Annotated in this window: 54 protein-coding genes and 2 other annotated features (1 of these 56 running past the window's edge); of the genes, 13 read left to right on the forward strand and 41 right to left on the reverse strand. The window is 40.2% G+C overall.

Annotated features, from left to right (window positions below):
* A partial coding sequence (locus AC1DSL_RS03500) for a glycoside hydrolase family 3 N-terminal domain-containing protein (protein ID WP_477531177.1) occupies positions 1-611 on the reverse strand: 611 nt, incomplete at its 3' end.
* A gap of 134 nt (positions 612-745) precedes the next feature.
* Here AC1DSL_RS03500 and AC1DSL_RS03505 point away from each other — a divergent pair.
* Both AC1DSL_RS03505 and AC1DSL_RS03510 read left to right on the forward strand, forming a co-directional pair.
* Positions 746-1,957, forward strand: coding sequence for an AraC family transcriptional regulator (locus tag AC1DSL_RS03505; RefSeq protein ID WP_477531178.1), 1,212 nt, complete (start codon positions 746-748; stop codon positions 1,955-1,957).
* Positions 1,958-2,326: 369 nt separating this feature from the next.
* A complete protein-coding gene (locus AC1DSL_RS03510) occupies positions 2,327-2,818 on the forward strand; it encodes a hypothetical protein (RefSeq protein WP_477531179.1) in 492 nt (163 codons plus the stop codon).
* Positions 2,819-2,903: 85 nt separating this feature from the next.
* Here AC1DSL_RS03510 and AC1DSL_RS03515 read toward each other — a convergent pair whose 3' ends face one another.
* The 8 genes from AC1DSL_RS03515 to AC1DSL_RS03550 all read right to left on the reverse strand — a co-directional run bounded on the left by AC1DSL_RS03515 (position 2,904) and on the right by AC1DSL_RS03550 (position 10,315).
* Complete coding sequence (locus AC1DSL_RS03515) at positions 2,904-3,626, reverse strand: hypothetical protein (RefSeq protein ID WP_477531180.1); 723 nt, start codon at positions 3,624-3,626, stop codon at positions 2,904-2,906.
* A 72-nt stretch (positions 3,627-3,698) separates the two neighbouring features.
* A complete protein-coding gene (locus AC1DSL_RS03520) occupies positions 3,699-7,343 on the reverse strand; it encodes a multicopper oxidase domain-containing protein (protein ID WP_477531181.1) in 3,645 nt (1,214 codons plus the stop codon).
* Positions 7,340-7,651 (reverse strand): hypothetical protein, encoded by a 312-nt coding sequence (locus AC1DSL_RS03525; protein WP_016426609.1) that lies wholly within the window; start codon positions 7,649-7,651, stop codon positions 7,340-7,342. The genes AC1DSL_RS03520 and AC1DSL_RS03525 overlap by 4 nt, the downstream gene beginning before the upstream one ends.
* Before the next feature lie 18 nt (positions 7,652-7,669).
* Positions 7,670-7,960, reverse strand: coding sequence for a hypothetical protein (locus tag AC1DSL_RS03530; protein WP_477531182.1), 291 nt, complete (start codon positions 7,958-7,960; stop codon positions 7,670-7,672).
* 20 nt (positions 7,961-7,980) lie between these two features.
* Complete coding sequence (locus AC1DSL_RS03535; RefSeq protein WP_477531183.1) at positions 7,981-8,712, reverse strand: hypothetical protein; 732 nt, start codon at positions 8,710-8,712, stop codon at positions 7,981-7,983.
* Positions 8,713-8,799: 87 nt separating this feature from the next.
* Positions 8,800-9,387, reverse strand: coding sequence for an SCO family protein (locus tag AC1DSL_RS03540; RefSeq protein WP_477531184.1), 588 nt, complete (start codon positions 9,385-9,387; stop codon positions 8,800-8,802).
* Positions 9,388-9,425: 38 nt separating this feature from the next.
* Positions 9,426-9,773, reverse strand: coding sequence for a hypothetical protein (locus AC1DSL_RS03545; RefSeq protein WP_231391039.1), 348 nt, complete (start codon positions 9,771-9,773; stop codon positions 9,426-9,428).
* A 122-nt stretch (positions 9,774-9,895) separates the two neighbouring features.
* Positions 9,896-10,315, reverse strand: a complete 420-nt coding sequence (locus tag AC1DSL_RS03550; RefSeq protein WP_477531185.1) for a hypothetical protein — start codon at positions 10,313-10,315, stop codon at positions 9,896-9,898.
* Between the two features lie 204 nt (positions 10,316-10,519).
* On the opposite strand from AC1DSL_RS03550, the gene AC1DSL_RS03555 reads away from it, so the two are divergent.
* From AC1DSL_RS03555 to AC1DSL_RS03565, 3 genes are all read left to right on the forward strand, one after another.
* Positions 10,520-12,559, forward strand: coding sequence for a PKD domain-containing protein (locus AC1DSL_RS03555; protein WP_477531186.1), 2,040 nt, complete (start codon positions 10,520-10,522; stop codon positions 12,557-12,559).
* Positions 12,560-12,636: 77 nt separating this feature from the next.
* Positions 12,637-13,356 (forward strand): collagen-like protein, encoded by a 720-nt coding sequence (locus AC1DSL_RS03560; RefSeq protein WP_016426602.1) that lies wholly within the window; start codon positions 12,637-12,639, stop codon positions 13,354-13,356.
* A gap of 141 nt (positions 13,357-13,497) precedes the next feature.
* A complete protein-coding gene (locus AC1DSL_RS03565) occupies positions 13,498-14,313 on the forward strand; it encodes a cobalamin-binding protein (protein ID WP_016426601.1) in 816 nt (271 codons plus the stop codon).
* 163 nt (positions 14,314-14,476) lie between these two features.
* Here the strand turns inward: AC1DSL_RS03565 and tyrS are convergent, their stop codons facing one another.
* Positions 14,477-15,742 (reverse strand): tyrosine--tRNA ligase, encoded by a 1,266-nt coding sequence (gene tyrS / locus AC1DSL_RS03570; RefSeq protein WP_477531187.1) that lies wholly within the window; start codon positions 15,740-15,742, stop codon positions 14,477-14,479.
* Positions 15,743-15,912: 170 nt separating this feature from the next.
* Positions 15,913-16,113 (reverse strand) — a binding site (T-box leader).
* Between the two features lie 108 nt (positions 16,114-16,221).
* On the opposite strand from tyrS, the gene AC1DSL_RS03575 reads away from it, so the two are divergent.
* Positions 16,222-19,125, forward strand: a complete 2,904-nt coding sequence (locus tag AC1DSL_RS03575; RefSeq protein WP_477531188.1) for a transglycosylase domain-containing protein — start codon at positions 16,222-16,224, stop codon at positions 19,123-19,125.
* Positions 19,126-19,343: 218 nt separating this feature from the next.
* Here the strand turns inward: AC1DSL_RS03575 and acsA are convergent, their stop codons facing one another.
* Complete coding sequence (acsA, locus tag AC1DSL_RS03580; RefSeq protein ID WP_477531189.1) at positions 19,344-21,062, reverse strand: acetate--CoA ligase; 1,719 nt, start codon at positions 21,060-21,062, stop codon at positions 19,344-19,346.
* A gap of 171 nt (positions 21,063-21,233) precedes the next feature.
* On the opposite strand from acsA, the gene AC1DSL_RS03585 reads away from it, so the two are divergent.
* The 3 genes from AC1DSL_RS03585 to AC1DSL_RS03595 are packed head-to-tail and all read left to right on the forward strand — an operon-like array spanning position 21,234 to position 23,687.
* Positions 21,234-21,866, forward strand: coding sequence for a GNAT family N-acetyltransferase (locus AC1DSL_RS03585; RefSeq protein WP_477531190.1), 633 nt, complete (start codon positions 21,234-21,236; stop codon positions 21,864-21,866).
* Between the two features lie 22 nt (positions 21,867-21,888).
* On the forward strand, positions 21,889-22,536 hold the full coding sequence (locus tag AC1DSL_RS03590) for an acetoin utilization AcuB family protein (protein ID WP_477531191.1): 648 nt from the start codon (positions 21,889-21,891) through the stop codon (positions 22,534-22,536).
* Complete coding sequence (locus AC1DSL_RS03595; protein ID WP_477531192.1) at positions 22,506-23,687, forward strand: acetoin utilization protein AcuC; 1,182 nt, start codon at positions 22,506-22,508, stop codon at positions 23,685-23,687. Before AC1DSL_RS03590 ends, AC1DSL_RS03595 begins: the two co-directional genes overlap by 31 nt.
* Before the next feature lie 40 nt (positions 23,688-23,727).
* Here the strand turns inward: AC1DSL_RS03595 and ccpA are convergent, their stop codons facing one another.
* The 12 genes from ccpA to AC1DSL_RS03655 all read right to left on the reverse strand — a co-directional run bounded on the left by ccpA (position 23,728) and on the right by AC1DSL_RS03655 (position 35,992).
* The gene (gene ccpA, locus AC1DSL_RS03600; protein WP_016426594.1) at positions 23,728-24,726 is read right to left on the reverse strand and encodes a catabolite control protein A; all 999 of its coding nucleotides are present in this window, start codon (positions 24,724-24,726) and stop codon (positions 23,728-23,730) included.
* A gap of 120 nt (positions 24,727-24,846) precedes the next feature.
* Positions 24,847-25,932 carry a bifunctional 3-deoxy-7-phosphoheptulonate synthase/chorismate mutase gene (locus tag AC1DSL_RS03605; RefSeq protein ID WP_016426593.1) on the reverse strand — a complete coding sequence of 362 codons (1,086 nt, stop codon included), beginning with the start codon at positions 25,930-25,932 and terminating at the stop codon, positions 24,847-24,849.
* 221 nt (positions 25,933-26,153) lie between these two features.
* Entirely contained in the window at positions 26,154-26,720 is a 567-nt protein-coding gene (locus AC1DSL_RS03610) for a YtxH domain-containing protein (protein ID WP_016426592.1), read from the reverse strand.
* Between the two features lie 12 nt (positions 26,721-26,732).
* Complete coding sequence (locus AC1DSL_RS03615; protein WP_477531193.1) at positions 26,733-27,218, reverse strand: DUF948 domain-containing protein; 486 nt, start codon at positions 27,216-27,218, stop codon at positions 26,733-26,735.
* Between the two features lie 147 nt (positions 27,219-27,365).
* On the reverse strand, positions 27,366-28,661 hold the full coding sequence (gene murC / locus AC1DSL_RS03620) for a UDP-N-acetylmuramate--L-alanine ligase (protein WP_477531194.1): 1,296 nt from the start codon (positions 28,659-28,661) through the stop codon (positions 27,366-27,368).
* Between the two features lie 144 nt (positions 28,662-28,805).
* Entirely contained in the window at positions 28,806-31,325 is a 2,520-nt protein-coding gene (locus AC1DSL_RS03625; protein WP_477531195.1) for a DNA translocase FtsK, read from the reverse strand.
* Between the two features lie 116 nt (positions 31,326-31,441).
* Complete coding sequence (gene ytpR, locus AC1DSL_RS03630) at positions 31,442-32,047, reverse strand: YtpR family tRNA-binding protein (RefSeq protein WP_477531196.1); 606 nt, start codon at positions 32,045-32,047, stop codon at positions 31,442-31,444.
* Positions 32,044-32,859, reverse strand: a complete 816-nt coding sequence (locus tag AC1DSL_RS03635) for a DUF1444 domain-containing protein (RefSeq protein WP_477531197.1) — start codon at positions 32,857-32,859, stop codon at positions 32,044-32,046. The genes ytpR and AC1DSL_RS03635 overlap by 4 nt, the downstream gene beginning before the upstream one ends.
* Before the next feature lie 73 nt (positions 32,860-32,932).
* Positions 32,933-33,247, reverse strand: coding sequence for a thioredoxin family protein (locus AC1DSL_RS03640; RefSeq protein WP_477531198.1), 315 nt, complete (start codon positions 33,245-33,247; stop codon positions 32,933-32,935).
* Positions 33,248-33,260: 13 nt separating this feature from the next.
* A complete protein-coding gene (locus AC1DSL_RS03645; RefSeq protein ID WP_342543230.1) occupies positions 33,261-33,779 on the reverse strand; it encodes a hypothetical protein in 519 nt (172 codons plus the stop codon).
* Positions 33,780-33,844: 65 nt separating this feature from the next.
* Complete coding sequence (locus AC1DSL_RS03650; protein WP_477531199.1) at positions 33,845-34,375, reverse strand: DUF84 family protein; 531 nt, start codon at positions 34,373-34,375, stop codon at positions 33,845-33,847.
* 543 nt (positions 34,376-34,918) lie between these two features.
* A complete protein-coding gene (locus AC1DSL_RS03655) occupies positions 34,919-35,992 on the reverse strand; it encodes a M42 family metallopeptidase (RefSeq protein ID WP_342543228.1) in 1,074 nt (357 codons plus the stop codon).
* Between the two features lie 170 nt (positions 35,993-36,162).
* Here AC1DSL_RS03655 and AC1DSL_RS03660 point away from each other — a divergent pair, with 170 nt between their 5' ends.
* On the forward strand, positions 36,163-36,477 hold the full coding sequence (locus AC1DSL_RS03660; protein ID WP_016426582.1) for a hypothetical protein: 315 nt from the start codon (positions 36,163-36,165) through the stop codon (positions 36,475-36,477).
* Positions 36,478-36,556: 79 nt separating this feature from the next.
* Here the strand turns inward: AC1DSL_RS03660 and AC1DSL_RS03665 are convergent, their stop codons facing one another.
* The 8 genes from AC1DSL_RS03665 to pepV form a co-directional block, all read right to left on the reverse strand.
* On the reverse strand, positions 36,557-36,937 hold the full coding sequence (locus AC1DSL_RS03665; protein ID WP_477531200.1) for a hypothetical protein: 381 nt from the start codon (positions 36,935-36,937) through the stop codon (positions 36,557-36,559).
* A gap of 402 nt (positions 36,938-37,339) precedes the next feature.
* Complete coding sequence (locus AC1DSL_RS03670) at positions 37,340-38,281, reverse strand: YncE family protein (protein WP_477531201.1); 942 nt, start codon at positions 38,279-38,281, stop codon at positions 37,340-37,342.
* 252 nt (positions 38,282-38,533) lie between these two features.
* Positions 38,534-39,382 (reverse strand): YtnP family quorum-quenching lactonase, encoded by an 849-nt coding sequence (locus AC1DSL_RS03675; protein ID WP_477531202.1) that lies wholly within the window; start codon positions 39,380-39,382, stop codon positions 38,534-38,536.
* Positions 39,383-39,465: 83 nt separating this feature from the next.
* Positions 39,466-40,122, reverse strand: coding sequence for a tRNA (guanosine(46)-N7)-methyltransferase TrmB (gene trmB, locus AC1DSL_RS03680; RefSeq protein WP_477531203.1), 657 nt, complete (start codon positions 40,120-40,122; stop codon positions 39,466-39,468).
* Between the two features lie 69 nt (positions 40,123-40,191).
* Positions 40,192-41,112, reverse strand: a complete 921-nt coding sequence (locus AC1DSL_RS03685; protein ID WP_477531204.1) for a diacylglycerol/lipid kinase family protein — start codon at positions 41,110-41,112, stop codon at positions 40,192-40,194.
* A gap of 4 nt (positions 41,113-41,116) precedes the next feature.
* Entirely contained in the window at positions 41,117-41,656 is a 540-nt protein-coding gene (gene thpR, locus AC1DSL_RS03690; RefSeq protein ID WP_477531205.1) for an RNA 2',3'-cyclic phosphodiesterase, read from the reverse strand.
* Positions 41,657-41,744: 88 nt separating this feature from the next.
* Positions 41,745-42,596, reverse strand: a complete 852-nt coding sequence (gene dat / locus AC1DSL_RS03695) for a D-amino-acid transaminase (protein WP_477531206.1) — start codon at positions 42,594-42,596, stop codon at positions 41,745-41,747.
* A 14-nt stretch (positions 42,597-42,610) separates the two neighbouring features.
* Positions 42,611-44,005, reverse strand: coding sequence for a dipeptidase PepV (gene pepV / locus AC1DSL_RS03700; RefSeq protein ID WP_477531229.1), 1,395 nt, complete (start codon positions 44,003-44,005; stop codon positions 42,611-42,613).
* Positions 44,006-44,357: 352 nt separating this feature from the next.
* On the opposite strand from pepV, the gene AC1DSL_RS03705 reads away from it, so the two are divergent.
* Positions 44,358-44,579, forward strand: coding sequence for a DeoR family transcriptional regulator (locus tag AC1DSL_RS03705; protein WP_016426574.1), 222 nt, complete (start codon positions 44,358-44,360; stop codon positions 44,577-44,579).
* Between the two features lie 43 nt (positions 44,580-44,622).
* Here the strand turns inward: AC1DSL_RS03705 and AC1DSL_RS03710 are convergent, their stop codons facing one another.
* On the reverse strand, positions 44,623-45,336 hold the full coding sequence (locus AC1DSL_RS03710) for a pseudouridine synthase (RefSeq protein WP_477531207.1): 714 nt from the start codon (positions 45,334-45,336) through the stop codon (positions 44,623-44,625).
* A 12-nt stretch (positions 45,337-45,348) separates the two neighbouring features.
* Positions 45,349-46,956, reverse strand: a complete 1,608-nt coding sequence (locus AC1DSL_RS03715) for a putative polysaccharide biosynthesis protein (protein ID WP_477531208.1) — start codon at positions 46,954-46,956, stop codon at positions 45,349-45,351.
* A gap of 111 nt (positions 46,957-47,067) precedes the next feature.
* Here AC1DSL_RS03715 and AC1DSL_RS03720 point away from each other — a divergent pair, with 111 nt between their 5' ends.
* Positions 47,068-48,357: a BaiN/RdsA family NAD(P)/FAD-dependent oxidoreductase gene (locus AC1DSL_RS03720; protein ID WP_477531209.1), complete on the forward strand. Its 1,290-nt coding sequence runs from the start codon at positions 47,068-47,070 to the stop codon at positions 48,355-48,357.
* Between the two features lie 197 nt (positions 48,358-48,554).
* Here the strand turns inward: AC1DSL_RS03720 and AC1DSL_RS03725 are convergent, their stop codons facing one another.
* On the reverse strand, positions 48,555-49,652 hold the full coding sequence (locus AC1DSL_RS03725; RefSeq protein ID WP_477531210.1) for a threonine aldolase family protein: 1,098 nt from the start codon (positions 49,650-49,652) through the stop codon (positions 48,555-48,557).
* 169 nt (positions 49,653-49,821) lie between these two features.
* Here AC1DSL_RS03725 and AC1DSL_RS03730 point away from each other — a divergent pair, with 169 nt between their 5' ends.
* Positions 49,822-50,193 carry a VOC family protein gene (locus tag AC1DSL_RS03730; RefSeq protein ID WP_016426569.1) on the forward strand — a complete coding sequence of 124 codons (372 nt, stop codon included), beginning with the start codon at positions 49,822-49,824 and terminating at the stop codon, positions 50,191-50,193.
* A 103-nt stretch (positions 50,194-50,296) separates the two neighbouring features.
* Here the strand turns inward: AC1DSL_RS03730 and AC1DSL_RS03735 are convergent, their stop codons facing one another.
* From AC1DSL_RS03735 to AC1DSL_RS03765, 7 genes are all read right to left on the reverse strand, one after another.
* Positions 50,297-50,464, reverse strand: a complete 168-nt coding sequence (locus AC1DSL_RS03735) for a hypothetical protein (protein WP_016426568.1) — start codon at positions 50,462-50,464, stop codon at positions 50,297-50,299.
* Positions 50,464-52,878, reverse strand: coding sequence for a leucine--tRNA ligase (gene leuS / locus AC1DSL_RS03740; RefSeq protein ID WP_477531211.1), 2,415 nt, complete (start codon positions 52,876-52,878; stop codon positions 50,464-50,466). The genes AC1DSL_RS03735 and leuS overlap by 1 nt, the downstream gene beginning before the upstream one ends.
* Positions 52,879-53,183: 305 nt before the next feature.
* Positions 53,184-53,403 (reverse strand) — a binding site (T-box leader).
* A gap of 44 nt (positions 53,404-53,447) precedes the next feature.
* Positions 53,448-54,215, reverse strand: coding sequence for a 3-hydroxybutyrate dehydrogenase (locus AC1DSL_RS03745; RefSeq protein ID WP_036659257.1), 768 nt, complete (start codon positions 54,213-54,215; stop codon positions 53,448-53,450).
* A 47-nt stretch (positions 54,216-54,262) separates the two neighbouring features.
* Positions 54,263-55,603 (reverse strand): GntP family permease, encoded by a 1,341-nt coding sequence (locus tag AC1DSL_RS03750; protein WP_477531212.1) that lies wholly within the window; start codon positions 55,601-55,603, stop codon positions 54,263-54,265.
* A gap of 34 nt (positions 55,604-55,637) precedes the next feature.
* The gene (locus tag AC1DSL_RS03755; RefSeq protein ID WP_342543216.1) at positions 55,638-56,300 is read right to left on the reverse strand and encodes a 3-oxoacid CoA-transferase subunit B; all 663 of its coding nucleotides are present in this window, start codon (positions 56,298-56,300) and stop codon (positions 55,638-55,640) included.
* Positions 56,301-56,320: 20 nt separating this feature from the next.
* The gene (locus AC1DSL_RS03760; RefSeq protein ID WP_477531213.1) at positions 56,321-57,010 is read right to left on the reverse strand and encodes a CoA transferase subunit A; all 690 of its coding nucleotides are present in this window, start codon (positions 57,008-57,010) and stop codon (positions 56,321-56,323) included.
* A gap of 234 nt (positions 57,011-57,244) precedes the next feature.
* Positions 57,245-57,671, reverse strand: the 3' portion of a protein-coding gene (locus AC1DSL_RS03765) for a sigma-54 interaction domain-containing protein (protein WP_477531214.1). It continues 917 nt past the right edge of the window; the window shows 427 of its 1,344 coding nt (coding positions 918-1,344); the start codon falls outside the window, past its right edge — the gene reads right to left on this strand; it ends in the stop codon at positions 57,245-57,247.

Genomic DNA, 57,671 nt, shown 5'->3' on the forward strand with positions numbered 1-57,671 from the left:
GTCCAAGGTTGCGCTTTCTTTATCGCTATTTCAAATCCGGTAAGATATATTTCTCTCAATGCCCGCTCATCAATTACCGAATTTGAGATAAGACGCGCTTTTTCCTGATTGTTCGCAAGATAATGCTTCAGGCTGGTACCTATGTTTTTACTCTGTATCCCACCAATGAGTGCAGCAGCCATTTCTCCAGTCAGAAGCGGATCTTCTGAAAAGTATTCAAAGTTACGGCCACAAAGCGGGCTGCGCTTTATGTTGGCTCCCGGTCCCAGAATCACAGCAACCTCCTCTTGTACACATTCCTCTCCAAGTGCAATACCCATTTCATATAATAAATCACGGTCAAAGCTGCAGGCTGTTGCTACAGCCGTAGGGAAACAAGTAGCTGATACCGAATTATTAATACCCAAGTGATCGGAATCTCCTGCCTGTTTACGTAAACCGTGGGGACCATCCGTTACCATCATTGATTTTATTCCAAGACGTTCTATTTCTTTTGTATTCCAGAAATTCTTTCCCGAACAAAGACTGGCTTTTTCTTCAAGAGACATCTTCTTCACAAGTTCCTTTGCTCTTGGTAAAACACTTTTTAACGTACGATTGACTTTTTCCATGCTAACTCCATCCCTTATGCGCGCGATATATTTTTTGAATAATTAAATTTTATACGATAAAGTAATACTTGTATTTCAAATTTGTTTTCAAAATTATATAAAAGGCACGCCCCTTTAGAAAGTGGGTAATAAACATGAATTTAAATGAATTAAGATATTTAAGTAAAGCACTTGCCAAATCCACAAGTGCTTCTGTCAGACTTTACCAAAGAGAAAATCAAGTCTACTACTACTCGATATATCCCATGAATCCGGATCCTTTTCTGCTTTATGAGAAAAACATGCTACAGTCTGAGCATATTGCCGTTATCATTACTACCGATCTGTTTCAATTTTATGGTTATGTTTCATTGGATGATGATTATCGAATTGTGATAGGTCCATCTTCCATTTTAACGAATGACAAAAATAAATTAGATAACCTTTTATTTTTATTGAATGTAAAAGAAAAATATCATGAAGAATATATTGGTAAACTGAAGTGCGCCCCCTCTATTTCTGCCGAACGTATAGGATGGCTCCTTTCCTTTATTGCTTCCACTATCAATAAGAATCCACTTTTTGTAGAAGACGTATTTGTAGAAACAAAATCAGAAAATCATCAAGATGATATTATGAATAGCAGTATGCAGAATACATTATTTTTTTCTGGTGAAAAAGAATCCAGTTCTCTTTTTATCGATAACTATCAAAATGAAAAAATGCTATTGTTCTATATAAAAAATGGTCAGCCTGACGCTTTAAAAGAATTATTCAGTGCCTTTCCAAAAATAAAGGCCGGAACAATGGCCAATGATACCTTGCGCCAACTTAAGAACATGGGAATTTCTTGCGCTACCGTAGCTTCTCGGGCCTCAATCGAAGGGGGATTAAACGTCCAGACTGCATTCCATTTATCTGATTTGTATATTCAAAAGTTGGAAATGCTTCGCAATGCTGCATCCATATACCCATTAATCAAGCAAATGTTATTAGAGTTTGCCGAACGTACAAAACAGGTGAAATATAATTGCAATAGCTCTTCTAAATTATTTTTAAAATGTGCAAATTATGTTTCCATAAATTTGTTTAACAATATCAAGATTGAAGAAATAGCTTCCGAATTCGGAATATCACGCTCCCGTTTGAGTAGTCAGTTTCATAAGCAAACCGGTATTACCTTAACACAATATATTTTGCAAGAAAAAATTTTAGAATCTCAGCGCTTACTGCAGTTTACTAACAAAAGTAATGCTGAAATTGCATTACATCTGGCTTTTTCCTCGCAAAGTCATTTTCAAACAGTATTTAAAAAATATACCGGCATAACCCCAAACAGATTTAGGAACGCAAAATCAGATTTATAATTTGCTTTGTATCTGTTTTTATAATCATTAAATAGAATTGGGTTTTCATAGTGCCTTGGAAACAGACCGCTTTTGCAGATGCTTTGAAATCTCTTTAAGGAACATTCGTAGCAATTCTTCATAAATCAGACAATTTAAAAAAGAGGGATTAAGATTTTTCATCTCAATTCCTCTAATTTCCCCTTATTTAATTCTGTAATAAACTCGAATCTTCGACCTCCCCTATCCATAAATTCGTTCATTACCCAAAACACTAATAGTAAAATCTATTGGTTTAAGAATTTACTTTCTATCTTTATAGGTTCCAGACCAAAACTAATGTAAAAAATTTCATATACCAATAATAAAATGAAAGGAGGTTGTGTTATTTTGGAAAAGCATAAAGACACGGATTGCGGGTGCCATACCCGCGATTTTGATTTAGACTTCAGAAATTGCTCCTATTGGGCATGTTGTCCTTCAAGTTGTGGATGTGGGTATGGAATTGGATGCAATTGCTGTCGAAATCGTTGCCGCAGGAATTTGTGTGATGATGATTTCAGTATTCGATTAGCAGGCTTGACTGAGGGCCTAAATTACCGCTTGTATCAACTTCTTTGGTTCAACGTCAAAATAGAACTGGAGAATGGCCATTCAGCGTTTGGAAAAATCATTTATGTAGGGTCCAATTTTGTTGAATTGCTTCTGCCGTTAGTTGACGGAGAACCAGTTGAAGAAGATATGGAAGAGGAAGAATTAACTCAAGAAGATTTTGAGGAAAAATCGGAGCTTCATGGAGATAGGGAGCATATTAAAGGCAGAACACTGATTTTTTCCATTGATAGGATCGTAACCGTTGAAACAGCTATATCTAAAGATTGAATAAAGAGTTCTATCAAGTACCTCACCAGTTAAAAAATAAGTCAGCTATTATGAAGGTTTCCTTCAAAAAGCTGACTTTTTTTGTTTAATTGTTTAAGGTAAACAATTTGATTTTATCTATTGAAATGGTTGTCAGTTGTTCAGCCACTTCTAGACTGATTGATTCTTTATCTACTTTTTTCATTTGTCCTTCAATTGTTTGGCCATCAATTTGGACTTGTATATGTTTTTCTTCATATACAAGTAAATAAATGTTCAGCCTCATCCTGAAAAACAGATGGATTAATTCTGGCGAAGAAGAAACGACATCCCCGAAGTTAAAGGTCAATTCCCGGCGAAAGCAAGGATCGATTTCCCTTAGTTCAGGGTCATCGTAAGGATCCGCAAAACGCCCAAAAGGCTTAACTATATCGATTTGACTATATGGGTAGATGAATACCTTTTCTTCATTGTTAAGCACAACAAAATCATAGCCTGATAGGGAGACTTTCCCCTCGCAGGTTTCTCCTGATAGAGCGGTAATCTCAACTCGCAGTCCAATTAAACCGTCAAAAACTTTCTGATAAGTTTCATCTGGCAGCCGCTCCTCTCCCAGAGCCAGATCAAGAAGCAATTCATTTGCAGCCCTTATCTTTTCAATTACTCGTTCCAAATCTTCTTGCGGAAGGCAGCTCGTAGGGGAAGGAAGATTTGGGGATGGGTACCGATCGGGACAGCATTGTACGGGTATAAAGAAATAACTTTCTTTATCAAACTTTTTTTGTACCTTTTCATCAGAAGATATTTCCTTATGGTTTTCTTTTTTCATTTTCTCACCCCCTTCCCTAAAGTAATTCTATGTAGAAAAAAGAGAAGAAATTATTCTTCTCTTCTGTTCGCTCTATTTCTCTAATGGAGGCAAATGTTCTTGAATCCCTTTGTGAATTCTCATTATCCCCCACATACCCTGCTCTATGTCCCAGAGTATATTTCCTGCACGGTACATATAATCCCCTGGGAATCCCATATAAGCACCAGCGCCGCCGAGCAATTCCAAATTGCGTGCTGCTCCCGCTACGTTCAATCCTGCAAATGATTCCGTACGTGAATTCAAATTTTTCACTTCAAATCGAAAGCGATGTCCATGAATATGGAACGTATGCGTCCTGCGCCTTTCTGCTGGCGTCACCAATCGAATTGTAACCGGGTCTCCTAAGTAGCTTTCAAACAATGGCGTAGCCGGGTCCCCGAAAACACACGAACTGAATAAGTTTTGCAGCACTGAATGTTTGCGGTAGCGGTTGACCAAACGTTCACTTCGATAGTTGAATCCTCTGGAACCTTGGTCATACGTATCGACTTCGTCTTCATCAATGTCCGGAGGTGGCAAAATCATCCCCGCAAGAGGATCGACTATTACCTGTTCTTTTTTATCAAGCAGCCTTACGCCGTCATGCATGATGATGACGAATTCCCTTATGCTTGGAAGGAAAGGGTTACGTAGAACCACATTCGCTCCGGTTTTGACCGGCTTCAGCGTATAGGGATCTAAATGCTCTGTTCCCCTTGGTTCGGCAATAAATGCGCCGAATGCGCCGTGGGACTTATGGTTGCGGATATCCGCCATATCCCACATGCCGCATGCACCCATTGGGGCGTCAACATACCAGCGATATTTCCTGCTTTCACCTGGTCCTACCGTTTGGTCTCCATTGAAACCAACTGTTTCCCCTGCAGATGTTTTCACATCATACTGGATCAATTGTGGGTGCAAGGAGATTCTCAAAGATGGCGGATAGAAAGCCTGCTCCTTTACTTCCGGATATGGGTAGATGCCATCCTTGAATGGGAATAGATCCAGTTTCAAAAGGCTAGTGAGAGCAATTTCTATTGTATCTCCAACGTTTCCACGAATGACCAGCGGTTCCGGATTTTTCTTTCCTTTTAAAATAGCATCCATATCTTTCCTCAGTGCGAAAATGATCCCATGAGGATCGTGATCTTCAAAACTGTTATAGCTAAGTGGCACTTGGAAAGCTACGATATCAAAATAGCGGATTGGACCTTTTTTGACTGGAACTTTAGTAGGGTCATCTGCTTTAGGTGGCTTTTTCCCCGTACATTCAGGGAGTGGCCTTGAACGCTTTAAAGGGGCTGGACGGTCAGATAAAGGGATAAGACCCGGCACTCTTTCATCAAATGCCCGAATCAATCCCCAAAGCCCATTCCATAGATCTTCTTCCGTTTCAAATGCCCAGAAATAATCTCCCGCTCGAGGAATAAAAGTTTCCATGGTAAACGATTCGGATATTCCAATATGCTGCTGCTCTTCGACATTTGAATTCAAATTCCTTCGCTGCTTTAGCCACTTCAACCCATGGACATTGAAACTATGGGATTCTTCCTGACACCCTTGGAGAAGCCTGATCCGAATGCTGTCTCCTTCGTATGCTTTCAATATCGGGGTAATCGGATCACCATTCACATAAGAACTAAATGTATAGGCAGGATCGCATTCAGGTCCTAATCGGAATTGAAGGGGTTCATTTTTGTAGTTCACCCCGAATAAACCCGGGTCATCAAAAGAGCCTGGGAACCCAGGGGGCTGAAGGGGTTTGCCGTCTTTATCGAACAGCAAGGCGAAATCCTGTGCGAATAGCACAAAATCCCGATAATCAGGAATCAAGGGATTCCGAGTAGTGACCTGGGCGCCGCGGGCAACCTCTTCCCCTGTAGCCGAATCGAGAATCTCCGTAAATCGCGGGTGGACAACGCCAGATCCGAATACTCCATGCTGCTGATGGGAGGCTGGAAATAAGTGATCGTGGACGAACCAGGCTTTCAACTCGATATCAGCATAATATTCATACTGGATGGTTTCACCTGGCAGTACCGAAGAATCATAGTTCCAGCCGACATTTGCCCCATCGTTCACAAGAACATCAAATTTCACAAAGTGAATATGGAAACCGGTTTCGTACGCTCTCGTCACCAGCTGGAATGCATCGCCATCAAGAATATGGGGCAATCGGTTTGTAAAATTAATGCGGATGCTGGTATGTGCCGATGCATGGAAAACGAGCGGTTCAGGCTCTTTCTTCCCTGAACATACATCATCCAGGTCTTCATCCAGCACATAAATCCTGGCTTTCGGATCATGCCAGCCCTGTTTGTTATAGGTTACGGTCAGTTCGATTACCGAGACGTTAAATTCCTTCACGATTGCATCTTCAGGAGATGGATTTACAAATACAGCCCCTGGCCTTGGATTTTTCACTGCTGCGTTGCGTTCCAGTTCTGTCAATCCCCGTCCTCCTTTGATGCCTAGCGGTGGACGCGGCGCTTTGTAACCGACCTTCCCTGGGATGAAGTTCGGGAACCCCGGTTTCAATTTTGTAGGCTTCGGCGGGGCTTTACGGTCAGGCAATGGCTGCAAAGCCTTTATAGGGACACCATTCGGGTAGCACTGGCAACCGTCCTGAAGCGTATTAAATATCCGGTTCATGCCCCACATTCCGGCTGCGAAATGCGGATACAGATGGCAATGGACAATGGCGTCACCAAAGGAGCCTTGTAGGCTTCCCAACCCGTAAAGAGGCTCAACTGTGTAGTGGGATTGAGGACTGATTGCTTGGGAATCAAGCATTTCCGAGTTGAGGTCTTGCGGGTCACTCAGCCATTGATGTACATGATAATGAAAGACGTGCGTCTCTTTCACCCCGCCATGTATCACACGGAATTTTGCAGGATCCCCTACATATCCCCTCAAAATCGGGGTTGATGGATCTCCAAATACCCATGAGTCATGATGGACTTCTTCACCTTCCGTATTAGGTCCTACAACCCCTTCTTCAATGAGCTGCTGGCGTCTGTTGATCGGTTCATACCGGTAGTTAGCCCCATGAAAGGATTCCTCCTCCTGATTAGTAAGATGATTGATTGGCCGGTTTCCCGTTAAATCATCGACCTCCATTTCATCATGGAATATCCAGGCGTATTCCCGATACGAAGGAAGCAAAGGATGATGTACATCAGCATACACACCGCTATTCATGGTTTTGCCCGTCTCTGGGTCCGTCCACCAGGAAAAGCGGGGCTGGATCAATAAAGCCCCAAACAACCCATTGGAATTGGAACCATTTTCACCGCTTGCCGGATTGCCCAGATCAGAAAAGATATACGTTCCTTCTTTAACCGCATGCAATCGATATAGAATAGATTCACCTGGGGCAGCCGTCGTATCTTTATTGAACCCTACATTTGCTCCGTCCGATTGGCATACATCATATTCGGCTTGCTGAAAATGCATGCCTGTATTGAAATCCAATTTATTTTTGAAAAGAATTTCAATGGTTTCTCCTTCATTTGCCCGGATGACGAGAGGCTGGACGAGCTCAACAGAAGAGAAAGGATTCTTTTTGACCAAGTCTTTAACTTTATGCTCATTTTCTTTCAGAACGTACATCATCCCATTAGGGTTGTGGTCCCCAAATGAATTCAGAACAATACGAATCGGAATTGCTGCTACATGATACCTTCTAGTCATGCAAGTTCCTCATCTGAATAATCTTTTAAATAAGGAATTTTTGCCCCGGTGCCTGTTTCAATGTAGAACACATCAATGGAATCGATATGAATGTTCCACACCTTTCCTTCCAAGGCAGGTACGGATGTGGTTTGTACATACAATGTCACGATATCTCCCAATATTCCTTTGATCTTGCCTATGAACATAAATGGAAAGGCTTCAGTCAATATGAATGCCCGCCGTCCTATATTTTTTTTGAAATAAAATACAAGAGCTTCCTCTCTTGTATCATTAACCGGCCTGCATTCACTTTTTTCGTTAGTCATTTAATAATCTCTCCTCAATTATGCTAATGGGAACACTTCATCAACAGGCACTTCGGTCGAGTAAGAAACAATTTGCTCAAATGGAATGCTTAATGGGAAAGGAAAATTATAAAATGGAGCATTCACCATTTTAATGATGACTGGTGACAACGTCATATGACCATGCTGAACGTCAGAAACCGTTCCAGAGAAAATGGGGCGGAATACTTGGCCGAGTAAGTTCAGCTGGACGGCCCGGGTTATGACAATTAGGTCATCCCCAATAAGCTTTTTCAGCTCTTCATATAAATTATCCTCTGTTTGTTCCATCAATTTGCCCCCTTATTATTTCAATCTTTTTCCAGCCATAACTTCAGGACCTTTTTCCATAGTGAGATTATCCCGATAGTTGAAACAAAGCGAATCTCGTTTAATGGAATCACGCTTACTTTTTTCTTTGACAGCTGAAGAATTAAATCTGCTTTTGTGGCTGACCCGATTTTCCCGAAAAAGATGTTGTCAGCTGTTCTGGTTTCAACCCAGATTCCTTTCCAGAAGTGAAGGTTTGTTTGAAGAGATTCTTCAAAAAACTGGCGGATTAGGACGTCTTTTTTAGCTACTGTCTCACCGAATTGAAGAACGAGCTTTTGCTGGAGGTTATTATCATAAATAAAATGTTGGTGGGTATTGGAGTAAGTGGGAAATCCAAAGGGGATGGTTGCAGATTGAATTGCTCTGTAGGGAATCCATAATCTTTTTTTCAGATCTGTCAGCATGACAAAATCTCTTCCAATCGTTGCAACTTTTCCCTCAGTCGTCAAAGGGATATCCTTTTCGATGACAAAAGAAACGACAACTTGCTGGTTCCGCTTCATTTTAAAAAACTGCTTCAAGAAAAGGACTTTCCTGCGGGATTCGTCTTGGCTCGTCACTTTAAACAGGTTTTTCTGGGCGATATACTCGGAAAGAATTCTCGTCTCTTCTTCGGAAACCGCACTGGTTGGTGAAGAAAACGAAGGATTTTTGTTCAAATCGTCCGTTGTCTGGCCTAACGATCCCGGCTCCTCAAAATGATCCTTCATCTGCAGGCTCCTTCATTTTGAAATCTCTTCCATAATTTATGTTGAGCCCATAATTTTATGAACTATAAAAAGACTAGACCAGCCAAACTATTCTGCTTCTTTTATCAATTGCATGAAATGGTGGAGAATTTCTTCGGTATTCACTTTTTTGTCTCCCACCGCCATGTCGTGGATGGATCTGATTTGGTTCTTTGAGTCCACAATATACATCGATGTGGAGTGGGTTAGGAACCCATCCTTATTCTTTTCAAACACAAAGTTGAAGGACTTGGTAAACCCTCTGATTTCTTTTTCAGAGCCTCTTAAAAACAGCCAATTGTCACTTGTGATTCCAAAAGCTTCTTTATATTGGAGAATTCTCTCTTCTGTATCGTAGGCCGGGTCCAGCGTCACCGATACAATAAGATATTGATCTTCAGTTATCCCTTCGTCCGCCATCGATTGCTGCAGATTTTGCAGATCAATCATAGTGGTAGGGCAAATATCTGGACAGTTTGTATAGAAAAATGTGATAAGTTTTGGCTTATCATGGGCAGGCACTTCCTCTGTTCCCACTTCTGTCAGTTCCCAATCAGTTACGGTACCCAACTTAGGCAAGCTGGTTGATTCGGGCCAAAAGAAGTAAATGGCCAAAATTCCCCCAATCAATAAAATGGTACATGCAAAAAATTTCATTTAACTCCTCCTTGGTTTTTTCATGAGAATGAGCTCCATTACACCCTAAATGAATAGCGAACGAGCTGGCATACGAGTGCATGAAGGCAGGCAATGAAAAAGGCCAGAATATACATGTTTTCAGCAATCATGGCTTCCGTTTCAATTGGGATCTTGCACAGGGCTGGATTTTGCAGGACTGCACCAAACATCATTCCCATGATTCCACCAATTGCACCATTATAAATTCCATTTAGGGAAGCAGGAGCTTTAATCATAGCCCCGAACTTCCAGCCAATGCAAAGTCCTATTACCAAGGGAATCAAATAAAAAATAGGCTGATTGACAGGAAGAAGCAAACGAGTGTAAAACGCCATGGCAAATGAAGACATCATGGATATAGCCATACACATCGACTTTGTAAATCGATCATCAAACAGGAAATGCTTCTTAATAAATATCGAGTAAACAAAAAAAGCTTCGAAAAAGCACCACATCAATAACAATATAATGGGCCACAAGGTTTACATCACGACCTTTTAATAGAAATGAGAATGGTGAGTAAACATAATGCAAAGACCCCATGCACGAACAAACTGAACAGGGTAGGCATTTCTACAACAGTTCCAATCATCGGGGACATCAGCCCAATGAACGCACCATTGGTCAATCCGGTTACAAACGTCTGGTAATCGAACAGGAGACCAAATAACGCACCAACCAATAGCCCCACGGCCGTTGATATCAGCGTAATCAACGTAAAATGGAATGGATATTGCTGCTGAAGCAAAACACCAGAAAGCAGAGCTGCCATCCCACCCATTGCCACACTAATGTTCATCCCCAACTGAAACCCGATTAACTTTTTAAAGCTTCGCAAATAAAAATAAAAACAAAGAGCTATCCAACCATCTACATAAAAGATGATTAAATGTGCAATTTTATCCATAGCCCCACCTCTACACAACATATGTACCAACAAATATGAACGAACTTTGTCCACTGTAAAATGTTGTATATTTGCCTGCTCTATGGGATTCCTTTCTGCATACACTGATAACAGTTTGAAAAAATATGCAGAAATTAGGAAATCGCCTGATCTCCAGTTAAATTTGGTAGAATCACTTTTTCTGCAAAAAAAAGGAGGCTATACATGACAGTCGGACCAATTAATGCGTTTGATGGTTTTCCTGTATGGTATAAAGATGAAAATAGATTGCGTCTTCAATTGAATGTCGATACTACTGATCCTTACTCAGGGATTACTCCTGCAGATTTGCCTAACCCAGCGCTGCCCGTGTCATTCCCGGATAACTATCCATCGGAAGCTTTTTATTTTCTGGCGGAAGCTGAAATGACTACTGGTACTGGCGAAAGAGCTAGGCTTGTCTTAGCTTTGGAAGCTGCTTTTGTAAGCGAAGTTCCTAGGGATGGAGACCAAATTGTATTTGGCAGAGTGCGGATTCGTATCTTTGGATTACAGCCAAATGCAGAGTATACGGTTACACACCCATATGGAACTGACACATTCATCGCTGAACCTGATGGAGAGGGAGCCGGGGAAATTAATTTTACAGAGGATATTGGCGGATTGAACGGCGGGGAATTCGAGCTTGCGCTTAACAGCCGCGTCCATCCATTTTTAAAATGGGATCCAAATGTTGCACCACTTGCCCCAGAAGGATATATTGGCAATCCAAATGTGCCCCATCTAATTACAGGCAGTGTGTTTGTTGATTCATTCGGACAGCCTCAAAACATTTTTCGGATTGAAGGGCCAGGAATTGGCATCGGATCCCCGGATCGCTCAACAACTCCTGGCCTTGACCCCGATAACTGTATTGAAACCAGACTTTTTACTGTTCTAGGAAAAATCTCTACCGTTTCGGGAGTCGATGTGACTAGAGCCAACTATACACAAACCGATAGCGCAGGCGGACTGCTAGATGTCTTTGCAGGTTCAGATGACACCGCACAAACGATAAGCGTTTCCGGAAACGGAATTGACACCGCCCTGCTTCAAGGAATAAACGGACAGTACTTTGCCCGAGTCGCTTATACAGGTGCCCGCCCCCCTGCTTCCCTTACTGTTACAAACTTGAGTGATGTTCCGAACAGTATAAAAGAAGCCGGGCCAGTTGATTTCATTACGGCAACGGCCAACTATGACACGAATTCACAAACTTTGGACGTCATTGCCTCATCCAGTGATTTGATTGGAGCACCGGCTTTATCCATAGAGGATTTTGGGGTTGGCGAGATCATCATTCCGCCTAACGGATTAAGCACTACAAGCCTCTCATTTGCACCGTCCCAGGTAACTATTAAATCGACAGCGGTAGGCACAAGGGTTATAGATGTATCAGTGACCGGTTCTCCTGATGGCCCTATACCTGTAGCAGCTAATGCCGGGCCCGACCAAACAGTTGTCGTTAATTCAACCGTGTTTCTGAACGGAACGAATTCAACGGGTGCTATCACCTCATATAATTGGATACAGTTATCCGGACCTACTGTTGCATTAACCGGTGGCACTACAGCAACTCCTACCTTTGTTACACCAGCTTCACAAGCAACTCTAGTATTTGATTTGACAGTTGATGGCGAAGGCGGACCTTCCACCGACTCCGTAAGTATTACGGTTCTTGACTCCACACCACCTCCAATTGCTGATGCAGGGCCAGATCAAGTCGTCCAGCAAGGAGCACTAGTGACGCTGGCAGGAAGTGCAACAGGGCTTGCAACATCTTACCAATGGGCTCAAATCTCGGGAGTTCCCGTACAATTAACCAATCCCAATACATCCACAGCCACATTTAGATTTCCCGCACAGCCAGCAACACTAACTTTCCAACTTACAGTCCAAGGTCCTGGAGGCATTTCTTCAGACACTGTCCAAGTGACATCGGTTCCGGAAACCTTGACTGTTACTCGGGCAGAGTATCGTACTGGTGATGCAGAATGGCGTATTTCCGGGACATCAAATGTGCTTCAAGCAGGGGCATCAATCTCTATCTATATCGGCAGTAGTCTTAACGGCACTCTCCTAGCCCAAGTGCCTGTGGATACATTAGGGGAATGGGAGTATCGGGTTGAAGGTTCCTCTCAGCTGCCAGATCAAACGAGAGCTATTTCCATTCAATCCAGCTCGGGCGGGACACTCCAAAATATACCACTTAATATTCGCAATTAAAAAACAATTGGTCAGGGATGCAAAAGTACGAACGCATCAAATCAATTGCCATCTTTATTAAGGAAGGAAGGATTAAATTGGATCGCTGTCCAAAATGTAATGGATCATCGAATAATTGTAATTGCGCACGTGGGCCTAGAGGTCCTAGAGGCTATCAAGGTCCCGTTGGTTTTAGAGGAGAACAAGGCCCCCCTGGACCAAAAGGCCAGCAGGGCCCACAAGGATTAAAAGGACCTAAAGGTAATCAAGGTCCTCCAGGTCCCAGTGGTGATCAAGGCATTAGAGGTCTACAAGGAATACAAGGACCAAAAGGGGATCAAGGTCCCCCAGGTCCCAGTGGTGATCAAGGCATTAGAGGTCTACAAGGAATACAAGGTCCAAAAGGGGATCAAGGCCCACCTGGACCACCAGGTATATTGCAAGCAGCTCATGGTTTCGGCATTTGCAATGTAATGAGCAAAGCGTCTGGGGCTGTTAGATTTATCATGCCTGGACCACTCCAAGATGTAGAGTTAATGCAAGACGGTCTGAAAGTATTGAAATCAGGGATTTATCAAATTAGCTATAAAATCATATTGGCATCAAATACAATAACTTGTTCGCCATCGACATTTCACGTAAAGATAAATGACGCCATTACGGTAGTATCGTCGTTCACCGAATCCACCACTGCTACCTCCCTGTCCTCTTCTGATTTAGTTTCATTGCTAGAAGGAGATATTGTTAAAATCCAAGCAGAATTACAGGAGCATTTTAGCTACAAATTGGCCACCCTGCAAATTATCCAGGTAGGGTGAAATAAAAAATGCCTGTGCACTTTCGATGCCCAGGCATTTTGACTATTGAGTACTACTCTCGTTAATTTCAATAGAGTCCCAGTTGGGGCTCTTTTTTTGTGCCTATGATACACTTATATAAAAATTAAAAGGAGTTTTTGTATGAGACTCATTTCTATATGCCCTAGCAATACTGAAGTTCTTGCCTATTTAGGCTTAACGGATCAGCTTGTCGGACTCGACGACTTTTCTGATTGGCCTTCTTCAGTTCAACATTTACCTCGATTAGGTCCGGATTTGTCAATTGATATCGATGCACTAGAGGCATTAGAGCCTGATCTTGTATTGGCTTCGCTCAGTGTTCCTGGTATGGAGAAAAATGTGAACGAATTAGTAGATCGTGGTATTCCCCATCTTGTGTTGAATCCTCAAAGTTTAAACGATATTGCAGAGGATTTACTGATTGTTGGTCACGCATGTGGTATTTCTGTTGAGGCTGAAAAGATCGTCTTGGAATACAGAAAATTTGTTGATGAAATGAAGATTCGCGCTACCCTTGTTTCCACTTATCCCGAATTATATTGGGAGTGGTGGCCGAAACCAATCTTTACACCCGGACAGGTAAATTGGTTAACTGAAGTCAGTGAAGTTTCTGGTGGGCGCAATGTCTTTCGTGACGTTGAATTGGCAAGTGTTCAGACAGATTGGGATGATGTAATGCGTCGCAATCCGGACTATATTTTCCTTGCTTGGGTTGGCGTTCAGCTATCTAAAGTGAATAAAAAAGTTGTTGAAAAACGGTCTGGTTATGAGAATCTAACAGATTTACAAAAGAACAATGTACATATAATGGAAGAAGAATTGTATTGCCGTCCCTCCCCGCGCCTTTTGGAAGGTGCGTTTAAGCTCGCCAATATCCTACATCCTGATATTTATGCCGATTTAGAATTACCTACATGGATTACTGAAAATAAGTGATTACGAAAAAAGCTGTCTTGATGACGATATTAGTCATCAAGGCAGCTTTACTTTTAAGACGAAAATCATCACAGTTTAACGTTGAGTGGTGGTTCGTTGGAAACATGTCTATCTTTTAATAAAAAAGACCGTTTTTATAATAAATACGGTCTTTCCTCTTATGTTATACGAATTTCACCATATGGTATTTCTTCTTGCCGCGACGCACGATTGAGAACGAATCATCCAAACGATTTTCAGCATTCACGATGTGATCGACAGCCGTCAATTTTTCTCCATTGATTGAAATCGCTCCATTCGTTACATCTTCACGAGCTTGACGTTTAGATGGCGAAACGCCTGCTTCAACCAATAAGTCCACAATGTTTTTGTCTTCTTTTGGCAATTCAATGGAAGGGACATCTTTGAATACTTCTTTCATTTCACTTGCAGATAATGATTTTAAGTCTCCGCTGAATAATGCTTGTGTAATACGCAGTGCATTATCCAAAGAGTCTTGACCATGAATCATACGTGTCATTTCTTCAGCAAGCGCCTTTTGTGCTTTGCGTAAATGTGGCTCTTCCGCAACTGTCACTTCAAATGCCTCGATTTCTTCACGTGTCAAGAAAGTAAAGATTTTCATGTACTTGATTACATCTGCATCTGCTGTATTCAACCAGAACTGGTAGAACTCATATGGTGATGTTTTTTCAGCATCTAACCATACCGCTCCAGAAGCCGACTTACCGAACTTCGTACCATCCGATTTCGTCACAAGTGGAATGGTCATACCAAATGCTTTTGATTCTTCGGTATGGGTTTTACGAATCATTTCAAGTCCAGTCGTAATATTACCCCACTGATCAGATCCCCCTACTTGAATTCGACAGTTGTGAGAATTGTATAAGTGATTGTAATCAATTGCTTGAATCAACATGTACGAAAATTCCGTGAACGAAATTCCGCCTTCCAAACGTGAGGCAACCGTATCTTTCGCTAACATGTAGTTAACTCCAATGTATTTTCCATAGTCGCGTAAAAATTCGATGACATTCATTGAACCGATCCAGTCACGGTTGTTAACCAAAACGGCTCCATTTTCAGAACCAAAATCAAAAATGCGTTCCATTTGAACTTTAAGACCTTTAACATTTTCATCAATTTGTTCAGTTGTTTGCAATTGACGTTCTTCGCTACGGCCAGACGGATCTCCAATCATTCCTGTAGCTCCACCTATCAACAGAATCGGTTGGTGGCCATGTAATTGAAAACGGCGCAATGTCAGTAAAGGAACGATGTGTCCAATGTGCATACTATCCGCTGTAGGATCCACTCCACAATATAAAGAGATTGATTCTTTATTCAAAAGCTCTTCCATACCCGCTTCGTCAGTCAGCTGGTAGGCAAGCCCTCTCCATTTTAAGTCTTCGATTAATGCGTTTGTCATTTGCCATTCCTCCTTGAAAATATGAATTGCGTAACTCGCCACTTTAGCTCAACTCCGACGCTGGAAGAAACATATCGGAAACTTGTTTCCGATTGAGTTTCTGAAGCGGAGGTGCGAGCTGGCGCGTGGAGCTAGACATAAAAAAGTCCCTGCACGATTAATAAAAATCATGCAGGGACGCTAAATACAATTTGCGCGGTACCACCCAGCTTGAAGGAACCAGTCCTTCCGCTCATCAGACACAGTATCGTTGTGTTGACGTTTAAGCTCCCAGCCTGTAATTCATGTATGCACACTGACCAGCTTTCACCACCCGCTGGCTCTCTAAACAGCACTTGCATTCATTACTTCGGACTTTTCATCACTCAAAATAATATATATTTTTTCATTGTACGCTTTTATTGTTCGTTGTCAATAAATATATTGGGCATCTACCATTTTATGATATAATAGGACAAGATTTTAGGAGGTCGATTCGGTTGAATGATCAAGTAAAAAACTGGTTGAAAAAAATAAACGAAACATGGGATAGGTGGACAAATGCACAGTGGGCTAAAGGCTTGCGCATTACCTCAGGGGTCATCTGGAATCTCGCATTAATTTTGCTTATTGTCCTTTTGGTAGGCGGCGCATTTGCAGGATCGGTGGCAGCTGGATATTTCGCTTCACTAGTCGATCAGGAACCACTTCGTGAAGAAGCGGATATGCGCGCATCCATCTTCAGTTATGAAGAGACCTCAGAAGTATATTTTGCGAACAATGTGTACTTAGGGAAAATAAGAACAGATTTACAGCGTCGTGAAACGAAGCTTGAGGAAGTTTCTCCTTATGTCCTTGATGCAGTGTATGCAACGGAAGATGAATATTTCCCAGTACATGATGGAATCGTGCCAAAAGCTATTTTCCGTGGGCTACTGCAGGATGTAACGAATTCTGATAGCCAGACAGGTGGATCCACACTTACACAACAGTTAATCAAAAATCAGATTCTCACAAATGAAGTTTCCTATGAACGCAAAGCAAAAGAAATTCTTCTTGCCATGCGCCTTGAAAAATTCATGGAAAAAGATGAAATTCTGGAAGCTTATTTAAATATCATCCCCTACGGCCGCAACGCTTCTGGTGCCAATATTGCAGGGATTGAAACCGCCGCAGAAGGAATTTTCAATGTCAAAGCAAAAGATTTAAATTTACCTCAGGCTGCTTTTATAGCGGGCATTCCGCAAGCACCTTTTGCTCATACACCATTCACTTCTGGAGGTTTATTGAAAGATGATGATGGTCTGAAACCAGGAATCGATCGGATGCTGACAGTACTGTATCGTATGAAAGAAACCGGCTACATAACGGAACAAGAATATAACGGAGCGATTGCTTACGATATTAAAAAAGATTTCCGTTCTCCTGAATTATTACCTCAGGAAAGATACCCTTTCTTAACATATGAATTGGAACGCCAAGCAAAACAGATTATAGCGGAATCGTTAGCTGAAAAAGACGGCATTGACCCTTCTCGTTTAAAAGATGAAGAAAAATTAAATGAAAAATATACAATTATGGCCGATCGTGCAATGCGTAACAACGGCTACCGAATACATTCAACCATAGACAAAGAAATGTATGACGCTCATCAAAAAGTTAAAGATGAATTTAAAAACTATGGCCCCTCTATCAAGGTTGAAAAATACAATGCCGAATCACAAAAAAATGAATGGGTTGAAGAACCTGTTCAGGTAGGCAGTGTGCTGATGGAAAATAGTACGGGCAGAATCTTAAGTTTTATCGGTGGACGTAGTTATGACATTGAAGCATCAAATCATGCAACACAAAGATATCGTCAAAATGGTTCAACCATGAAGCCTTTATTAATTTATGCTCCTGCCATTGAGTATGGTGTGATTGGTGCTGGAAGTCCGGTCGTCGATGTTGCATTCAAAAACTATGTAGACGGCAGTGGAAATCCATACTCACCTGGAAACTTCAATAAAGAGCAAGAACTTGGTATCATTCCTGCCCGACAGGCACTGGCAACTTCACAAAACTTGGCAGCTTTAAGATTGTATAATCAAATTGTCGAAAAACGGCCAGCCGAATTTTTAAAAAAACTCGGATTCTCTCGTTTAATAGATGAGGATTATGTAAACCTTTCCGCTTCAATTGGTGGTATTAGAAATGGTGTCACAATTGAAGAAAACACAAATGCTTATGCCACTTTGGCGAATGGTGGTCAATTTATCGATTCATATATGATTGAGAAAATTGAAGATGCTGATGGCAATATTATTTTCAAGCATCAATCAAAAGCTGTACCTGTCTACTCTCCACAAACATCATATATCGTAACTGATATGCTAAGAGATGTTTTATCTGAAGGTACTGGTAGACGGGCGCAATCGGAATTGAAATTCAATTCTGATTTTGCAGCTAAAACGGGAACAACAAATAATGCACACGATGTTTGGTTCATGGGATATAACCCTTCTATTACACTTGGTGTATGGCTAGGTTACGATACTCCAACCAATTTAAATATTTCGAATGGCACTTATCAACAACCAGGAACTCGCGTCAATATGTTATGGGCTAGATTGATGAATAGTTCATATGATGTGAATCCTGAACTGGTGGACCCAGCTGCCGAGTTCAAGCGGCCTAAAGGCGTTGTCTCTCGTTCATTCTGTGCAATTTCAGGAATGTCTCCATCAGAAGAATGTTCTCGTGCAGGTCTTGTTAGATCTGATTTATTCAATGCCAACACTTACGTATCAAGGAAAGCAGATGATAGCTTCGTCTCATCATCTTACGTCATGATCGATGGCAAACGTTATCGCGCACTTTCGTCAACACCTAGCGAATTTGTCGTCAGTGGTGGAGTTGGTGTAAACAAAGACTTTATTAATCGTATGTTTGGCAATATCAACGGTGATGCAAGTAAGCTTTTTCCTCAAAATTCCAGTTTTGCAGACCGGGTAGTATCTGAAGATACATTCGATGCTGATGGGGCTTCACCGGGATCAGTTTCTGCTTCCATTTCAGGAAGAACTCTAACTTGGTCGAATTCCGCTTCCAAAGATGTCGTTGGATACCGAGTGTTCAAAAGTACTGGTGGCAATGCTTTGTTAACTTCCGTCAAAGAAGCAAGTGGCAACTCGTATCAATTGAGCAGCCCAGGCACATACTTCGTGGTTGCTGTGGATATTACAGGGAACCAATCTCCCGCATCCAATATGGTAAATGTAGAAGCACCTGAACCAGAACCTAAACCTGGTACAGAACCAAAGCCGAAGCCAGATCCAAAACCTAAACCGGATCCGAAACCTAAGCCGCCTCCAGTAGAGCCACCTCCAGTAGAACCACCTCCTGGAGATGGTGAAGGAGCATAAAATTAAAAAGCAGTGAAACTTATCAGCATCGATAAGTTTTACTGCTTTTCTATTTGTCTAGCTTCAAGCGCTAGCCCTCGCTTCCGCTTCACTCGGTCGGAGTCAGGCAATGGCCAGCTTCACATTTCAAAGTGTCTAGATAAAATGACGTGATACGCTTTTCAATAAAGAAATGCCAACAGCTAGCACTGCAGTAGTGCAAACTGTTGGCATTTTCATTAATCTTCCATTGTAGATAAATCGCCTGTTGGTAAATCAAGTTCCCACGCTTTTAACACACGTCTCATGATTTTCCCACTGCGTGTTTTCGGTAGCTTGTCTTTAAATTCAATTTCACGCGGAGCAGCGTGTGCAGCTAAACCTTTTTTAACGAACTGTTGTATATCAGCAATCAATTCGTCCGAAGGTTCAACACCTTCTTTCAATGCTACGAATGCTTTAATGATTTCTCCACGAACTGGATCCGGTTTTCCGATTACACCCGCTTCGACAATTGATGGATGCTCGAGAAGCTTGCTTTCCACTTCAAATGGTCCTACGCGTTCGCCAGAAGTCATGATGACATCGTCAATACGCCCTTGGAACCAGAAATACCCGTCTTCGTCCATGTAAGCAGAATCTCCTGAAACGTACCATTCATCGTTAAGGAAATACGATTGATATTTTTCAGGATTATTCCAGATTTGACGCATCATTGATGGCCATCCTTTTTTAAGTGCCAAGTTCCCCATTTGATATGGAGGCAACTCAACCCCACGATCGTCCACGATAGCTGCTTTCACACCTGGAATTGGTTTGCCCATTGATCCAGGGCGAATTGGCAAGCACGCATAGTTACAAATCATCTGAGCGCCTGTTTCTGTCATCCACCATGTATCATGTATACGATGGCGGAATACTTCTGCTCCCCATCTGATTACTTCTGGATTCAATGGTTCGCCGACAGATAAAACGTGACGCAGTGAAGATAAATCATATTCCTTCACTAAAGCGTCGCCAGCTCCCATCAACATACGGAAAGCGGTTGGCGCACTATACCAAATCGTTACACCGAAGTCTTCAATCGCCTGGTACCATGCATCAGGAGAAAAACGTCCTCCTAACACAACCATTGTTGTTCCAGTTAACCATGGACCAAAAATTCCATAAGAGGTCCCTGTTACCCAACCTGGATCTGCTGTGCACCAGTAAATATCCTGCTCTTTTAAATCCAAGACCCATTTTGCAGTCTGATAATGTTGTACCATCGCTTCCTGTACGTGTAATACACCTTTAGGCTTGCCAGTTGAACCAGACGTATAATGAAGAACCAATCCATCTTCTTTATCGAGCCACTCCACTTGGAAATACTGTGAAGCAGTTTTCAAATGTTTCATAAAATCTACTGTTTTATTATCTTCTTCCACGTTTTCGCCGACTAAAAGGATTGTTTCCAGGTGAGGTAATTTATCTACCGGAATACGATTTAACAATTCAGGGGTCGTCACAATCGCTTTTGCTTTACTGTCCACTAAACGATCGTAGACTGCACCTTCCATAAATGCCTCGAACAATGGTCCAACAATTACACCCATTTTTAGAGCACCGATTAACGCAAAATACAATTCAGGCGAGCGCGGCATGAAAATAAATAAACGGTCACCTTTTTCAAGATTTGTATGGGCCTTCAAGGCATTTGCTGCTTTGTTTGTCCATTTTTTCATTTCATTGAACGTATAAGATTCTTTGCGAATTGCATCTTTGTAATAAAGAGCGATTTTGTTTTTTCTGTCTGAATTTGCATGACGGTCAATGGCTTCGTGCGCCACGTTCATACGACCTGTCACATGCCAACTAAACGCCTTTTCTGCCTCTTTCCAATCGAAATTGGCTGCAGTTTCGTCGTAGTTTTGGAGTAAATAATCTCCTTGAACGACCGGAAGTACTTCAAGTTTCATTTCTACCACCCTCTCAATTACGATACAAATACTAGTTTACATTAAATTGAAAGTAAATGGCGAATAATTTTACTTTTTTGACTATGACTCTTCTAATCAAATTGAAAACGTTTTCCTAATGTTTTTTTCATGTATAATGAAACTACGTAATTCTTTTCAGGTGGTGTACAAATGGATCATAAAAAAACCTATAATGCCATGGAATTGAAAACTAGACATGGCCATTTAATTATCGAAGGACCTATATCATCAGCAGATCTTGCACGTTACGACTTTCATGATGATTTGGTGGCATTCCGACCTCCTGCCCAGCAACATAAGGCAATCATCGAAATTGCCAAGTTGCCAGAAGGCAGAATTCTGATAGCTCGTGACAACATGACCATTGTGGGCTATGTAACATTCTTGTATCCTGACCCTTTGGAACGTTGGTCGAAAGGGCAAATGAGCAACTTAATTGAACTGGGGGCCATTGAAGTCATTCCAAAGTTTCGTGGAACCGGTGTCGGAAAGAGCTTGCTTCACGTTTCGATGATGGATGATGCAATGGAAGATTATATCACCATTACTACTGAGTATTATTGGCATTGGGATTTAAAAGGTACTGGACTGAATGTATGGGAGTACCGAAAAGTGATGGAAAAAATGATGAATGCAGGTGGATTGGAATACTTTGCAACCGATGATCCAGAAATCAGCTCCCATCCGGCCAATTGTTTAATGGCTAAAATTGGTGCGCGCATTGACAATGAATCCATTCAACGCTTTGATCAGTTACGTTTTATGAATCGATTTATGTATTAATCCGCAAAGGAGTTTTTGACATATGATTGTGGAACAAATGATGAAAACAAATGTCCTGACCTTACAGCCTTCAAATTCGATTAAAGATGCAATCAGTCTCCTTCGTGAAAGTAAAATCAGACACTTGCCGATTACCGATAATGAAGGCAAAGTAGTAGGGATTGTATCAGATAGAGATATCAAAGATGCCACACCTTCCAATCGGATGGTAGGACATAATCAGGATATATACTCAACACCTCTTGAAGAAATTATGACGAAAAATCCTATAACCGGACATCCGCTGGACTTTGTTGAAGAAGTTGCCACGATTTTCTATGATCAACAAATAGGGTGTCTGCCCATCGTCAGTGGTGGTAAATTAGTTGGTATCGTTACAGAAACAGATTTATTATATAAATATATTGAATTAACAGGCGCCCATCAACCAGGTTCTCAAATTGAGGTTCGTGTACCGAATAAACCTGGTATATTATTTGAAGTTTCCAAAGTTTTTCATGATCATAATTCAAATGTATTAAGTGTTCTTGTGTATCCAGATATCCAAAATGACAACAACAAGATCTTGGTATTCCGTGTAATGACGATGAACCCTCTCGGAATTATTGAAGATATACGTAAAGAAGGTTTCGATGTGCTATGGCCGAACATGCCGGGAATGACAAACTAAAAAAACATGCGGTTTATATATATTCGGATGATCAATTGGGCTACAAATTTTCTGAGAACCATCCATTCAATCAGAAAAGGCTGACTTTGACCACCGATTTGTTGCGAAAAATGAATGCGCTTACAGATGAAGACATCATCGCTCCCCGCATTGCAACGGATGACGAGCTATTGCTTGCGCATGATGCACGATATATTGATATCGTCAAAAAAGCGAGCAAAGGGCTTGTCACTTCTGCAGAAACAGAGAGTTACGGTATTGGGACCGATGACACTCCTATTTTTCCGAATATGCACGAAGCCAGTGCTCGTTTGGTCGGTGGCACGTTAACTGCCGTGGAATATGTAATGGAAAATAAAGCTTCGCATGCCCTAAATCTTGGTGGCGGACTGCATCATGGCTTTCATGGGCGCGCATCTGGATTTTGTGTCTACAATGACAGTTCGGTCGCTATTAAATACATACAGCAGAAGTATAAAGCCCGTGTACTATATATTGACACGGATGCTCATCATGGAGATGGTGTACAATGGAGCTTTTATGAGGATCCTGATGTTTGTACAATCTCCATTCATGAAACTGGGAGATACTTATTTCCTGGAACCGGTAATGTAACGGAACGTGGTACCGGTCAGGGTTATGGAACTTCATTCAATTTACCAATAGACGCCTTTACAGAAGATGAATCATTTTTGGAACTTTATATGACTGCTTTCCGAGAGATTGCTGCCTATTTCAAACCAGACGTCATTATCAGTCAAAATGGAGCAGATGCACACTATTTTGATCCACTGACTCATCTATATGGAACCATGAAAATCTACCACGAGATTCCGAAGCTTGCCCATCAGCTTGCCCACGAATATTGTGACGGCAAATGGATTGCCGTCGGTGGTGGAGGATACGATATATGGAGAGTGGTGCCAAGAGCCTGGTCGTTATTGTGGATGGAAATGAATAATATTCCACTTCCTCAAGTTAATCTACCGAAAGAGTGGTTGGAGAAATGGCAACCGGAATCACCCGTACCATTAATTCCCACCTGGTTGGATCCAGATAACTTATATGAACCCATACCTCGTAAAGAAGAAATTACCGAAAAGAATAAACAAGTGTTGAACAAGGCACTTTATTTAATTCGATCTCATTGAAAAAGGAGTGGACTACGCTAAGCATAGTCCACTCCTTCCATTATTTCACGGAATCTCTTTCTTCAATTCGGTGTGGCAATATTACTGTTTTCTCATCAATTTGTTCTTTGTTCATATATTTTGTCAGCAGACGCATAGATACCGCTCCAATATCGTATAGAGGTAACACGATACTCGTTAATTCTGGACGCACCATTCGTGCTAGCTTCGAGTTTTCAAAACTAATAACTTCAATGTCGTTAGGAACATGGAAACCGGAATCCTGAGCTCCATGAATTAGCCCAATAGCCAGTTCATCGTTTCCTGCAAAGAAAGCCGTAGGTGCATCTTGCATACTCTTTAAGTTACTGAATGCCGCATGCCCTGCGTCATAAGTAGCTTCACTTTCCACTACCAATTCTTCGTTCATATCAAGACCTGCATCCCCTAAAGCTTTTTCATAGCCTGTGAATTTGAATGCACGATTGATGGTGGACGATAATGACCCAGAAACGTACGCGATTCGTTTGTGATTATTTTGAAGCAAGCGATTAACCGCTTCATAAGCTGCCTGGTGATAGTCGATATTTACAGAAGGCATTTTCCCTGAAGGATCAATTGTACCTGCTAAAACGATCGGTACGGGCGATCGCTCCATCATATTTAACAACTCTGTCGATACATGTTCACTCATGAACACAATTCCATCCACTTGTTTTCCAAACATCGTTTCCAGGAGTTGTAACTCTTTATCTTCTCGCTGATCCGAGTTTGATAATATAATATTATAGCGATACATGGTCGCAATATCTTCTATTCCTCGTGCAAGTTCTGCGTAAAAAATATTTGATATATCTGGAATAATAACTCCAACTGTAGTTGTTTTCTTGCTTGCCAGTCCTCTGGCAACCGCGTTTGGACGATACTCTAATCGTTCAATAACGTCCAGCACTTTTTTCCGAGTAGCCGGTTTTACATTCGGATTGCCGTTAACAACTCGTGAAACCGTTGCCATCGAAACGCTAGCTTCACGTGCTACGTCATAAATTGTAATTGTCATGTGCTTACACTCCCTGCTCGGTCCCTATCTCATACCATCATATAATAGTTTTCTGACGTTTTCCAACGTTACGTCAAACGAAAGAAAAATACCGGTTCAGAAATTGAACCGGTAAGATGCTTATGATTGAAATTCGTATGATTTCATGAACTTTTGAAGAGAATCGTAAAACTCGTCAAATTGCTGTAAGTTCATTTGTTGTGCTGCATCAGATAAAGCAACAGCAGGGTCTGGATGTACTTCAGCCATAACACCATCTGCACCAATGGCAATTGCCGCTTTCGCTGTAGGCAATAGTAAATCACGACGTCCTGTTGAATGGGTTACATCCACAAACACAGGTAAATGTGTTTCTTGTTTTAATATTGGAACTGCTGAAATATCGAGTGTATTACGTGTCGCTTTTTCGTATGTTCGAATTCCACGTTCACATAAAATAATTTGATCATTTCCTTGGGAGATGATGTACTCGGCAGCATGAATAAATTCATCAATCGTTGCAGCCATTCCGCGTTTCAATAACACCGGTTTGTTAATGGCACCTGCTGCTTTCAATAACTCGAAGTTTTGCATGTTACGTGCGCCGATTTGAACAACATCAATGTAATCTAATGCCTCTTCTAGATGATGAGGTGTCACAATTTCAGAAACAACTGCAAGATTGTATTGCTCTGAAACACGCTTAAGGATTTTCAAACCTTCAAGTCCAAGACCTTGGAAATCATAAGGTGATGTACGAGGTTTGTAAGCTCCTCCTCGGATCATTCTCAAGCCTTTATGTTGGATTGCATTTGCTACAGCTGCAACTTGATCAAATGATTCTACAGCACATGGACCGAATACAAATGATGGCTTGCCTTCTCCAATGCGTTCCCCATTAATCACAACAATTGTATCTTCTGCTTTCTTTTTACGAGAAACAAGAAGTGCTTTACGGTGATCATCTTCCTGAAGCTCCAATGCAGTTTTAAAGATTTCCTTGAAAATATGATCTACAGTTGATTGCGGTAGTGGACCCGCATTGTTTTCTTTTAGTAAGTTCAACATATGACGTTCGCGAAGAGGATCATATCGGTTGACACCTTGCTTTTCTTTTACTTTTCCAATTTCTTTTACGACTGCAGCACGCTCATTGATTAAACGAAGAATTTCTAAGTTTAATTCGTCAACATTTGTGCGTAAGCTATCTAATTCTTGATGGCTCATACCTTGATCTCCTCTCTTACCCATACAAAATTCACGAAATTCAAACGGAAGATGTATGATGCTTTTTTTGATAATAGAACCATTATAGTATGTACATTTCTAAAAGTCACGCAAAACATCTTTAACGCTTCAACGCGCGAAAGTTTTAATACTAATTGTACTCATGTTTTATACAAGATAAAGCCCACATATCAACTATGCGGGCTTTTTAATTCTTAATATTATAGACTTTTCTTGACTTCTACAGCTTCTTTTAATGCTTGTGCGGTTGAAGTTTCGTTTGAGCTTTCCCCAACAACTTCAGACACTGTATTCGTTACAGTTTCCATGAAATCAATTGGCTCTTCGCCTTCTGATGAAACTGTACCATCATCCATTAATGTTGGCGTTTTTGATTTAATTGACTTGACCTTATCTACCAAAGGACCTGATTTTTCTTTTAATTGAGTTGATAATTGAGACGTTTTTACTTTGGCAGTTGATGATAAATCAACCGTTTTTTCTTTTAGATAAGAAGCTTGAGTTGTCACATCTCCACGAAGCTCAGCACCCGATTTTGGAGCAAGGAATAAAGCCGTAGCTGCTCCAATAATTCCGCCTACCAATGCACCGATTAAGAAATCCTTAGAATTCATATCATCACTTGATTTCGAATAAATTGGATCTCGGTGCTGTCCATTGGAATACTCATACGCTTGTGGAAGATAGGCTTCCGTCTGATTGGATTTATTCGAATAAAACTCGTGGTTGTACTTCGCTTCGTTATAATTTGGTTTAAATTGTGTCATGTTGGTTCCCCCTTATTTTTTTGTATCTCTATATGATTTATCTGGTTCGCTTGCATAAATCGTGTAACCTGCTCTAGCTTCTTCAATTGCTTTTCTTTCTTTCCACTTGTCGCGAATGCCTAGAGCAACATTGCTCCATTGTACAACTTGCGCAATCTTATCTTCATTTCGTTCTACCTCTGTCGTAATTGACGATGTAATGCGTCGGATTGATGTATTTAAGCCATTTACTGACTCCCCTACATTTTTCACGGCATCTACAACACTGTTAAGTTTTTCAGATTTATTTTGAATATCTGAAGCCAAACCATTTGTCTTATGCAATAATTCTGTTGTCTCTCTTGTTACTCCTTGTAATTGACCTTCTAATCCAGACATTGTGTCTGAAAATTCATTAAGCGTCTTCTTCAGCGATGTAAATGTCATCGCAAGACTAACGCAAAGAACGAGAAAGCCTATAGCTGCAACCAACGCTGCTATGTATAATATTATTTCCATTCGAGTTCCTCCTCTAGATTGTACATACTACCTATCTTCCCACACATAGCGGTAAATAAACATCTATGTTATCTTTATTCCACAAAAACATTTTATTTCCTCCATAAAAATAAAACTCCAGTCAAAAAAGACCAGAGTTTTGTGAAATTATATTTTTTGTTCGAAGGCAGCTTGGAACTTTTGAACATCCCCTGCACCCATGAATAAGTATACAGCATTTTGATGCTTCAGTAACACATCAATTTCTTCGGTTTTCAGGACAACACAGTTGTCAATCAGATCACATAAATCATCGATGGTTAAGTCTCCTGCATTTTCACGTGCTGATCCGAATATATCACACAAATATACGTTATCAGCCGTTTCCAGGCTCTCTGCGAACTCCTTAAGGAATGTGCGAGTACGTGAAAACGTATGAGGTTGGAATATTGCAATGACTTCACGATTTGGATACTTCTGACGAGCCGACTGGATAGTTACTTTGATTTCAGTCGGATGATGTGCATAATCGTCAATTAAGATTCGATCTCCTTTTCTGCTTTCAGCAAAACGGCGTTTGACGCCACCGAATGTATGCAACTGCTGCTGAATGATATCAGCAGGGATTCCTTCGTAATTACACAAAGAAATGACAGCCAATGCATTTAGTACGGCATGGTCTCCGAATGAAGGGATTTCAAATGTACGGTAAAATTCATTTCGAACGAAAACATCGAATGTAGATCCAGAAGTCGTTTTCACCACGTTACGAGCTTCAAAGTCATTTTCTGAGCCAAATCCATAAAACACAACGGGAACATTGGCATGGATTTTTTGTAGATGTTCATCATCACCACATGCAATAATGGCCTTATTCACTTGAAGCGCCATTGATTGGAATGCCTCAACCACATCGTCGATGCCACCGAAATAATCCGGATGATCAAAATCGATATTAGTCATGATCATGTAATCAGGATGGTATGCCAAGAAATGACGACGGTATTCACATGCTTCAAAAGCAAAGTATTGTGCTTGTGATTCACCATGACCCGTTCCATCTCCAATTAAATATGAAGTCGGTGCAAAGCCACTTAATACATGTGACATTAAACCCGTTGTAGAAGTTTTGCCATGTGATCCTGTAATACCTACCGAGACGTACTGGCCCATTAAGTTCCCTAAAAACTTGTGATAACGGATTACATCGATTCCTAATTCGTTAGCACGAATCAGTTCTTCATGATTGTCTTTAAATGCATTCCCCGCAATTACGGTCATGCCTTTTTCAATATTATCTGCGTTAAATGGCAAGATTTTGATGTCACGTTTTCGTAGTGGATCTTCAGTGAAAAAATGTTTCTCTATATCAGAGCCCTGAACCTGGTTCCCTGCATCGTGCAAAATTTGTGCAAGTGAACTCATGCCAGACCCTTTAATTCCTGTAAAATGAAACACTGTCATTTGTATAAACCTCCTGGGAAAGGTGCCCGTACTTTATTATCAATAATTCCTTACCCCATTATATCATCATTTAATCTTGCCTAGAAATGAACGATTTTTCCCACAATTATATAGACCTGGCTGGGGTTATTCTCAATTCCATTGTCATTCATTGAAGAGAAGCTGTAAATCATTTTCTGTAATGAAAACTTCTCGTGCTTTACTTCCTCTTGATTCCGAAACATATCCATGCTGTTCCATTAAGTCAACAAGTCTTGCCGCACGGTTGTAACCTATATGAAACTTACGTTGAAGCAGCGAAGTTGAAGCAGAGCCTTGTTCCAAAATAAATCGGCACGCTTCTTCAAATAACTCATCCTGATCTTCTGCCACTTCCAGACGACGCACCAATTCCTCTTGCTCAAATAAATATGATGGTTCTCCCTGACTACGTGCGTGTTCAATAATTTCTTCCATCTCTTCATCCGTTACGTAGGTCCCTTGTATACGGATTGGCGCAGACATACCATTGCCAAGGTATAGCATGTCGCCTCGACCGAGTAACCTTTCAGCACCTTGGACATCCAAAATCGTACGCGAATCTATTTGCGAGGACACTGAAAATGCGATACGAGTCGGGATATTTGCTTTAATCAGTCCTGTTATGACATCTACAGACGGACGTTGTGTAGCGACCACTAAATGAATCCCGCAAGCACGTGCTTTTTGAGCAATCCGACAAATTGATTCTTCCACTTCCGTAGGTGCCATCATCATTAAGTCTGCCAATTCATCAATAACAATCAACAAATAAGGCATTTTTTGTGCAAATTGTCTTTTCTCTTCTGCCATTGCATTATAACGTGTGATATCCCTTACCCCTGTATGAGCAAACAGCTGATAACGGCGTTCCATTTCTTCTACTGCCCATTTTAGTGCAGCAGTTGCAGCCTTAACGTCAGTGATGACGGGACTGACGAGATGAGGGATATGATTGAAGGGTGCCAGTTCTACCATTTTCGGATCAATCAGGAGTAAATTTAATTCTTTCGGCGTGGCTTTATATAATAAGCTGATTAATAAAGAATTAATACAAACTGACTTACCTGATCCCGTTGCTCCCGCAATTAAGCCATGTGGCATTTTACGCAAATCAATGGTAATAGGTGTCCCAGTCAAATCTAATCCGAGAGCTGCTTCAAGCGGTGAGTCAGAATCCGTGAAGTTTGAACTCCCGACAACTTCCGATAGACGGACAGGACGGGACGTTTGGTTTGGAATTTCAATTCCAATCGAACTTTTCCCAGGAATCGGTGCCTGTATCCGAATGTCTTTCGCAGCAAGTGCCAATTTCAAATCATCCGCCAGATTACGAATTTTGCTCACTTTCGTCCCTTGACCGACTGTTATTTCAAATTGTGTGACAGCAGGACCTTGAACCATGTTTACAATTTCCGCTTTAACTTGGAAATAAGACAAGGATTCGATTAATCGAGCAGCTTGCATGCTCATCCACTCGTTATCTTGCGTCTTTTGCTCAGGTGGTACTAAATATCTCTCTCTCGGGAAAATATATCCTGGCTGGCTATCTTCCACAATTGCATGATCAGGTTGTTGGTCCTGACCAGTCGACCTTTCAACAGGAGCATCCACTGGCTGTTGTTCGATTGGTTTATTAGGAATCTCTTGTTTTGGCATTATAGTAGGTATCATATTAGTTCGTGTTGTGGCTTGCTGATATTTTGCCTTATCAGAATTAAGCATCATCACATTAAAAGGCAAAGATTTCTTTTTCTTTTCTGTTAATGGGATGTCGGTTACTTGCCCATCAATAGCCGATGGCATCTCTACATCCAACTGTTCTTCAACCTTTACATGGGACTCATTTACAACTTCTTTTTCTATTGTGGCTGATTGTTCGAGCATTTCAGATTCTACTTGCTTGGAAATGTTTGTTTCAGTCGGTTTAACTTCAACAAATACACTCGCCTCTTGTTCAACGACTTTAATCTGATTCTTTTTAGCCAACAACTCATCAAAAGGAGATATTTTCGAACGGAAAGGTGTTTCCCGAACTATCTCTTTTTCTGTGATAGGTTGATGCTTTTTCATTTCCTGTTCGCTTTGTTGGATGATGGTTCCAGATGGCTTAATCGACGGTGATTCACTTTCTTCGATAATGGTAGCCGCTGTTTCTTTATTCACTTCACCCAAGTTCTTTTTGGCTAATAGATCATCAATCGGAGATATTTTTGGACGATTGAAACCATGAATAGGGGATGGAACTTCTGAAGGGACAAACAGCTTCGACTGAACAGGCACTTTTGTTATTCTTGGCTTTACTTCTTGGAAACTATCTCTTGTTGTCGAAAAGCTATCTCTTGGACTCGGAATACTTGAGTGCTCTACTCTTGGTTTTGTCGCTTGATGGACAACTGTGTTTTGTCGCTTCTGCTGCCATTGTTTATGCATATATAAAGGTTGATATTCTTCTTCCTTTTCGCCATCATCTAAATCAGCATCTTCTGAACGATCTTTCTCATTATCGCTGATTAAAGGGAATCGGAAAGGTGTTTTGGTCTCTCTGTATGTAGTCTGCTCAAGTTCTTCTATTAATATTACTTCTTCTTTTTCTATTGATTCTTCTGAAAATACTTTTTTTAATGTTTTGGTCAACCAATTCAATACAAACCCTCTTTTCGTGTCAATGCTTCCATTTTAGCAGGTTTGCAAGTCAAATCAAACGGCTTTAAAAAAACTCTGCGCATCAAAATCCTTGAGTACACAGAGTTTTACCTAGTTTATGCTTGGAAAGCTGATCCTATTTCAGCAGTGTCTTCTAATACTAAAATCCCTTTTTCTGTAGGTGCATCTGGTAAAGCCAATTCTTTCGCCGAACAAATCATGCCACTCGATGCAACGCCACGTAATTCTGCATCTTTGATCACTAAACCACTTGGCATCACAGCACCAACCTTTGCTACTACTACTTTTTGGCCCGCTTCCACATTTGGGGCTCCACATACAATTTGAAGCGTTTCTTCGCCCACTTCAACTTGGCAAACATTTAATTTATCAGCATTTGGATGTTTTTCTTTAGAAGAAACATAGCCAACTACAAATTTAGGCGAAAAGTCGACCTCTAATTTCAAGTCCAAATCATGATTAATCAGCAGTTGTTGTAAAGATTCCACGATTTCTTTTGTTACTTCAACGGAGCCTTGCTCAGTCAATTGAAGATATTTACTCGAGTTAAATACATTAAATGCCCCAACTTTGCCTGTCTTTGCATCTTTGATTAACGTAATGTCACCTTTTGTTTCAGTTGTCACTTCTTCAAAAGTATTTGGTACCAGTTGTACTAAAAGCACATCTCCGACACCTTTTGTATTGTAAAAAATATTCATTTGTCATTGTTCTCCTTTTGTACGCGATTTTTGGCCATAATAAAGATCGGTTCCAATTCCCCGTCTTCGTAAATGAAAGATAAAGATGTGATTGGCACTTTACCTACTGTAAAGAAATGCATGGTTAACTGGGCAAGTACATCATAACCTGCTTCGTTTCGAATATCTCCGATGATTAACACATCTTGATGAGGCACTGACAATGTCATATCTCCTGTAATTTTCGTTTGCATGTCTTTCAAAAATTGTTCATTTAAAATACGACTGGCGTCATATCCATCGTTCGCATTGACAAAGTAAAATATATTACCTGCCACATGGTCTTCTTTCATGTCGGTTGACAGTTTTCTGACTTGGAAACGCGCAGCTTCTTTCATCTCTGAATCTGTGATATTTAACTGACTCATCATTTGTTCATCGAGCAATCGATACGTGTTTCCCAAATCCAGTGCATAATAGATTCGTGTTTCCGCTGTATGATCAGTAACAACGAATGCATGTCCTTCATTCGATTTCAACGGGAATGAGGTTGAACGGATAACAGGATAAATATGTGATGTTGATTTGGTCAAGCCTTTGGTTTCCTGTTCCATCGCGTCGAAAGTCTGACTAATGGTATAGACAACCTCTTGAATTGCCAGATCTTTTTTCATTTCATATTTAGCCAAAATTTCTGGCAGTGAAATTTCCATACCTTTATTCAACCCAGTATGATTCAGACGTAGCCGATCAGTTTTTTTATCATGTTGCCACGTGAATGAAGGATTCGGTAGTTCTTGCTTTAATCGTTCAACTAATTGTTCTGGTTTCAAAGTTTCACATCCTTTACAAAAGGAAGCGGTTCCTACCGTTTGGGCGGAACCGCTCTCATAATATTGGAACATTCTAAAGAAGTTCTGTTAGGAATTGTTCTATTTCTTCCTTAGTTTTACGGTCTTTGGTGACAAAACGCCCTACTTCCAGTCCGTTTCTAAAGACTAAGAAACTTGGAATTCCATATATCTCTTGTTCTGCACACAAATCAATAAATTGATCACGGTTAACAGATACAAATGTGAAGATTTCAAACTTCTCTTCAACCTCTGGCATGAAAGGGTCAATAAAATGACAATCCGGACACCAGCCAGCCGTAAATAGAAACACTACATCTTCCGTTAATTTCAGAGCTTGGAATTCTTCAACAGATTGTAAATCTCTCATTTGAATTCCTCCTTTATGAATCAATTTTTACAGAACGAACAATTTCCATCATTTGCTCCATGTTCTCCGAAATGTTAGCTTTATCCGAAATGGTCGTTAGTTTCACGCCACCGATACTTGCCATAATTTCGTATTGTTCCTCACCTGATGGTAAAACAGCGATGAAACCAAAGCGACCATTTTGCTCAAAAGTCTCTTGAGCTTTAATGTCATCTTTTTTCTCAGCTTGTAATAAATCATAAAATAAATGACTATCTTGTTGTTCATTCGGGTTTACAAACAACACATACGATTCGTCGTTATCCTTCATGACGATGTTCGTTTCGTCCGAATCTTCCTCTATAGAAAAGCCTTTTGGAACAAATAATTCAACATTTTCAATTTGTTCATTCGGCTCAGCTGATTCATTTTGAAAAGCTTCTTTTGCAGCATTTATTCCTTCTCCCATTTGTTCTTCAGGAGTTGCAGAACAAGCAACTAAAGTTACTAATAAGAAAGGTGCGATCGCAATTCGCATCCATTTTCGTCTCATGTTTTTCCCTCCTATCTAAGAAAGCACTATGTTCTATTTTAATATGGTTCCCATATCGTTGCAACTTAAGTCGTTTTTTGCGTAGGATTGGCATACAAGTATTGACCTATCAATAGTTTGACAATGTGTTCAAACATCACACTGCGATTGACAAGTCCGTTTGTGAACACACCTACGGCTCCTTCTTTATGTCGTATTCCCACTTGTTTTGTGTAGGTTTCCATTACAGGTCCAAGCTCTTCCCCATTTCGGATGGGTTCCGCCACTTCTGCAGGCAAAGGAATCTGGGCGCCTCCAGCGATAAATTGCTGACCTGTTTTCGTATGCAGTACACCCCAGTTGCAAACAAACAGTTGGCCATTTATTTCTTTTACTCCTCCCTCGAGTCCGAAAGAAATTTCTGCTTGGGATTCCTTGAAAGCTAACCATGCTCGGTTTTTTGCACCGAGTAAAGTTTCTTCGTCTCCAATTGGTTGATCCGAAACATTCGAGGGTACAGAAACTGAAAAGAAATCCACATTTTCCAGTAATGAAGAACATATATTTTCTACTGCGTTCACTTTTGCCTGATTTTTTGTTCCAATAGCAATTTTCATATGAGTCTCCTTGAATTTCGCACAAAAAAAGCGCCTTTTCAGGCACTTCCAGACTGTAGACAAAGAAAAAATGAGTGAATATAACTGTATACTATTGAAAAAGAGCCTATGCAAGAAAATGTTGATTTCCATTGCGGCGGACGCGTTTCGCGGGCACGGCTTCAGTCTCCTCGTCACTACGTTCCTGCGGGGTCTTCAGCTCGTGCTGTTCCCGCTGAAGTCGCCGCCTCCACTCCAATCAAAAGAAATTGCTTCTGTAAGCTGTCTCTGCAAAATATGTAAGTTGGAAGGTGGTTGGCTATTTCTGAAGACTCCTGCGGAAAAACGAAATAAGTTAGACCCCACAGGTTCAGCTGTCATAGACAGCTGAGCCGAGGAGGCTAGCGTTTCGTCCGCGGAAAGCGAAAGAAATAGCTGACCACAATCAATTTCGATAGAGTGCAAAAAATAAGAACTCAATTTTTATACTTTTATATTAATTATTATTCTTTTGTCAACAAGCTGAAAGCGCCTTTTCAGGCACTTCTTTATTATTTTGGTTTACTATACATTTTGACGAATGGTATCGAGTGTTGTTTTGTCAGCAGAACGGACTAATTTCACAATTAATTCTTTTGCCGCTGCATAATCGTCCGTGTGAATAATTGAACCCGATGTATGAATGTATCGTGAACAAATCCCCACAACTGCACTCGGTACGCCTTCATTTGACATGTGTACGCGTCCAGCATCAGTTCCACCTTGAGAAATGAAATATTGATATGGAATATTGTGTGTTTCAGCAGTATCCAATACAAATTCACGCATTCCACGATGTGTAATCATGGAGCGGTCAAAAATACGGAGCAACGTTCCTTTACCAAGTTGACCGAATTCTGATTTAGAACCAGACATATCATTTGCAGGACTCGCATCCAAAGCGAAGAACAAATCAGGTTTGATTAAGCTTGCAGCTGTTTGTGCTCCTCTTAAACCCACTTCTTCCATTACATTGGCACCTGAATAAAGTGTGTTTGGTAATTTTTCATCTTTCAATTCTTTTAACAATTCAATCGCAAGGCCACAACCATATCGGTTATCCCATGCTTTCGCTAATATTTTTTTATTATTTGCCATTGGCGTAAATGCACAGACCGGGACAATTTGCTGACCAGGTCGGATACCAATTTTTTTGGCATCTTCCAAATCATCCGCACCAATATCAATGAGCATATTTTTAATATCCATTGGCTTGTTGCGTACAGCATCACTTAATAAATGTGGGGGAATCGAACCGATGACTCCTACAACTGGTCCATTATCTGTAATAATTTCGACACGCTGCGCAAGTAAAACCTGGCTCCACCATCCACCTAATGGCTGGAATCGTAACATTCCGTTTTTTGTGATTTGCGTCACCATAAATCCGACTTCATCCATATGTCCCGCAACCATGATACGAGGACCTTGGTCATCCCCTTTTTTCAATCCAAAGATGCCACCTAAATGGTCTTGGACAATTTCATCAGAGTATTTTTCAAGTTCGCTTCTCATAAACTTTCTCATGGCATGTTCATTGCCTGGAGCTGCTGGAAGTTCAGTTAATGTTTTAAATAATTGAAGTGTTTCTGAGTTCAATGTCATATCCCCCTAAGTACTTACAGTCTTTCATATTGTAGTCGATTTATCAGAACATTTCCATCTTTTTTCTTTCGACAATCGAATTATTCGCATGAGTGATTTACACACTGTTTGGCGGACTCAATTATGATACACTGAAAAAAATGGTTTTATTAGGAGGTTATTTAATGAGAACGAGAGATTTACTTCTTGGATTTTCCACGGGTATCGCGGCAGGATTTTTAATTCGCGAAGCTGCCCATCGAATTGACCCAACGAAACCGGCCGAACTTGTTTTGCATGGCATCAAACAATCATTTAAAGCTGAAGGACCCATTGATGGTTCATGGATTTATATGAAGACAGAACCTTTCAAACGTCAAGCGATCTCGACTGATGTTTACAGAGGTGGCATTTCACGCGTGCATGAAGGGGAAATCGAGCAATTCGAATTTTTCGCAGATGCACGTACAGGTACTGTCGTTGAATTAATCAAAATATAAGACAAAAGCGATCCCATTTTGCGGGATCGCTTTTTTTATAATAAAAATTGCAAGGAGTTTAATATGGAGAGTCTTTTTATCAATCTTCTTTCTCTACTTCTTCATACAAATCGTGGTCGCCAATATAAATAGGGCCGTTTGCATAATCGATTCTGATTGGCCATTCATACGGAATGGATAAGCGGCTGCAAACACCTCTCCAAAATTTACTCGAATCGGTTTCAAATTCATGAAAATCTTTTAATAGTTCTTTATAAGACGAACCGTCAAATTGTATATTCATATCCTGTAGCCTCATGAGAGCCAGATGTCTAACTTCAAGCCCTGCTGCCTTTTCCATTTCTTCGTCAGTTGCTTCTCCGAGAATGGTTCCTGGCGGTGGTAAGATAGCGTAGATATTATCCACTTCTTCTTCCATTTCTTGTGTTTGAATTATTTTATTGCGGATTCGATTAAGCATAATATCAACTCCTATTAGTTTTACTGCTATTATACAAATACTCTTTTAAACTACACAATCATACAATATAGCTAGATGAAGAAGGGAAAAGTACCATTCCTCTTGTTCAAGTTATTATGTCCACCACTTTAAATCAATAAAACTTCTATGTAAATTAAGCATATACCATCAAAATGAATAGATACTTGGTTAACCACCATGGCATGATACTTAAAAAAAATGCTATCAATAATCCAATAATTGTTGCTATCAATGAATCGGAAGTTGCAGTGGAAGATGTATTCTCTCCAAATCTCTAATGTTTTTCTTTATTGTGAAATAAACTGCCTATAACAGTAGTTATTCCTATTAAAGTTATTATTATTTTAAAATCATGAAAATCTCCTCGATTAAAATCACATTCTACTGCAAATTATTTTCTAAAACATATCCATTTTTCCAAGTACCAATTAATAAGTATTGATTATCATCACTAAATTCCGCAAAACAAGCATACTGTATAGTTTCAGTCATTAAGACTTCTAAGTCTTCGTAACGTAAAATTAGAATCATTTCATCATAAGTAACTACAATATATTTACCAGTAGAAGACTGATGAAAATAAGTGACATACATACCGGGTCTTCTTCCCTTTATTTCAGTGTATAAAGTCTTTTCCCTCAATACTTTTTTAAAGGTTGAATCCACAACAATAAGTTTATAATTCTCTTGCATTACTATATATACATCATGGATTGGATCATAGATAACGTACTTCCAATATAATCTATTGGGATGACTTAATAGAGAAATCTCATGAGTTGACTCTTTAATTTTTAATAATTTATATTCACGTATGTCCTCAGCTTTATTATCATATTCGAGGGTAAATAGATGATAATCTTCAGATGGAATATACTGATGGTATGTAAATCTAGTAATAGAGTCTTCGTAGGTAGTAATTACTTTGGAATCAGCATTATCCAAGTTAATTGAAGCAAGTTGGTTCCCGTTTTTAGTCTTAACCATATCTATAATTTTGAAGGGGTCTTTAGTTATTGCAAATCTCCCCTCTGTCATTTTCAATGATTTATTTGATTGGATGTTTTTGACTAACTGAAACGTAGTCGTATCATAAACACAAAGAGTACCGAGAGCGTTTTTGATGTATAAATAATCATTATTTCTTGAAAACACTAAATCACCAGGATGTTTTGGTTTGGTTAGTTCAGCAACCTTTTCCCATGATTTAGTATCAAATACTATCGTCTTACCTCCCATCGTATGACATAATAATCCTTGATCATTGGACATTTTTATTTCGAATGATGTTTTAAGTTTTTTGATGATATTCATTTGAAACATGGTCATTCCCCTTTAACACTGCAAGTCTTAAACTGTTTTAGACAATTATTCCACACTATCCTTGAACTACTCAATAAGTCAAAATCCCCTCCGATATCATTCTAGCGAAAGAATTCCTTGCATTGACAAGGGGGAGATGTGACGATCCCACATCTCCCCCCTTGTTCATTTAATAGGCAATGGTACAGCCTCTGAAGTTATCCGAAAACCCAAGAATAAAAGCATTTATAAAAGTTCAGAAATTAAAAGGTATTAATTATTTGTCCGTTCTAATTTCTCGATGATTTCTTTTCCTGTTTTATCCCACTTGATCAATCTGTAGTAAGCATCATGATAGAAGATAAATGAATGACCGTTTGCTAACGCTTCTTTCATTATTTTTTCTTTGGCAAAAACGGAAGTCATTGGGTAGTCGTCAAAAGCCAGTACCCACAGTGGATTTTGATGAGCATGTGTTGGCATGATATCCGCCATGTGGATGATCGTTTCGCCATTTTGTTCGAGCTTGATGATGCTATGCCCTTCACTGTGTCCCCCTGTATGAACCATTCGGACTCCTGGAAGTACTTCAAGCTCTCCTTCGAATGTTTCAACCTGGCCTTGGATTGCTTCCCAATTTTCTTTCCAATATGTATTCCTTGAACGGATGTTTGGGTTACGCACTTCGTTCCATTCAATAGCAGATAAGTGAATTTTCGCATTCGGGAAAGTAGAAACAAGTTGATCATTTTCTCTTCTTGTCAGACCAGAAGCATGATCGGCATGCATATGTGTCATGAGAACGTAATGAATATCATCAGTTAAGAGCCCTAACATAGCCAATGAATCCTCGAGTTGTGACTGTGCTTTTACCCCATTATTGCGTAATTGTCGCTCGTCCATTTTATTGAACCCAACACCGGTATCAATCAATAAGTTTTTCCCATCTACTTGAATCAGAATTGGGTCTGTACTCATGGCAATTTGGTTTGATTCGTTGGCAGGGTATTTTTTTGACCATACCATTTTTGGTACCACCCCAAACATGGAACCCCCATCTAAGTTTGTCAAGCCTCCGTTTAACCATGATAAAGTCATTTTGTGAAATATATATTGATCCATATGGAACCCTCCTTTGTACTGTTTTCAGTGTATCAAAAAACGCCACGACAATCTCTTGATTGCGTGGCGAGTATGTTATAACTTTAATCAGCCTTCTTCGTGATAAATTGAGTTTCTAGGCGATAGATGGGTTGTCCTTTTGCAGAAAACTTTTCTTCGTATTCCGTCATGATATTGTCTTCTGGCATGTTTGCATGTAAATCCAGTGAAACATATTTCAACAACATGCCATATGCTGACATGCTCATTAACGAGAATTCAAAAAGTCCACGATTATCGGTTTTAAAATGAACTTCACCATTATCAATCAGAATTGACTCGTATAACTTCAAGAAGTCTTCGTGAGATAATCTTCTTTTCTCGTGTCTAACTTTTGGCCAAGGATCCGAGAAGTTTAAATAAACGCGACTAACATCATTTTTTTCAAAGAATTCCGCCAAGTGTGCCCCATTCACTTTTAACAGTTTCAAGTTTGGCAATGTTCCCGCTTCCAGCGCATTTTCTAAAGCAGATACAATCACACTGTCATATAATTCGATGCCCATATAATTAATATGTGGATTGGCTTTCGCCATACCTGTCACAAATTGACCTTTTCCAGTGCCTACTTCAATATGCAATGGATTGTCATTTTGAAAGACTTCTTTCCATTTGCCTTTATGGTCTTCCGGAGTTGGTATCACGATATGTGGGTGTGCAGCGATAAAATCTTCTGCCCACGGTTTATTGCGTAATCTCATAATCTATTCCTACTTTCATACGTGCTTTTCGACTATACATTATCATCCAAGTTCCCGCTATCGTCAAGTTCATGTCAATTTCGTTATTTTCCACTGCTTAGGAAGAACTGTAAATTTGTCCGCTACTTGTGGCACCGTCTTGCTCGCAAACTCCCCATCTGTGTGTCGATACATATAATCATTAGTTGTTAAAGCAAACGATTTAGCTGACATTTGATGTACTTCTTTAAACGATGTATGCTTCCCAAAATATACAGAGACAAAAACGAGCAACAGTTTAATACGTGACAAATGATGAACAATCGTTAATTCAATTTGACCATCAGCTGGATTGGATTGGGGAGAGATTTTCATGCCTCCGCCATAGTAGGGCTGGTTACTTACAGTCACAAACCATACTTTTTTGAATGATCGACTGTAACTAGGAGTTTCTACGGTTAAATCGAAGTGTTGAAATGTCACCAATGTCTTAATGAGAAAGAATGTATAAGCAAGTTTGCCAAGACTGAATTTATTCAATATTTTTTTCACTGGTGATTTGTTTACTTGGTATGCAATGTAAGCGTCAAAACCAATGCCTGCATTGTTAACAAAATAGTAACTTCTATTCTGATGATGCATTACACCGATGTCCATTTCAGTTGCCAAACCTTGTGACTGCACATATTGATTGACTTCGTGCGCGTTTTGAAAGGACAGAAATCCGCGTCCAAAATCATTGCCTGATCCGGCGCCGATGACTCCTGCGATACAATTCGAACAATCGAGAATCCCTTCAATTACTTCATGGGCAGTACCGTCTCCTCCAAATGCAATAATCAGTTGGGGCTCACCCGTTTCAGCACATTTTCTCGCTAATGTAGTGGCGTGTTTTGGACTGGTTGTCATTTGGAGATCGTATGTGAAATTTAATTTATTCTTAAATTGCTCCCAGCGTTTCAACGACTTTCCGTTTGCTGCTGTGGGATTGACAATAATGGTTGTTTTCATCAAATTAGTCCTTTAAGTAAATGGTATGTATTGCTTGATAAGAAGGCGTGACTCCAGGATTGATGGAGTATACAGAAAATTGATTCACTTTGAACGTACTTGTTGCTATATGCATTTCTTTTGAAAATCCCTCTTGCCGTCCACTCCATTTTTTCGCTAAAGTGATATGCGGAACAAACTTCTTGCTATCCACAGGCAATGAAAGATCCAGGCATTTTTCAAGAATTGTACTTTGCAACTCGCTCAATTTCGGATGTTCTTCGATCGCTGCATAGATTACACGTGGCGTAGTGGGATTTCCAAATGTGGACACTCCACTAATTGTAAGTTTCATGGATGCAAAGGATTCATTGTCATCCAGCTCTAGCATCAATGTCTCCAATTTTTCGCTTTCCACGGCACCTAAATAAACCAACGTGATATGCAAATCCTCTGCAGCAGACAATCTTTTGTGTGTGTTTTCCAACTGCCAATCATTCCGTGTATCGACCAGTTGTTGAGACAGTTCACTTGGTAGTTTTACCCCGATAAAATAATGTTGCATCTCATATACACCACCCTTTTTATACAACTCAGTTTACAGTAATAAGGTTAAAAAAAATACCCCTCCACTTAGTGGAGAGGCATTTAACTTATGCATGCACGGCTTGCTCAATTTTAGCTTCAAATGCGGCTTGTAATTTTTTCGTCCAAACTCCAGGTAAACCTGAACCGACTTTTACTCCATCGATGACGACAATTGGCATGATTTCCGAAGTTGTCGATGACATGAAGAATTCTTCATTTGAATAAACAGTTGATAGAGACATCGGTTCTTCGACTACTGGTAAACCGATTTCTTCACAACAAGCCAGAATGACGCGACGTGTGATGCCATTTAGTATTAAGTTGGTCGCTGGATGTGTATAAAGAACGCCGTTTTTAATCCCATACATATTCGAAGAAGAACCTTCCGTGATTGTATCTCCTCTATGTAAAAGTGCTTCAAAACATCCATTTTCATAAGCTTCTTGTTTTGCCATGATATTCCCTAGTAAATTCAAGCTCTTAATATCACAACGCAACCAGCGTACATCTTCAACCGATTTGGCAGCTACCCCGTTCGCCATTTGGGAAACGGGACGCTCCACTAACTTCGTGTATGCCGTTAGAACCGGTTCAACAGCTTCGGTAGGAAAATTATGTTGTCTTGGACTTCCGCCGCGCGTAATTTGAACATATACCTGCCCAGTTGTCACTTCGTTGGCCTCGATTAAATCGTACATCATTTTATGGAATACATCTTTTGTATATGGAATGACTAATTTAATTTTATCGGCACTTTCGTAAAAGCGATCAATATGTTCTTTCGCCGTAAACATATTGCCATTATATACTCGGATGACTTCGTAAATGCCATCGCCAAACTGGTAACCACGGTCTTCTTTAGATAAATGTATTTCTTCGTCTTTTACTAATCGATCATTCCACAATACCCAATTCATATAAATCCTTCTTTCTACGATTGATTTGAAGCCAGTTCACAAATTGCATCTGCATAAATGGCAACTGCTTTGATTAGATTTGGAATATCAACAAATTCATCCACTTGGTGGGCTACATCTTTCTCACCTGGGAATAACATTCCGAACGCTACACCTTTTTTAAGGACACGCGCATAAGTACCGCCGCCAATGGATAGCAATGTTGCCTTTTCACCCGTCTGTCGTTCATATACACGAGATAAACTTTGAATAAGCTCATCCGATTCTTCTATATAATGTGGTTTTGAATTTGATGTAACATCGACGGCGATTCCTTTGTCACTCATTATCGTCTGGCACTGTGTCAATTGTTTCTCAAAATCATAGGTCACGGAGTATCGTAAGCTGACATCCACCGTTCCGCCTTTAGCAGGATCAAAAGAAATGATGCCTGCATTCAAGGTTGTATCTCCTGACATTTCATCATTGTAGTTCAAACCGAATGCATTTCCTCTAGAATCTTTAAAGAATGCTGTGGAAACAAATTCAACAAAAGTCTTCGATCCAGCAGTTGTCACAACATCTTTCAGGAATTCAGCCAGATACACACCCGCATTTATGCCATCATTTGGTTCCATGGCATGCGCTGATTTCCCTTCCAATGTCATTTGAATGGTACCATCTTTTCTTTCAATAGAACCTTGCAGTTGATGTTGCTGCGTGAACTGTTCAAATTCCTGTTCAATTGTATCTAGTTCACCATATACAACAGCTGTTGCCAAATCAGGAACCATGTTTGTACGTGTCCCTGCTTGGAATGATTGCAACTGCTCTTCCTGCTCTACCTTGGCCGTAGTGAATTTTAAAGTAGAAATGCCTTTTTCTGCGTTGATAATTGGGAAATCGGCATCAGGAGCAAACCCAATATGCGGCATTTCTTCTTTTTCAAAATAACGTTTTACGCATCGGAATCCACTTTCCTCGTCTGTTCCGATAATTAATCGCACCCGTTTATTTAACGGTATTCCAGCTTCTTTCACCATTTTCATAGCCATCCAAGCAGCCATTGTTGGGCCTTTATCGTCAATGGCACCTCTTCCATACAAACGGTCATTTTCGATATGACCTTCAAACGGAGGATAAGTCCAACCTTTGCCTGCTGGCACCACATCAACATGTCCTAAAATACCAAGAAGTTCTTCTCCTTCTCCCATTTCAATGTGCCCAGCCATTTGATCGACATTTTTCACTTGCATTCCCGCTTGCTGACCTTTTTGAAGCATCCACTCTAGCGCCTTTAGCGGCTCGGGTCCAAACGGGTGATCTGTTGACGATTGTGTTTCATCCAGAACACTGGGAATTTGTATCAGTTGTTGTAATTCTGCTAATAGTTCATCCTGTCTTTTGTGTGCTTCTTCCATCCAATTAATCACGTTTGAATTCCTCCTGCCACTTTCTTAAAGCTATTCTACACTTTTCTTCGAAAAATCATAGGGGGCAATTCCACTTTCTTTTTATACGAACATTATAGTACTTTTATGCAAAAATCGTTCGTTTTTATATGTCAATATTGTAAAGACACTGTAAATTTTAGATATAATACTAGAATTATTGAGCTTTTTACTATATAATCGAATTGTCAGATAACAGTAGTCTGACGAACTAATAGAAAAGGGGCTGTTTACGGCACTCTATTCAATATAGTGGAGTCTACTTTAAGACTCATAATATCGTCCGCTAGTCTTTTGCCAAGAGAACATAAGATGAAGGAGTGGTTCTACATTGAAACCAACTACTGATCGGATGCTCAATCGTATTAAAGATGTGTACATGTTTATCCGAGATCATGGGATTGTTACGACACAAGACTTAGTCGATGAATTCGGCATCACTCCTCGCACCGTTCAAAGAGATTTGAATGTGTTAGCCTTTAATGACTTGGTCAGCAGTCCAAGTCGAGGCAGATGGACAACGACGAACAAACGCGTAAAAATGACATCTTAGACTACTTAATCAAGGTAAAAAAGAATGACCGAGAAAATCTCGGTCATTCTTTCTGTTGTAATACTTCTAATTCAGCTTCTGTTAATGGACGATAATCGCCGAGCTCGAGAGTTTCATCCAATTGAAGAGAACCCATACGCATCCGTTTTAGATACGTCACTTTTTTACCTACGGATTCAAACATTCGTTTTACTTGATGAAATTTCCCCTCCATAATCGTCAACTCGATTTCAGACACTTCACCACTTGACAAGATAGTCAATTCACCAGGTTTTGTGAAATACCCATCATCAAGCGTGACACCTTCTTTAAACTTCTTCACATCATCATCTGTTACTCGCCCATCAATAGTGGCGAAATATAATTTCGGCACATGTTTTTTCGGCGATAAAAGCTGATGGGATAGATGGCCGTCATTCGTCAGAATCAACAGACCTTCCGTGTCTTTATCCAAGCGTCCTACCGGAAAAGGTTTAAAATGTTGCGCCACTGGATCAAGTAAATCAATGACGGTTTCATCTTTTTTATCTTCCGTGGCAGAAATGACACCAGGTGGTTTGTTCATCATTAAATAAATAAACTCTGTATAAATAACTTCTTCCCCATAAACAACGATCGAATCTTTTTCCGTATCGACGTGCATGGAGACATCCTTCGCAGAAACGCCGTTTACTTCAACTGCTTTTGATTTAAGCAAAAGCTTTACTTCTTTTCTGGAACCATAGCCCATATTTGAAAGTAATTTATCTAACCTCATAAAAGAACCACCTTAAAAACCAAATTTCTTCGTATATTTCGTTAATCGTTCACCAAATAATTTCTGCGCAATTCCCAAACGAAGGGCAATGGCTCCATAAACTAGTGCACCAATTGCACCTACAATTAAGATAATCAACATAGCCCCGAATTTAGATTCGGCAGGCATGATCTGAATTAGCACCATGCGAGTGATGACAGCGGCAATAAACATCGCTACGTTTATCCCGGTAATGAGAACGATTCTTCTTACCAATAAAATGGAACGGTAGTTTTGCGTTACAACCAATACAGCAAAGTTCATAAAGATTGCAACACTGTATCCAATAATTGTCGCTGCAATAGCCCCGTTCGTTTCCCATAAGCTGATTAACGGAATGTTCAACGCCAATTTAATTAATAATCCAACCAACAAGTTGAGAATGATCCATCTCTGTTGATTGATACCTTGTAAAATGGCAGCAGTTACAGGGAACAGACTGAATAGAATGGCAACAGGCAAGTAATGCGCCAGAATATCTGAGCCTACTGCACTTTTTTCATAGAATAAGTGATAGAGTTCAGGAGCCAGAACCGTCATTCCAATCACAGCAGGCATCGTAAGGAAATATAGGATTTGGAATGTCTGATCAAGCGTTCGTGACAATTGCTTATGCTCATTGGTCGTGAAATATTTAGTTACCAAAGGTATCAATGCCATGGAGAATCCGGTCGCAAGCATGACAGGAATCATAACCAATTTATGTGCCGTGAGATTCAGAATACCCAAATAATCGGTTTTCAAGGAATGTCCTGCATCACTCATTGCACGATTGAATGTTAATAAATCCACAAATTGGAACAGTGGATTAGCAACTCCCAAAAATACTACGGGAATTGCATAAACCAAAATTTCTTTATACATATCTTTTAAATTCACATCGTAAGAAGCTGTAGATTTTTCAAGTAAATTGTCATATTCCGGTTTCTTTTTCCGCCAATAATAATACAGCACAACTATACCGCCAAGTGCACCGACAAATGCGGATAGTACAGCTACTTGAATGGCTTCTTTTGGTGTTCCACCAAAAACATTCAAGACCAGGAAAGTGCCCCCAAGTAAAAAGATAATCCGTACGATTTGTTCAATCAATTGAGAAGATGCTGTTGGCATCATGAAACTATACCCTTGGAAGAATCCTCGAAGCAAGCTCATAAAAGGAACAGCAATCAATGCAAAACTAACCCATTGAATGGCATCCGTCACGTCTCCAACCGTATATATTTTCTCATTCTCAGCGATGGTAACCCTTGCAAGTGGTTCCGCAAAGAAATATAAAAACAAAAACGATAGGAATCCTGTGACCAGCATCGCCATTAAACCGGATTTTAATAATCTTCTGCCTGTTTCATAATCCCCTAAAGAATTATATTTGGAAACAAACTTTGAAAAAGCCAAAGGCGCACCGGAAATCGCTACTGCTAGCATAAGATTGTATGGAATATATGCATATTGGTACAGCCCAATATTCTCTTCTCCAACCATCGAGTAAAATGGGATGATATAAATAACCCCTAATATTTTCGAGAGGAATAGACCAATCGTCAGAATGGCCGTACCTTTATATAAATTATTTGACATGTTTAACTTCCTGACCTCTAAATTTTAAAACCTACAGGATATTTTACCCCTCGAACATGAAAACCACAAATGGTTTATAATAAAGAAAAAAGAAGAAAGTGTGTTTATCCCATGTATGATGTAATAATTGTCGGAGGCGGTCCCTCTGGATTAATGGCGGCCATTGCTGCTGGTGAAATTGGCAAGAAAGTATTACTTCTTGAAAAAGGTACGAAACTTGGAAAAAAATTAGCGATATCCGGCGGTGGACGTTGCAACGTTACGAACCGATTATCCCAGGAAGAAATTGTGAAGCACATTCCCGGTAATGGACGGTTCCTGTATAGTCCTTTCTCGGTTTTCAATAATGAAGACATCATTACTTTCTTTGAAGGTCTTGGTGTTGAGCTGAAAGAAGAAGATCATGGGCGCATGTTCCCTGTTTCCAATAGGGCTCAGGATGTTGTCGATACTTTAGTACGCCAATTGGAAAAGTTGCGTGTAGAAGTACTATTCGAAAGACCCGTTGCGAAACTTTTGATGAACGAAGATAAAATTCTTGGCGTCCGTCTGAAAAGTGGACAAGAAATCTTAAGTAAATCCGTTGTACTCGCTGTTGGAGGGAAAGCTGTCCCTCAAACAGGATCGACTGGCGACGGTTACCCATGGGCACAGCGTGCAGGACATACAGTCACCACCTTATATCCAACTGAAGTACCGTTGTTGTCTGATGAAAAATTCATTCGTTCAAAAGAATTGCAAGGACTCGCACTTCGTGATGTAGCGGTCTCTGTCTTGAATAAAAAAGGAAAAGTGTTGATTACCCATCAAATGGACATGTTATTTACCCATTTCGGTTTAAGCGGTCCCGCTATTTTACGTTGCAGTCAATTTGTCGTCAAGGAACGCATGAAAAACGGGGAATCCCCTGTTGATATGGTTATCGATTCCTTACCGCAAGAAAATGCGGAGTCAACTTTCCAGATGCTGGTCAAGTTGATGAAAGAAGATGCCAAGAAATCAGTAAAAAATGTTTGGAAAGGCGTTGCGCCTGAACGTTGGCTGTTGTTTTTATTAAATCGAGCTGGCATCGAATCGAATGAAATCGGTGCTAACCTGTCCAATGAAAAAGTTCGAGCTTTAGCCAGCTTGTTGAAATCATTTTCGATGAAAGTAAATGGCACTCAACCTATCGAAAAAGCGTTCGTTACCGGTGGTGGTGTTTCTGTAAAAGAAATTGAACCGAAGACGATGGCTTCCAAGAAAAAGCCTGGTCTGTATTTCTGCGGTGAAATTTTGGATATTCACGGCTATACTGGCGGGTACAACATTACCTCCGCTCTCGTTACCGGGAAAATTGCTGGCATGAGCGCTGCGCAATACGCAAAAACTATTCCATATGTACCGGTTGAATATAAATAATCATTACACAACTAACGAAAAACGGAGCGAAGTGATCCAGTCACTTTGCTCCGTTTTTTAATTACCTCTCACTTATTTTTGTTGGCTCATGCGGAACATGCGGTCAGCGCAAACGTAATGTTCTAAACCCTAGTAAGATATAAGAATCAAAAAAGGAAAGAGGCAAGTGATTTTGTCACTTCCCCCTTTCCATAACATTATTGCGTAATCTCTCGCATCTTCTTATCCAGCAGTTGAAATGCGTGCTTTAATTCACTTTTTGGTACACTCTCATACAAATCACCAATGCTCAATTCAAAATCACATCTTTCATCTGATGTTTCTCTTAAATACCTGGTTAAACCAATACCTGTTTCAATGTGTATTTCTGCCAACAAACGTTCCATGGTTTCCTTTGCGCCACCAAAATAGATGTGGAACATATTAGAAACAGGCATCAATGGTAATGTTTCCACTCCATGACATGAGTTGAAAAGTTCGGCAAGTTCCTTTGCATCCTCATAATATTGCCCCATTTTCTCTGATCTTTGATCAAAATAATGATCGGCACTGATGATATATGGGTACAGACTGATTAAATCTCCCCCATGACGTCGTTTCCAAATCTTTGATTCTTGTGCAAAGTCTTGATCACCGGCCAGAATAGCCCCCGCAATTCCACCTATCCCTTTATAAACGGATATATATACGCTATCAAATAAACTACAGATMTCAGTTGCAGTTTTTTGATAATAAGGAAGTATTTCAAGAAGTCGTGCCCCATCTAAATGCAACTTGATTCCTTTCTCACGACAATGACTGGATATTTTTTTCAGTGTTTCATACGTCGGTAATTGACCGCCTATTTCACGCTGAGGCAATTCCAGCAATAAACAAGCTATTTCCTCGTCCATAGTGAGCACATCATTCAGTTCAATTACCCTGTTCTTGTCCGCCAACAATACCGTTTCGATATGGTGCAATTCCTTCAAGCCATCTTGCTCATGAATTTCCAGATGGCTTAATGGATGATAAGCCACTTTTCTCTGGCATTTTTTGTCGCACCAGATACGCAATGCGATTTGCTGTGCCATTGTGCCACTTGGAAAGAAGACAGCTGTTTCTTTTCCTAAATACGCTGCCATCTTGGCTTGAAAAGCTTCAATTATTTCGCCTCTTCCGTACATATCGCTCACTGTCTGGCCATCGAAAGAGTCGAATGCCTCTTTCAATATTTGAATATTTCTTGTACCGTGTCCATCAATTTGATATTTAGTTTGTTTAAAAGAATCCATTAGAAGATTAGTTTGGCTCATTGTTTTTATCCTCCCATTCTTTCTACCTATCTATTTAGTATAGCACTTGAGCATGGCATGTATGAGATGCTGTCCATTTCACTTAAGATGAATGTTGTGTATTCCAAATGACACATCTATACTGAACTTATATAAAGCATGAATATTCAAAACTATAGGAGGAAGTAATATGAAACTAGGAGCATTTTCTGTAAGTTTGAGTGTAAAAGACATTAATAAATCAAAATCATTTTACGAAGATTTAGGGTTTGAAGTCTTCGGTGGGGACATTACTCAAAATTGGCTTATTATGAAGAACCAAGGTTGCGTAATAGGGCTGTTCCAAGAAATGTTCGAAAAGAACATTCTGACTTTTAATCCAGGATGGAATCAAAATGCCGAGAATCTTGATACGTTTACGGACATTCGAGAACTGCAGAATCAGCTTAAAGCAAAAGGAATTAAAATACTGACTGAAGCAGATACATCAAGCGTTGGACCAGCCAGTTTTACAATTGAAGATCCAGACGGTAATCCTATTCTCGTGGATCAACACGTATAAAGAACAGATAATGTGGGACAACTACTTTTTTCGGAACGATCGCAACTTCACCATCTAATCAACAAAAATAAACCCCAGTCATTTAAATGACTGGGGTTTTCGCTTATCCTGCAAAATATAGTGCAATGGCGAATGAAATCAGTGAAATGATAAATACACTGAGTGCCATCCTTTTGTTGGATTTAGAAATTTCCGGGTGACGCAGTATCGTGAAAATCTTCCAGGAAAATGCGATGACGACAAGTATTAAAACAACATGTATCGGTTCCATTAGCCGACCACTATGTTCACAAGCTTACCAGGAATGGCAATGACTTTTTTGATTTCTTTTCCATCAAGAATTTCAATCACTTTTTCGTCTTGTAATACTGCTTTTTCCAACTCATCTTTTGTGAAGTCTTTACTAACGACCATTTTCGTGCGAACCTTACCATTGAATTGGATAGCCATTTCAATTTCGTTTTCCACTAGTTTGGATTCATCGAATGTCGGCCAAGCCACGTAAGAAATCGTTTCGCTGCCTCCAAGTTTTTCCCAAAGCTCTTCTGCCACGTGTGGTGCTACAGGAGCAAGTAGCTGAACGAATCCTTTTACATATTCAACAGGAATTTGTGGTGCTTTGTAAGCATCATTGATAAAGACCATCATTTGCGAAATCGCTGTGTTGAAACGGATTCCTTCGTAGTCTTCCGTCACTTTCTTCACTGTCTGATGATACACTTTTTCGAGTGTTCCATCATTTGACTCAACAATCTTACCGCTGATTGTACCATCTTCATTTACGAACAAGCGCCAGATGCGATCTAGGAATCGACGGGCACCGTCAAGTCCATTTTCTGACCACGCAATGGACGCATCCAATGGCCCCATGAACATTTCGTATAAACGAAGAGTGTCTGCACCGTGGCTTTCCACGATATCGTCAGGATTCACGACATTCCCTTTTGATTTGGACATTTTTTCGTTATTTTCGCCCAAAATCATTCCTTGGTTGTAAAGTTTTTGGAATGGTTCTTTAGTTGGCACAACGCCAATATCATACAACACTTTATGCCAGAAACGAGCGTAAAGTAAGTGAAGAACCGCATGTTCAGCTCCACCGATATAAATATCGACAGGCAACCATTGTTTAATCAATTCTGGGTCTGCGATGGCTTGATCATTGTTTGGATCAATATAGCGCAGGTAATACCAGCAGCTACCTGCCCAGTTTGGCATTGTATTCGTCTCACGACGGCCTTTCATGCCCGTTTTCGGATCAACAACATTTACCCATTCGTCTATTTTAGCAAGTGGTGATTCACCTGTTCCACTTGGTTTAATATCATTAGATTTCGGTAAAATCAGTGGAAGTTCTGATTCATCAATAGCTGTTATTGAACCATCTTCCCAGTGAATTACAGGAATCGGCTCTCCCCAGTAACGTTGACGGCTGAATAACCAATCACGTAGGCGATATGTTACTTTCTTTTCGCCAGTTCCTTTTTCTTCAAACCAAGCAATCGCTTTTTCAATTGCTTCCGTTTTGTCCAGACCATTCAAGAAATCAGAGTTTACATGCTCGCCTTCTCCTGCATACGGTTCTTTTGAAACGTCTCCACCTGCAACGACTTCAACGATTGGAAGTTCAAACTGTTTGGCAAATTCATAGTCGCGTTCGTCATGTGCAGGAACAGCCATGATTGCGCCCGTACCATATGAAGCCAGTACATAGTCAGCAATCCAAATCGGCATTTTTTCTCCATTTACTGGATTAAGTGCATAAGCACCTGTAAACACACCTGTTTTGGATTTTGCTAAATCTGTACGCTCAAGGTCGCTTTTCAACTTCACAGATTCAATATATTTTTCTACCGCTTCACGTTGTTCGGCTACGGTAATATCTTTTACCAAAGCATGCTCGGGTGCTAGTACTGCATATGTTGCGCCAAAGATTGTATCCGGACGTGTAGTAAATGCACGGAATGAGTGCTCAGTGCAATCCACTTTGAATGTCAGTTCTGCTCCTTCTGAACGGCCAACCCAGTTACGTTGCATATCTTTAATGCTTTCTGGCCAATCCAGTTCATCCAAATCTTCGATTAAACGATCGGCATATGCTGTAATTTTCAGCATCCATTGCTTCATTGGACGTCTTTCAACAGGATGCCCTCCGCGTTCGGATTTCCCATCAATCACTTCTTCATTTGCAAGCACAGTTCCAAGTGCCGGGCACCAGTTCACTGCCACTTCATCCACATAAGCCAATCCTTTTTTATGTAGCTGAAGGAATATCCATTGCGTCCACTTGTAATAAGAAGGATCCGTTGTATTGATTTCACGTTCCCAATCATAAGAGAATCCAAGTTCCTGAATCTGACGTTTGAATGTTGCAATGTTTTTTGCCGTAAATTCAGCAGGGTCATTGCCTGTATCAAGAGCATATTGCTCTGCAGGCAAACCAAAAGCATCCCATCCCATTGGATGTAACACATTGTAACCTTGCATACGCTTGAATCGGCTCAAAATATCAGTTGCCGTATATCCTTCTGGATGACCTACATGCAGTCCTGCACCTGACGGAAAAGGAAACATATCCAAAGCATAAAACTTTGGTTTTGAAGAATCTTCCCCAGTTTTAAATGTTTTATTTTGATCCCAATACGTTTGCCACTTTTTTTCAATCTGTTGATGTTTAAAATTCATATCTTTTCCTCCTTAAAATAAAGGCTCTGTTAAACAATGCTGTTGATTTTCCGCAAAACAGCTACGCTTTCCTTGGGCGAGTGTCGAGCCTCCTCAGGCCAACAGGATGTTGGTCACGAAGGCGTTGCCACACGAGGTGGCGTTCCTAGCCTTCGTTCCTATATTCGCTTCTGGGGGGTCTCGACTGTCTCGCTTTCCCAAAGGAGTCTTCGCTGTTTTGCTCCATATCACTTACCAGTAAAAAACAACAAAGAAATATAACATAGCCAAAATAAAAAAAACTCTCGTCCATTAGTCAAAAAAGACTAAGGGACGAGAGTTATACGCATACTCCCGCGGTACCACCCAAATTAGCAACAAATATTGCTCAACTTGTTTCCTTAACGCGGAAAACGGCACCGGTTACTACTACTTCACCACTGCAGACTCCAAGGCGAGTTCAATAATTTGTGATACCGACTTGCACCAACCGTCGGCTCTCTACAAAACACAACATTATTTACTGATCCTTTTCACAGTCTTACACTATTGTTTTTTATTGTAATCGAAGTTTTCAAAAAGCACAAGATTTATTGAACAGTATATCCGCCGTCCAGAACAACTGCCTGTCCCGTCATGCCTTTTGCCGATTCGCTGGATAAGAACATCGCTAAATCCGCGATTTCTTTTACATCCAGTAAACGTTTTTGTGGAACCAACGGATAAATAACTTCTTCAAGCACTGATTCAAGGGGCACATTGCGAGTTGTAGCCAAATCTTGCAACTGATTACGCACAAGAGGCGTGTCCACATAACCTGGGCAAATTGCATTTACGGTAATGCCGTCCACTGCTGTTTCAAGAGCTGTAACTTTCGTCAATCCAATCACGCCATGCTTGGCCGAGTTATAGGCTGATTTACCAGCAAACCCTACTAATCCGTTGATTGAGGCCATATTGATAATACGGCCGAAGCCTTGTTTGCGCATATGTGGCAATACATTTTTCGTGGCAATAAATGGAGCAGTGAGCATGATTTTTATAAGCAATTCAAAACGTGCAGTTGGGAAATCTTCCAACATGGCAACGTGTTGCATACCAGCATTGTTGATTAAAATATCAAGCTTGCCAAATTGTCTGATGGTTTCATCGATTGAAATGATAATTTCCTCTTCAACAGTTACATCACATTTTAAGCCGATTGCACCTGAACCAAGTGAAGCCGCTGCTTCTTTTACTTTTTCTTCATTCAAATCAGTCAACACCACTTTGGCGCCAGCTTGTGCAAACTCTTGTGCTATTTGAAAACCGATTCCTTGTGCTGCACCAGTAATGAATAACACTTTATCTTTTACCATCATATTTCCCTCCAAAAAAATCAGCCGCACTAGGCGGCTGAGTTCATTTAATTAATTCCAAAACCAAACGAGAATAGTATAATCGCAATTACTACACCGATTGCTGGTGTAACAACTGTAGTTGCAGCTACTGCCCAATAAGCTTGGCTATATTTCTCACCACAAATGGAATGAATAGTTGTGACAACATAGCCATTGTGTGGCAATGAATCAAGCGCTCCAGATGAAATGGCCACAACACGGTGTAACGCTTCAGGGTTAACACCAGCATCCATATAACCTGGTGCTAATAATGGTAATGCAATAGCTTGCCCACCAGAAGCTGAACCAGTCATACCTGCAATTACTGATACCGCTACAGCCGCTCCGATTAAAGGAGAACCAGGAATGCTTGTCATTGCATCAACTGCTACCTGAAATGCAGGCACAGATTTTGCAACTCCACCGAAACCTACAACCGCAGCCGTGTTACCAATAGCGATAATAGCACCTACAGTACCCGCAGAAACTGCTTCCCAAGGTGATTTAAAGTATTTCCAACTAACGATAAACGTTGCAATAATTCCACCCAGCAAGGCAACAATTAATGCGGAAGTTTTTAATTCATTGTGGAAAATGAACGAAATACCCAATACAACCAATAATGGAATCATAGATAGGAATGGATTTGGCAATGGACGGTTTACATCAAAAGTTGGATCCGTTTCACGATCTTCAAAACGTTCACCTTTATTGACTGCTTTCGTGATAAGTTTTTTCAACCACCAATAACCGAAAACTGCCATGAAAGCAGCTACAATTAAACTGACTTCCCAACCTGCAAACTGATCTGTCTTTAAATATGGAATTGGAATCCAGTTTTGAATTTCTGGAGAACCTGCAGAAGTCATTGTAAATGTGACAGATCCTAAAGCTAATGTCGCTGGAATAAAACGACGTGGTAAATCTGCTTGTTTAAATAAAGAGATAGCCATTGGATATACAGAGAATGCTACGACGAACAAACTAACACCGCCGTAAGTTAAAGCTGCACATGCAAGTACAATTGCAAGCACGGCAAACTTCATGCCTAATTTTGCAACAAACCATTTGGCAACTGAATCTGCAGCACCACTGTCTTCCATTACTTTTCCAAAAACAGCCCCAAGTAAGAACATTAGGTACCAAGCTAAAATGAATGATGTAAAACCTGTCATATAACTGGTAACAAAGTTTGCTGMTCCTTCTTCAACCAACTGAGGAAATAATGGCAGACCACTCATGACGGCAACGAATAATGCAGAAATCGGTCCACCAATAAGAATGTTTACACCTTTTAATGTTAAGAAAATGAGTAAAGCTAGTCCACCAAGGAGGCCGATCATACTTAATACAATACTAGTATCCATTAATAAATTTCCCCCGAAATTTTATTAAGACGTTTTAGAACTGGACGTTTTCTTTTACATTATCCACATTTAAAGAAGCTTCTGTAGAATCAATGACGTCTTGAACAGAGAACCCTTCAAAAACTTCTTTTAGAACCAATCCAGTTGGTGTTACTTCAATCAAAGCACGTTCTGTAATTATTTTATTTACAACGCCTTTACCGGTTAACGGGAGATCACATTGTTTCTTGATTTTGGCTGACCCATCTTTTGCAACATGGTCCATAATCACGATGATTTTCTTGGCACCATGAACTAAATCCATTGCGCCGCCCATGCCTTTAATCATTTTGCCTGGAATCATCCAGTTTGCTAAATCGCCAGTCTCTGAAACTTCCATACCACCTAAAATAGCAACGTCAACATGTCCACCACGAATCATGGCAAACGACTCAGCACTTGTGAAAAATGCAGAACCTGGAATTGTTGTAACCGTTTCCTTTCCTGCGTTAATCAAGTCAGGATCAACTTCATTTTCTGTTGGATACGGTCCGATACCTAGTAATCCGTTTTCAGATTGTAAAACTACTGTTTTGTTAGGAGAAATATAGTTTGCAACCAAAGTTGGCATCCCAATTCCTAAGTTCACGTAGTTTCCGTCTTCAATTTCTTGTTCAGCTCGAATAGCTATACGATCCCTAACATTTACTTTTCCCATGCTGTTTGTCTCCTCCTGTCTTATGAACGAGTCGTTAAACGTTCAATCCGTTTTTCTTGTGATGCTTGCAGTAGTCCTTGTACATAGATGCTTGGTGTTTGAACTGTGTTCGGATCCAAATCACCTGTTTCAACAATTTCTTCCACTTCTGCAATGGTGAATTTCCCTGCAGCCGCCATCATCGGATTAAAGTTTTGCGCTGTTTTGTTATAAACAAGATTCYCAAACTTATCAGCTTTCGCAGCACGAACAAGTGCAAAGTCAGCTCGCAATGCTTCTTCAAGTACATATTCCTTACCGTCAAAATCACGAATTTCTTTTCCTTCAGCAATGGTTGTACCAACGCCTGCCGGAGTAAAGAATGCAGGAATGCCAGCACCGCCCGCACGAATTTTTTCAGCTAAAGTCCCTTGTGGCGTCAACTCCACTTCGATTTCGCCAGATAATACTTGGCGTTCAAATTCCTTGTTTTCACCAACATATGAACCGATCATCTTTTTTATTTGTTTATTTTTCAATAAAAGACCAAGTCCCCAATCATCTATTCCACAGTTATTCGAGATAACGGTTAAATCGGTTACTCCTTTATCAACAAGAGCAAGAATCAATTTTTCGGGTATTCCAACCAGTCCAAAACCACCGACCATTAATGTCGCACCATTTTGAATTTGTTGTACAGCCTCTTCTGCAGAAGAATAGATTGGCTTCATGTGTTTTCCTCCTTACAAGAATTCATTTAATTAATTGTATAAAAGCGCTTTCATAGCTATTAAAACAGATACGGAATTTTCACGCAATAGAAGTTGTGACAACTAATTGTCGAAATTCCTCGTCTTCAAGTCCGAAATTTCGGACTGTTTAGAAGTCTATTTAATATGAATAGAGATTTTGTCGAAATTAGTAGTCCTATTTTTCGGATTTACGTCCGTTTATTCGGAATTAGGTCATAAGTTATATTTTTTTATTTTTTCATAAAGTGTCGAACGACTCAGTCCTAATTGTTTGGCTATTATCCTTTTATCCTTTTCATCTTGCAATGCATGTTGAATCATCATTTTTTCAAGATCTTCAATTGCATCCTGCAAGTTGACGAACTGAGTTACGGGTTTTTTTCGAACTTGTTTCAATTGTTCCGGTAATGCAGTGGGTTCTATTATCTCGTGCTCGGCTAAATAAACTGCCGCTTGAATGACATTTTGCAATTCGCGAACATTGCCGGGCCAATGGTAGTTTTGTAAATACTCTCTTGTTCGGCTCGACAGGACAAGTCTGCGTTTACCAGCCTTTAATATGTATTGCTGCAGAAAGGTATTAGCCAGTTCTGTGAAATCTTCCATTCGCTCACGTAACGGGGGAATACGTAGCGTAATG

Source organism: Paenisporosarcina sp. P4_D4 (genome assembly GCF_056401835.1).

Excerpts from the sequence above, each read along its gene's own strand:
- AC1DSL_RS03505 (WP_477531178.1), top strand. The coding sequence starts at position 746 with ATGAATTTAAATGAATTAAGATATTTAAGTAAAGCACTTGCCAAATCC.
- AC1DSL_RS03515 (WP_477531180.1), bottom strand. The coding sequence starts at position 3,626 with ATGAAAAAAGAAAACCATAAGGAAATATCTTCTGATGAAAAGGTACAA.
- AC1DSL_RS03520 (WP_477531181.1), bottom strand. The coding sequence starts at position 7,343 with ATGACTAGAAGGTATCATGTAGCAGCAATTCCGATTCGTATTGTTCTG.
- AC1DSL_RS03525 (WP_016426609.1), bottom strand. The coding sequence starts at position 7,651 with ATGACTAACGAAAAAAGTGAATGCAGGCCGGTTAATGATACAAGAGAG.
- AC1DSL_RS03530 (WP_477531182.1), bottom strand. The coding sequence starts at position 7,960 with ATGGAACAAACAGAGGATAATTTATATGAAGAGCTGAAAAAGCTTATT.
- AC1DSL_RS03535 (WP_477531183.1), bottom strand. The coding sequence starts at position 8,712 with ATGAAGGATCATTTTGAGGAGCCGGGATCGTTAGGCCAGACAACGGAC.
- AC1DSL_RS03540 (WP_477531184.1), bottom strand. The coding sequence starts at position 9,387 with ATGAAATTTTTTGCATGTACCATTTTATTGATTGGGGGAATTTTGGCC.
- AC1DSL_RS03545 (WP_231391039.1), bottom strand. The coding sequence starts at position 9,773 with ATGGCTATATCCATGATGTCTTCATTTGCCATGGCGTTTTACACTCGT.
- AC1DSL_RS03550 (WP_477531185.1), bottom strand. The coding sequence starts at position 10,315 with ATGGATAAAATTGCACATTTAATCATCTTTTATGTAGATGGTTGGATA.
- AC1DSL_RS03555 (WP_477531186.1), top strand. The coding sequence starts at position 10,520 with ATGACAGTCGGACCAATTAATGCGTTTGATGGTTTTCCTGTATGGTAT.
- AC1DSL_RS03565 (WP_016426601.1), top strand. The coding sequence starts at position 13,498 with ATGAGACTCATTTCTATATGCCCTAGCAATACTGAAGTTCTTGCCTAT.
- tyrS (WP_477531187.1), bottom strand. The coding sequence starts at position 15,742 with ATGACAAACGCATTAATCGAAGACTTAAAATGGAGAGGGCTTGCCTAC.
- acsA (WP_477531189.1), bottom strand. The coding sequence starts at position 21,062 with ATGAAACTTGAAGTACTTCCGGTCGTTCAAGGAGATTATTTACTCCAA.
- AC1DSL_RS03585 (WP_477531190.1), top strand. The coding sequence starts at position 21,234 with ATGGATCATAAAAAAACCTATAATGCCATGGAATTGAAAACTAGACAT.
- AC1DSL_RS03590 (WP_477531191.1), top strand. The coding sequence starts at position 21,889 with ATGATTGTGGAACAAATGATGAAAACAAATGTCCTGACCTTACAGCCT.
- AC1DSL_RS03595 (WP_477531192.1), top strand. The coding sequence starts at position 22,506 with ATGGCCGAACATGCCGGGAATGACAAACTAAAAAAACATGCGGTTTAT.
- ccpA (WP_016426594.1), bottom strand. The coding sequence starts at position 24,726 with ATGACAATTACAATTTATGACGTAGCACGTGAAGCTAGCGTTTCGATG.
- AC1DSL_RS03605 (WP_016426593.1), bottom strand. The coding sequence starts at position 25,932 with ATGAGCCATCAAGAATTAGATAGCTTACGCACAAATGTTGACGAATTA.
- AC1DSL_RS03610 (WP_016426592.1), bottom strand. The coding sequence starts at position 26,720 with ATGACACAATTTAAACCAAATTATAACGAAGCGAAGTACAACCACGAG.
- AC1DSL_RS03615 (WP_477531193.1), bottom strand. The coding sequence starts at position 27,218 with ATGGAAATAATATTATACATAGCAGCGTTGGTTGCAGCTATAGGCTTT.
- murC (WP_477531194.1), bottom strand. The coding sequence starts at position 28,661 with ATGACAGTGTTTCATTTTACAGGAATTAAAGGGTCTGGCATGAGTTCA.
- ytpR (WP_477531196.1), bottom strand. The coding sequence starts at position 32,047 with ATGAATATTTTTTACAATACAAAAGGTGTCGGAGATGTGCTTTTAGTA.
- AC1DSL_RS03640 (WP_477531198.1), bottom strand. The coding sequence starts at position 33,247 with ATGAGAGATTTACAATCTGTTGAAGAATTCCAAGCTCTGAAATTAACG.
- AC1DSL_RS03645 (WP_342543230.1), bottom strand. The coding sequence starts at position 33,779 with ATGAGACGAAAATGGATGCGAATTGCGATCGCACCTTTCTTATTAGTA.
- AC1DSL_RS03650 (WP_477531199.1), bottom strand. The coding sequence starts at position 34,375 with ATGAAAATTGCTATTGGAACAAAAAATCAGGCAAAAGTGAACGCAGTA.
- AC1DSL_RS03660 (WP_016426582.1), top strand. The coding sequence starts at position 36,163 with ATGAGAACGAGAGATTTACTTCTTGGATTTTCCACGGGTATCGCGGCA.
- AC1DSL_RS03665 (WP_477531200.1), bottom strand. The coding sequence starts at position 36,937 with ATGCTTAATCGAATCCGCAATAAAATAATTCAAACACAAGAAATGGAA.
- AC1DSL_RS03670 (WP_477531201.1), bottom strand. The coding sequence starts at position 38,281 with ATGTTTCAAATGAATATCATCAAAAAACTTAAAACATCATTCGAAATA.
- AC1DSL_RS03675 (WP_477531202.1), bottom strand. The coding sequence starts at position 39,382 with ATGGATCAATATATATTTCACAAAATGACTTTATCATGGTTAAACGGA.
- trmB (WP_477531203.1), bottom strand. The coding sequence starts at position 40,122 with ATGAGATTACGCAATAAACCGTGGGCAGAAGATTTTATCGCTGCACAC.
- AC1DSL_RS03685 (WP_477531204.1), bottom strand. The coding sequence starts at position 41,112 with ATGAAAACAACCATTATTGTCAATCCCACAGCAGCAAACGGAAAGTCG.
- thpR (WP_477531205.1), bottom strand. The coding sequence starts at position 41,656 with ATGCAACATTATTTTATCGGGGTAAAACTACCAAGTGAACTGTCTCAA.
- dat (WP_477531206.1), bottom strand. The coding sequence starts at position 42,596 with ATGAATTGGGTATTGTGGAATGATCGATTAGTAAAAGACGAAGAAATA.
- AC1DSL_RS03710 (WP_477531207.1), bottom strand. The coding sequence starts at position 45,336 with ATGAGGTTAGATAAATTACTTTCAAATATGGGCTATGGTTCCAGAAAA.
- AC1DSL_RS03715 (WP_477531208.1), bottom strand. The coding sequence starts at position 46,956 with ATGTCAAATAATTTATATAAAGGTACGGCCATTCTGACGATTGGTCTA.
- AC1DSL_RS03720 (WP_477531209.1), top strand. The coding sequence starts at position 47,068 with ATGTATGATGTAATAATTGTCGGAGGCGGTCCCTCTGGATTAATGGCG.
- AC1DSL_RS03730 (WP_016426569.1), top strand. The coding sequence starts at position 49,822 with ATGAAACTAGGAGCATTTTCTGTAAGTTTGAGTGTAAAAGACATTAAT.
- AC1DSL_RS03735 (WP_016426568.1), bottom strand. The coding sequence starts at position 50,464 with ATGGAACCGATACATGTTGTTTTAATACTTGTCGTCATCGCATTTTCC.
- leuS (WP_477531211.1), bottom strand. The coding sequence starts at position 52,878 with ATGAATTTTAAACATCAACAGATTGAAAAAAAGTGGCAAACGTATTGG.
- AC1DSL_RS03745 (WP_036659257.1), bottom strand. The coding sequence starts at position 54,215 with ATGGTAAAAGATAAAGTGTTATTCATTACTGGTGCAGCACAAGGAATC.
- AC1DSL_RS03755 (WP_342543216.1), bottom strand. The coding sequence starts at position 56,300 with ATGGGAAAAGTAAATGTTAGGGATCGTATAGCTATTCGAGCTGAACAA.